The following is a 56,429-nucleotide window of genomic DNA, read 5'->3' as shown; positions in this document are numbered from 1 at the left end:
GGTGCGGTCAAAGGTGCGGCGCCGGGACAGTGCCTCACGTTCCATCGCGGTGTTGCCGCGCAGGCGCAGCAGCAGCGTCACGAACGGCAGGCGCTGAACCAAAACGGCCACGGTGCCCCGGAGAACAAACTCCAGGCGGGCCTCGGCCGTGCCGGACACCGCGCCGTCCAGGGTGAGGACTTCCTCCAAGCCGCCCAGGGCCTCCTCCAGGGCAAGGCGCAGCAGCTCTTCCTTGGAAGGGACGTGGTGGTAGATGGCCGATTTGGAGATGCCCAAATTCTCCGCCAGGACACCCATCGATGTGGCCTCATAGCCATGTTTGTTGAAGACGTCCACGGCAATGCGCAGCACGGATTGTTGATCGTAGCCAGGGCGCCCGCGTTTGGTGGCGGAGGGCTGGGCAGCTGCAGCGGCGGGGAGTGTGGAAGGCATGGTTTCTAGTTTCTCACGCCGTCAGCCCGTGGGACGGTTGTCGTAGATGCGGCGCAGCTTACCGTTGGACCGCTCCAGCGAGCCGGGTTCAACGACGTCGATGGTGCACGAGGAACCCACATGGATCTTGATCTGGGACTTCAGCGTCAGGGCGGCGGCGGCACGCTCTGCCGCGGTAGTGTTTTCGCGTGGCTCTATGTGGATCGTCATGTGGTCCATGCGGCCCGTGCGGGTCAGTTCCATCTGAAAGTGCGGACTCAGGGCAGGGACGCGCAGGGCGAGCTCCTCAATCTGGGACGGAAACATATTCACCCCTCGCAGGATGATCATGTCATCGCTGCGGCCGGTGATCCGGGCCATCCGCCGCATGGCCGGGCGGGCCGTGCCAGGCAGCAGGCGCGAAAGGTCCTTGGTGCGGTAGCGGATGATCGGCAGCGCTTCCTTGGTTAGTGAGGTGAATACCAGCTCGCCTTCCTCGCCGTCGGGCAGCACCGTTGAGTGGTCGAAAGGGTCGATAATCTCCGGACGGAAATGGTCCTCCCAGATGTGGTTGCCGTCTTTTGTTTCCACAGCTTCACCGGCCACCCCCGGGCCCATGACCTCGGAGAGTCCGTAAATATCGCAGGCCTGCAAGTCCAGGCCCTGCTCCAGTTCGCGGCGCATCTCTTCGGTCCACGGCTCGGCGCCGCAGACGGCAAACTTCAAGGATGTGCTGCGCGGGTCGATGCCCTGGTGCAGCATGGCATCCATGATGGTCAGCAGGTACGTGGGGGTGCACATGATCGCGTCCGGCTCAAAGTCGGTAATCAGCTGGATCTGCTTTTCCGTCTGCCCGCCGGACATGGGGATGACTGTGGTGCCCAGCGCCTCGGCGCCGTAGTGGGCGCCCAAGCCGCCGGTGAACAGGCCGTAACCGTAGGCGTTGTGGACTTTCATGCCGGGACGGATTCCGGAGGCGCGCATGCAACGGGCCACCAGGGATGCCCACACCTTGATGTCGCTGGCTGTGTAGCCCACCACAGTGGGCCGGCCTGTGGTGCCGGAGCTGGCGTGGATGCGCACCACCTCGCTTTGCGGCACAGCGAACATGCCGAAGGGGTACTCCTGGCGCAGGTCTTCCTTGGTGGTGTACGGAAATTTGGCTAGATCGTCCAGTTCCTTCAGATCGGAGGGGTGGATGCCGACTTCATCAAACTTGCGTTTGTACAGGGGCACTCGGGCGTAGGCGTAGGCAAGCGATTGCTGCAGGCGTGACAGCTGCAGGGCTTCCAACTCGTCGCGGCTCATGAGTTCGGCCGCGTCCAGCTGTGAAGGATTGTTCGGGGTGGTGTCAGTCATCGTTGACGGACCCTTCTGGCTGGGTGTGTCCGTTGGGTATGGTCCGGCTGCGGCCGCGGAATTCAGCGATCACGGTGGTCCCGCCGTCGTCCCCGCTGAGGACTTGGACGTCGTAGAGCCCGTTGCGGCCCTGCAGCTGGCGCCGGTTGGCGACGGCGGTGATGCGTTGGCCTGCCCGGCTGGGAGCCAGGAAGTTCACGTCGACGCCGGAGGCGACCGTCACGGTGCTTCCGTCGCCGGTCGCGGAGTTGCAGGCCAGGGCGAACGCGGAGTCGGCGAAGGCGAAGATCATGCCGCCGTGAGTGATGCCGAACCCGTTCATCATTTCCGGACGCAGGGTCATGGCGATGGTGGCATGGCCGTCGGCGACCTGCAGCACCTCGATTCCCAGCCACTCGGACGCGTAGTCATTGGTGAGTAGTGGATGGTCGATGCTCGGCCCGTTTGAGCCCATGTGATGCTCCTCACTTTTCTTACCGAATGTTCATTAGGTAATACCCTTTCGTGGTGTTCTGTCAATTCGAGGCCGCGACGGGCGCCTTGATTGACGAGATGACCGTCACGTTATATTCTGAACGAACGGTCGGTAATTAAATCCGGCGTAAGTCGGCACACATCAAGGAGAAGTCATGGCGCAGAACATGCAGTCCGGGGGGACTCCCACGCAGGGCCAATCCGTTCAGGACGCTGCCGGGCAGGAAAACTTTGACCGGATCATCGCCAAGGACTCCCGAATTGAACCGCGCGACTGGATGCCGGACGCCTACCGCCGCTCACTGGTGCGCCAAATCTCCCAGCACGCGCATTCCGAAATCATCGGCATGCAGCCCGAGGCCAATTGGATCACCCGCGCGCCGAGCCTTAAACGCAAATCCATTCTTATGGCAAAGGTTCAAGACGAGGCCGGCCACGGCTTGTACCTGTACTCGGCCGCCGAGACGCTGGGCACCTCGCGGGACGACATGATGGACGCCCTGGTGGCCGGCAAAGCCCGCTACTCCTCCATCTTCAACTACCCGGCCGTGACGTGGGCGGATATGGGTGCCATCGGCTGGATGGTGGACGGCGCCGCCATCTGCAACCAGGTGCCGCTGTGCCGGGCATCCTACGGACCCTATGGCCGGGCCATGGTCCGGGTCTGCAAGGAAGAGTCCTTCCACCAACGGCAAGGTTTTGAGATCCTGCTGGAACTGGCCAACGGCACCCCCGAGCAGCGCACCATGGCCCAAGGCGCGGTGAACCGCTGGTACGCGCCGTCGCTGATGATGTTTGGCCCGCCTGATGACGATTCCCCCAACTCCAAGCAATCCATGGCCTGGAACATCAAGCGTTTCAGCAATGATGAACTCCGCTCACGCTTTGTCGGCATGCTGGTGGAGCAGGTCAAGGTGCTTGGCCTGACCCTGCCGGATGAGCACATCAGCTTCAACGAGGACACCAAAAAATGGGGGCACGGCCCGCTGGATTGGGAAGAGTTCAAGGAAGTCCTGGCCGGCCGCGGCCCCTGCAACGCCCAACGTCTGGAGCGCCGCCGCACCGCGCACGACGACGGCGCCTGGGTGCGTGAGGCCGCCGCGGCCTACGCCGCCAAGCAAGCCGCCAAGAACGCACAGAAAGTTGCAGCCTAAAGATGAGCACCCAAGAATCCAATGAAAGCACGACGGCGGCGCCCGGAGACAGTGCCCACCGCTGGCCCCTGTGGGAAGTGTTTGTCCGCTCCAACCGCGGCCTGAGCCATGTCCACGCCGGTTCACTCCATGCGCCCGATGCCACCATGGCCCTGCGCAACGCCCGCGACCTGTACACGCGCCGCAACGAGGGCGTGTCCATCTGGGTGGTCCCGGCCGACGCCATCGCCGCCTCCGACCCCGACGCCAAGGGCTCCTTCTTTGAATCGCCCCAGGGCAAGGACTACCGGCACGCCACGTATTACACCAAGAGCGAAGGGGTAAAGCACCTGTGAACGACTCGTCTGCTTCGGCCACTCGGATCACGCCGGGCAATGCGCTGCGCCCTGAGGACATTGCCCTGGCTACCCGGCAAGGGGCGGCCAAACCAAGCGAAGACATTGCACAGTACGCCCTGCGCCTGGGCGACGATGCCTTGATCCTGGCGCAGCGCCTGAGCCACTGGATTTCCCGTGCCCCGGAACTGGAAGAGGATGTGGCGCTGGGCAACATCGCCCTGGATCAGCTGGGCCACGCCCGCTCCTTCCTCAGCTATGCCGGGGGTGCCTGGGACAAGTCCGAGGACGACCTCGCCTACTTCCGCCGCGAGCCCGAATTCCGTTCGGCGCACCTCTTTGAACAGCCCAACGGCGACTTTGCCGCAACGATCGCCCGGGCATTCATCGTGGCCAACTACCAGTTCCCGCTCTACCGGGAGCTGACAAAATCCGCCGACCCCATGCTGGCCGCCATTGCCGCCAAGGCTGTCAAGGAAGTGGACTACCACCTGGACCACAGCACGCAGTGGGTGCTGCGCCTGGCCGGTGGCACGGATGAATCCCGCCGCCGCATGGTCACCGGGCTGACCTTGATGTGGCCGTTCGTGGGGGAGCTGTTTGAGGACGACGCCCTGACGGCGCGACTCGGTGATGCCGGCGTCGCCCCCTCGAGCCTGCGCGCGGAGTTTGACCGGGCCACCGGAGAAGTCCTGGCCGAGGCGGAACTGGACGTCCCGGCGTCGCCCTTGGCCACCGGCGGCGGGCGGCACGGGCGCCACAGTGAACATCTGGGCTACCTGCTGGCCGAGATGCAGGTGCTGGCGCGCGAGTACCCCGGGGCCAGCTGGTGACCGCCATGGACACGCTGGGCAAGACCGCCCAACAGTTGGTCTGGGACATCGCCGCCACGGTCACCGACCCCGAAATCCCTGTGCTCACCATTGCGGACCTGGGCATCCTGCGCCGCGTTGAGGTGGACGACGGCGGCGGGCCGGGCACGGCTGCCGGCAAGCCAGCCGTGCGCATCACCATCACCCCCACCTATTCGGGCTGCCCGGCCATGGACGCCATCCGCGAGGACCTTCTGCGCGTATTTGCCGCCGAAGGCTACAGCGATGTCACTGTCACGATGGTGTTGGCCCCGGCCTGGACCACTGATTGGATGACGGGCGCGGGCAAGGCCAAGCTGGAGGAATATGGGATCGCCGCTCCCAGCGGACAGGCCAGCGCCGGTGGCCACAGCGGCCGAGTCCGGCTGTCGCTGGCGGTCAAATGCCCGCAATGCCAGTCGTTGAACACCAAGGAAATCACCCGCTTCGGCTCCACCTCCTGCAAGGCCCTATACGTCTGCCAGGACTGTAGGGAACCCTTTGACTACTTCAAGGTGCTCTAATGACCATCCCCACTGATGCCGCAGCCCGGCGCCGCGCCGCCTTTCACACACTGACAGTAGCCCAGGTCCGCCGGCTCACCGAGGACGCCATCGAGGTCGCCTTCGCCGTTCCGCCCGATCTGGCCGGATATTACGACTACCTGCCCGGGCAGTACGTTGCCCTGCGCTTGCAGATGCCCGACGACGACGGTGTGAACAAGGAGGTGCGCCGCAGCTACTCCATCTGCGCCGCCCCGGTCCAATTCGAGGACGGCAGCTCCGAGATCAGGGTGGCGATCAAACGCGACCTTGGTGGACAGTTCTCCACCTGGGCAAACGCCGAGCTGAGAGCCGGTGCCACCATGGACGTCATGAGTCCCATGGGCGCGTTCATCTCCAAACATGGCGACGTCTCCAATGTGCTCACCGGCATGAACCACCCGGAAGACCTGGTCCGGGGGGCCGGCACCTTTGTGGCCATCGCCGCCGGCTCCGGCATCACTCCTGTCATCGCCATTGCCCGAACCCTGCTGGCCGCCAACGCCGGCACCCGCTTCGACCTGATTTACGCGAACAAGGCGTCCATGGATGTGATGTTCCTGGAGGAACTGGCCGACCTCAAGGACCGCTACCCCGCTCGGCTGGCCGTGCACCATGTGCTCTCCCGGGAGCAGCGCATCGCCCCGCTCATGAGTGGACGGCTCGACGCCGACAAGCTGGAGGCGCTGCTGGGCACGGCCATCCACAGCGACGACGTGGACGAATGGTTCCTGTGCGGGCCGTTCGAACTCGTCCAGCTGTGTCGCGACGTACTTGCCGCCCGCGGCGTGCCAAGGGACCGGATCCGTTTTGAACTGTTCACCACCGGCACACCCAGCCGCCCCGAGGGGCAGGCGGGCCGCCGCGTACTGGTGGACGAATCCGAGGACAACTACAAGATCACGTTCACCCTCGACGGGCTCAAGGCTGACATTCTCAGCCCCACCCACGCCCGCGAATCCATCCTCAATGCCGCCCTGCGCGTGCGTGCCGATGTCCCCTTTGCCTGTGCCGGCGGAGTATGCGGGACGTGCCGGGCCAAGCTGGTTTCGGGACGCGTGGACATGGAGGAAAACTATGCGCTGGAGCCGGAGGAAGTGGACAACGGCTATGTCCTCACCTGCCAATCCCGCCCCACCACCGCCGAGGTCACCGTTGACTATGACGTGTAGCCGAGGCGCTCACGTGCTCGCCATAGCCGCCTCGACGGTCGAGCCGCCGCCCAGCCAACTGAGGAGTCACCGTGATTGAACTTTCCATAGCCGGTGGCGTTGCCGAGCTGGTGTTGAATGCGCCGGGAAAATTGAATTCGCTCACCGAGGGCGAGCTGGGAGAGCTCGGCGCCGCGTACGACGAGGCTGCTGCGGCCGCGGCGGCCGGCAGTGTTCGGGCTCTGCTCCTGCACGGTACGGGGCGGGCATTTTGTGCCGGCCGGGACATCGCCGGTGTTGACGGGGCCAACGACGATGCGCACCGCTACCTTGAAGCCCTGACCCCGCTGTTGAAGAAGATGAGCACGTTTCCGGCGCCAACCTTTGCCGCAGCCCACGGGGCCTGCCTCGGTGTGGGCTTGGGGCTGCTCATCGCCACGGACGTGGTCTATGTGGCAGACACCGCGAAGATTGGTTCCCCGTTCGGCAACCTCGGGGCCACGCTGGATTCCGGTGGGCATTGGCTGTTTGCTGAACGCCTGGGCATGCACCGCACCCTTGACTTGATCTACACCTCCGAACTCATGAGCGGGGAAGAAGCCGTCAAGGGCGGCTTGTTCAGCAGGGCCCTGCCAGCAGCGGGACTACTAGAGGCCACGCGGGCGGCCGCCGCAAAAGCCGCGACAGGACCCACCCAGGCGTTCAATGCCAGCAAGGAACTCGTGGCAGCGATCCGGGACCGGCGGCTGGGACTGTGGGACGCCGTCGTACTGGAAAACGCGGCACAAGTGGGGCTGTCCCACACGGCTGACTACGCCGAAGGGTTCGCGGCCTTCACCGCCAAACGGAGGCCCGGGTTCACGGGACGCTAGTTGAGCGGCCGCGTGCCAACAGGGAGGGCGCCGTTGTTCATGAGGTCCGCCGCCGCATCCGCGATCGCCGTCAGGGCCACGCGCTGGATCCATGGGCCGTAGGAAATGCGGGTGACTCCGAGCTCCTGCAATTTTGCCGGACTGAGTGAACCCGGAACGTTGATGACGCTCACCTTGCCCCAACCAATGCCCGCAACCAGCGCGGTGACGGTGGCCTCGTCCAGCTTTCCGGGGACAAAGACGCAGGTGGCCCCAACGTCCAGGTATGCCCGGCCGCGTTCGACGGCGGCCTCCAGCACGTCCCGCGGGTCGCGGTCCCCGGCCAGCAGGAAAGCGTCCGTACGTGCGTTCAGGACAAAATCGATTCCTCCCGCCGCGCCGGCGTCGGCCGCCTGCTTCATCTGGGCAATGGCTTGGGTGAGAGGACGCATCTGGTCCTCAATATTGGCGCCCACAATGCCCACGCCCATGGCCTTCTTGATGGTCTCGCCCGGGTTGCCGTACCCGGCTTCAAGGTCGGCCGAGACGGGAAGGTCCGTGGCGGCGGCAATGCGCCCCACAGCATCAATCATGAGTTGGACTGGAATGCGCTCGCCGTCCGCATAGCCCAGGGAGGCCGCGATTGAATGACTGGCCGTGGCGAGAGCCTTGGTGCCCGGTAGATCCGCAATAACTTTGGCCGTGATTGAATCCCAGACGTTGACCAATTGCAGGACTTCGGGTGCTTGGTGGAGACGGAGGAGTTCGGTGGCTTTTTGTGAAGTGTCCATGGTCCGAGCCTACGCCCCACGCCCACCCGACTGCTCCCTCCGGCTCGCAAGCTCGCCGGCGGGCACTAGGCCGCTATCTGGTGTCCAGATCCTCGAAGATGAGAAATGTTTGCGTGTCCAGGACTCCCGGCATGGATTGGAGCCTGTCAAAGATGACCTTCCGCAGGCCTTGATTGTCTTCGGCGCGGACCAGCAGGATGACATCGAAATCGCCGCCCACCAAGGCAATATGGGCCACCTCGGGGATGGCGCGCAAATCCTCCCGAAGTTCGCGCCAGGAATGCTGGCTCACCTTCAAGGTGACATAGGCGGAGGACTTCAAGCCGGCTTTGACTGGGTCCACCAGCGCGGTGAACTTGGTGAGGACCCCGTCGGAGGTCAATCGGGAGATGCGCGAATACGCATGGGCGCGGGAGATGTGGACGTTCTCCGCGACGGTGCTCACCGACATGCGGCCGTCCCGGGTCAGTTCGGCCAGGATCTTTTTGTCCACCTCGTCGAGCGGGGGTGTGGAACTTTCGGTCATGGCACTCCTGGATGCTCTTGGCGGTGAAAGACGTCCGGGAAAAAGCCGGGACTGTAACGCCGCTCACATGTCATTATGTCTCTCAGACTACGGTTCTTGATCGGCAAATTCCAGAGAATCGCAAAACTATGGATACAAAACGGTGAGAATCACATACTGAAGGGACAGAACATCTTTATTTGTGCGCGCCCTGGGTTGTTGTGCGGGGTGAGTCGACTACCCAAAGGAGGGCCGAGGTCAATGACGACCCACCCTGAATTCCTCGAGACCCAGAGCTATCTGTTGCCCTCGGCCGAACCCGTCCAACTCATCGCCGCCGACGGCACGCAGGCACCAGCCAAGCAGTACAAGGAGCCCTACAAACTCCCCGAGATGGCGACGCTGCTCGAAGGCTACGAGCGGCTGGTGGTGGGTCGGCGCGTGAACGATCAGGCGGGGGCATTGGTGCGGCAGGGGCGCATGGCCGTGTATCCGTCGTCGCACGGGCAGGAAGCCTGCCAGGTGGCGGCGGCCATGTCCCTGCGGGGCAGTGACTGGCTCTTCCCGACCTACCGCGACACCGTGGCAATACTGGGCCGTGGGGTTGACCCGGTTGCCGCGTTCGAATCGCTGCGCGGTGACTGGCACGCCGGCTTCAACCCCCACGACTACAACACGGCCAGCCCCGCCACGCCGCTGGCTACCCAGCTGTTGCATGCTGTCGGGGTGGCGCACGCGGCCAAGCTCCGTGGCGAGGACACAGTCGTCCTGGCCCTGTGCGGGGACGGTGCCAGCAGTGAGGGTGACTTCCACGAGGCCCTGAATTTTGCCGCCGTCTTCCACGTCCCGGTGGTCTTCCTCATCCAAAATAACCAATACGCCATCTCCGTCCCGCTCATCCGCCAAAGCGTGGCCCCGTCCCTGGCTCACAAGGCCGTGGGCTATGGGATGCCCGGCGAGCGCGTGGACGGCAACGACTTGGCCGCCTTGCTTGCCGTCGTGGGTCACGCGGTGCACCGTGCCCGCAACGGGGGCGGGCCGGCGCTCGTGGAGGCGCACACCTACCGGATGCAAGCGCACACCAACGCCGACGACGCCACCCGCTACCGCAGCGACGCCGAAGTGGCCCAGTGGGTGCCCAAGGACCCGCTGCTCCGGGTGGAAAAATACTTGGACGACGCGGGGGCGCTGGCTGCCGCTGACCGCGAACGCATCGCCGTGGCTGCCGAAGCCTTGGCCAGAACGCTGCGTGACGGGCTCAACGCCGAGACCACTGTCGATCCCTTGGACCTGTTCCGGTACGTCTACAGCGAGCCGACACCCCAATTGCGTGAACAAAGCACCCTGCTTGCGGCGGAACTGGCCGCATCGAATGCCACCTCGGGAGCATCATCATGACGACCATTGCCCAGACACCCCAGCCAGCCAAACCGGCCGGTCAGCAAGGAGAGACGCTGACGGGTGTCCAAACCATCACTTTTGCCAAAGCCCTGACCCTGGCCATGGCCGACGCCATGGCCGCCGATCCGGCCGTCGTCGTCTTTGGTGAAGACGTGGGCACCCTGGGTGGGGTGTTCCGGGTGACCGACGGGCTCACCAAACAGTTCGGCGAGGAACGGTGCTTTGACACGCCGCTCGCTGAATCCGGGATCATTGGCATGGCCACCGGCATGGCCATCAACGGCATGAAGCCCGTGGTGGAGATGCAATTCGACGCCTTCGCCTACCCCGCATTTGAACAAATCACCAGCCATGTTGCCAAACTGGGCAATCGCACCCGGGGGCACGTGCGCCTGCCCCTGGTCATCAGGATTCCCTACGCCGGCGGGATTGGCGGGGTGGAACACCACTGTGATTCCTCCGAGGCCTACTATGTGCACACGCCGGGGCTGACGGTACTCACGCCCTCCACCGTGGCCGACGCCTACATCATGCTCCGTGACGCGATCGCCTCCGTTGATCCGGTGGTGTTCCTGGAACCCAAAAAGCTGTACTTCACCAAGGACACTGTTGACTTGGATGCCTTGCGCGCCCGGTATGCGGACGGTGCCGAACGCGGGGGTGCCGCTGCCGCACCGTCCACGATCGGCCACGCAGCCATAGCCCGTCACGGCACCGACGCCACCTTGATCGCCTACGGCCCGTCGGTGGCAGTCGCGCTCGCGGCCGCCGAGACCGCCGCGGCCGAGGGCCGCTCCCTGCAAGTCATCGACGTGCGCTCCTTGGTGCCGTTCGACGACGAAACAGTCACCGCCGCCGTAAAGTCCACCGGGCGGGCCATCGTTATCGCCGAAGCTCCCGGCTTCGCCTCCATGGCGTCCGAGATCGTGGCCCGCATCCAGGAACGCTGTTTCCACTCGCTCGCCGCACCCGTGCTGCGGGTCACCGGCTTCGACATCCCCTACCCGGCGCCCAAACTCGAAAAGTACTACCTTCCCGGCGTGGACCGCATCCTCGACGCCGTCGACAACCTTCAGTGGGAGACCTCATGAGCCTGCAAGTATTCCTCCTCCCCGACCTGGGCGAGGGCCTTGTCGAAGCCGAACTTGTCACGTGGCTGGTGCAGGTGGGCGACGCCGTCCATGTGGACCAACCCATCGCCGAGGTGGAAACCGCCAAGTCGGTTGTTGAGGTGCCGTCACCCTTTGAAGGTGTTGTCGACACCTTGCACGGCGCCGAAGGTGACACGCTGGCGGTCGGCAAGCCGCTCATCTCCGTGGCGCGTCCCGAAGCGGGCGGTGCTGCCGTGTCTGCACCGGCACCCGGACTAGCCGCCGTCGCCGCTGAAACGGTGACCTCGGACGCTGCCGCGGGGTCGGGCAACGTCCTGATTGGCTACGGGACCTCGGGGCATGGCGGACCGGGGCGGAGCAGACCCGCGCTGCGCCAGGACCTTCATGCTGACACCACGGCGAAGGCCACGGGCCGGCCCGTGGCCGCCCAGCTCGTCGCCTCGCCCCTCGTGCGGAAACTGGCCCACGACCACGGCCTGGAGCTCGCCGACATTCCCGGTTCAGGTGGTGACGGCCTCATCCTGCGTCGCGACGTTGAAGGGGCCGTGACCGCCCGGACCGCACCGAAGACTGCGGCGCCGGTGAGTGCGGCACCGGCTAGCGCGGACGCCGTCGTCGATCAGCGGACGGGCCTCGCAGTGGCCAGCAGGACGCCACTGACCGGGGTGAAGAAGGCGGCAGCTGCGGCACTGACCCGTAGCCGGGCGGAAATTCCTGACGCCACAGTGTGGGTCGACGTTGACGCCACGGCGCTCATGGAGCTGCGGCGGGAGCTGAAGGGCAAGGATGGTGCAGCGCCCAGCGTGCTGGCCTTTGTGGCACGCTTCGTCACGGCAGGCCTGGGCCGCTTCCCGGCACTGAACATGCAAGTCACCCAGAACGCGCTCGAACAAGAGCTCGTGGAGTTTGCCGGCATCAATCTTGGCATCGCGGCCCAGACGGATCGCGGACTCATGGTGCCGGTGATCCGTCAGGCCCACGGCCTGAGCGTCCGCGCCCTTGACGCGAGGATTCGCGCCGTGACCCAGGAGGCCCGCGACGGCAGGGTCGGGCCGGAGGCGCTTCGCGGGGGCACCTTCACTCTCAACAACTACGGCGTGTTTGGGGTGGACGGCTCGGCCGCCATCATCAACTACCCCGAGTCCGCCATGCTGGGGATTGGGCGCATCATGGACAAGCCGTGGGTGGCCAACGGTGAGCTCTGCGTACGCCAAATGACCGAGCTGACCCTAGCCTTCGACCACCGGGTGTGTGACGGCGCCGTGGCAGCGGGCTTCCTGCGCTTCGTCGCCGACGCCATGGAGAACCCTGCCTCCGTGCTGGCCGACCTCTAGCGCCAAATCAGCAGGAGGGCTCATGGCCGGTGCATGGCAACCGTTGGGCAGCGGCATCTACTGGATGGCAAGCTCCCCGGACAGGGCCTTGGTCAACACGGGACTTGTCGTGGGTGCCGCACGGGCGCTGGTGATTGACACCGGGTGCGGTCCGCGGCACGCGAAGGAAATTCTGCTGGCCGTGCGTAGCCTCACCACTTTGCCCCTTCTGGTGGCCAACACCCATGCGCATTGGGACCACTTCTTCGGAAACGCCGTTTTTAGGCACGACGGCGCCACCGAGTTTTGGGCGCACGCCAGCGCCGCACGGACCGTGCGGGAAACGGGAGATTCGCAACGGCGGGAGGTTTCCCGGATTGAGCCGGAAATGGCTGCCGGCGGAGGGCCAGGTACCGAGATTGTGGTGCCCACGCACGTGGTGGCCGATGTTACGGCAACGCTGGATCTGGGGGGCCTGTGCGTCGACTTGTTCTCGTTAGGCCGCGGCCATACGGACGGCGATCTGATGGTCGGGGCTTGTGGCGTTCTGTTTGCCGGTGACGTGGTCGAGGAAGGTGGCGAACCGCACTTCGAGGATTCGTATCCGCGGGACTGGGTTCAGGTTCTGCGCCAGCTGGCAACCATGGGGGATCGGTACCCTGTTGTGGTGCCAGGGCACGGGCGCCCGGTGACACCGGAGTTTGCCGCACAGATGGCCGACACCATGGCAGCCAGCAATCCGCCAAACTAATCCCCTGGGGGCCGGGTTTAGAGTTGGGACGGTGAGTAGCAAAGCAAACCCCGGTGACTTTAACCTGTGGTCCATCGCCGTCCCGGCGTTTGGGCCATCATTGCTGTTTGGCATAGGCGAAGGCGCCATCCTTCCCATTATTCCCCTCAGCGCCCGGGACCTGGGCTCATCCCTGGCCGGTGCCGCACTGGTGGTGGCCCTGATCGGCGTCGGATCGCTGGTCAGCAACATCCCGGCCTCGCTGCTGACAGCCAGGTTCGGGGAGCGGCTGAGCATGATGGGCGCCGCCGGGCTCAGCCTGATCGCCCTGCTGTTGTGCGGTTTTGCGGCCAACCTTTTGGTCTTTGGTGCCGGCGTGTTCCTCATAGGTGCCGCGGCGGCCGTCTTCAATCTGGCCCGGCAAAGTTACCTCACCGAGGCCGTGCCGCCGCTGATGCGGGCACGCGCCATGTCCACCCTGGGCGGAGTTGGACGCATTGGCCTGTTTGCCGGCCCGTTCATTGGCGCGCTGGTCATCCATCTGGTGGGCCTGCAAGGCGCCTACTGGGTTGCCGCGGTGGCCATCGGTGCCGCGGGGGTCCTGGCCTGGTGGTTGCCGGATCTGGTCAGCGGCAACGGTCCAGCACCCAAAGGGCCCATGCCCACCGTCGGCTCCTTGATCGTGGCCAACAGCAGACTCTTTCTCACCATAGGCATTGGCGTCATCCTGGTCAGTGCCGTGCGATCGGCCCGCCAGGTGGTGGTGCCTTTGTGGGCCGACAACCTTGGCCTGGAACCGGCCACGACGTCGTTGATTTACGGCTTGTCCGGCGCCATTGACATGCTGGTTTTTTATCCCGCCGGGAAGCTCATGGACAAGAAGGGGCGCAATTGGGTTGCCGTGCCGTCCATGACGTTGATGGGCATTGCCTTGTTGCTCATGCCGCTCACCACAGGTGGCGTGTCCCTGCTGCTGGTGGCGCTCCTGATTGGTTTCGGCAACGGCATCGGCTCCGGAATGATCATGACGCTGGGGGCCGACTACTCACCCCGCCATGGCCGGGCCCAATTCCTGGGCATCTGGCGGTTCCTGTCCGACTGTGGCGGGTCCAGTGGCCCAGCCATTCTCGCCGGACTCACGGCGGTGGTGTCACTGTCCTTTGGCATCGCAGCCACCGGCCTTCTGGGGTTGGCTGCGGCAGCTGTGCTGGGGTATTGGGTGCCGCGCAGCAGGCCAGCCCCACCGGGACAGTAGCTTCCAGCGAGTGGGTTAGGAACGGCGTCGTACGGGCAAAGTGAATAGCAGCGTGGCCGCCAGCGTCAGCCCATAGCCACCGACAACAATTTGGCCCGCGCCCGCGAAGAAATAACTGGTGGTGCTGACGGCGGCGGAGGCGGCGCCAAGGATCACGAGGGTCAGGATCCCGGCGGCAACGGCAAAAAACGCTGCCAACGCCGTCCACCAGCGGGAGGAGGCCCAGTGCGCCCCCGAGCCCAGCCACACATTCCAGCTAGGACCTGTCCGCATGACAACAAGTGCGGCCAGGGCTGTCCACAGCGCCACCAGGAAGAACGCGGCCAGCACGTCGGCGGGGCGGTGCCACTGGTTGATGAGCGTGGAAATTCCGGCCAGGATGGCGTAACTGCCTCCCACAAACGCCACGGCCGGGCGCCACCGGGGGGACACCACAAGGAACACGGCGGCCGCGGCACTGGCGGCCAGAGTGCTATGCCCCGACGGCAGCGAATTCAACGCCAACGTGGACACGCCCAGAGGCGGGCGGTCGGGCAGCCCGGCCTTGATGAGCTGGGTGGAGAAGTTTGCCGCGGCCATTGCCGTGATGGCAATGCCTGCGGCCTTCCACCGGCGCCGTGTCACTGTGACGAACAAGATCACCACGGCGGCAATGACCACGGAGGTGGCCGGCAGCAGATCCAAGAGCTGCGCCGTTTGGGTGCCGATGCGTTCCCGGGCAACGGCCGCCTCCACCAGAGCGGACTCGTCGATGAACTGCCCAACGGTGGTATTGACGAAGAATCTATACGTCAAGAGCAGTCCGGCCAAACTTATCAATGCCGCTGCCAGGAAAGGCCACGCAACAATTCGTGGCTCGAGTGTTCCGCGTGGGCCTGTGCGTTGAGATGCGGCGTGGGTATTCATCGACTCTAGGTTCCCACAGTTTCATGGGAACACGCTGATTTTGGGGCTACAGTGAAGACATGTTTTTGCTCCCATCCCTGGATGAAATCCTGGCCAGTGCCCACGTTGTTTCACTCCCCATGCGGGTGAAATTTCGGGGTGTGCAGACCCGCGAGGTGATGGTGTTCCAGGGCCCTGCCGGGTGGGGCGAGTTTGGTCCGTTCCTTGAGTACGACGACGACGAGTCCGTCAGGTGGTTGGCGTCAGCCCTGGAGGCTGGCTGGCTGGGGCAGCCGGCACGGGTGCGTGATTGGGTGCCAGTCAACGCCACGGTTCCGGCTGTTTCGCCGGCCCAGGTGCCGGCGGTGCTGGCAGCTTTTGACGCTGTTCACACAGTGAAAATCAAGGTGGCCGAGGCAGGGCAGTCCCTGTCCGAGGACGCCGCCCGTGTGGGGGCTGTGCGGCATTTGCTGCCCGAGGCCAAGATCCGGGTGGATGCCAACGGGGGCTGGGATGTTGCGCAGGCCGTGTCAGCGCTGCGGATGCTCTCCGTGTTTGGGCTCGAGTATGCCGAACAACCCGTCGCGTCCATTGCCGAGATGGCAGCCGTGCGCAAGTCACTGCGCGGCGCTGTGATGATTGCTGCCGATGAAAGTGTCCGCAAGGCCACCGACCCGCTTGCCGTGGCCCGTGCCGGGGCCGCTGATCTTTTGGTGGTGAAGGCCGCCCCACTGGGGGGAGTCCGGCGCGCCTTGGAGATTGTGGCTGAAGCGGGGCTGCCCGCAGTGGTGAGCTCTGCCCTGGATTCCTCGGTGGGCATCAGCGCCGGGTTGGCACTGGCTGCTGCGCTTCCAGAGCTGCCCTACGCCTGCGGTTTGGGCACAGTGTCCCTCATGGCGGCCGACATTGTGGCGCCAAGCTTGGTGGCAGTGGCCGGCGGCATGGCCGTGCGCGAGGTGGTGGCTGACCGGGAGCTGTTGGCGGAATGCGCGGCGCCAGCAGAACGCCGTGACTGGTGGTTGGGGCGGCTGCGACGCTGCTACGCACTTCTCTAATTTCCGGGGTGAATCCCTGATGTGCTCTTGATGATTAGATGGGGCTGTGACTTTTCTTAGCTCAATGGACTCCGCCCGCTACGTAATAGACGCGCTGGAACGCGCTGGAGTTGTTCATGTTGTGGTGGCCCCGGGATCCCGCAGCGCACCTTTGGTGTATGCCCTGGCCGAGGCTGAAGCCGACGGTAGGATGCGCAGCTACGTGCGCATTGACGAGCGGGTGGCCGGATTTACGGCGCTGGGACTGGCACTGGGCACGGACGGCCCCGTGGCTGTGATGACAACCTCCGGAACCGCCGTGGGCAATCTCCTGCCTGCCGTCATGGAAGCGAACCATGCAGGAACCCCGCTTGTGGTGCTCTCAGCCGACAGACCCGATGAACTGCGCGGCACGGGGGCCAACCAGACAACCCACCAGTTGGATCTCTTTGGTGAGCATGTGCGTTTTGCCACAGACGTTGGAGCAGGCATTGATCCAACAGCCGCCATCGCCACCGCCCTCAGTGCTGCCCGTGGCCGGCTCGAGGGAATCCCGGCAGGGCCCGTTCAGGTCAATCTGGCGTTCCGGGACCCGCTGACCCCGGCGCTGGATGGTTCCGAATGGGAACGGTTGCTGCCAGTTGTTGACGCGCCCGGGGCAAGCGTTGAGCACGAGGAAGCCGTGGCACAATCGGAGCCCGACATGGTGTTGCCCGCCACAAGCCACAGGACAGTTGTGGTGGCCGGGCACGACGCCGGGCCCGACGCCGAATACTTTGCCCGCAAGCTCGGGTTGCCGCTGCTGGCAGAGCCCTCCTCCAACGCCCGCTTCGGGCCCAACGCCATTGGGCCCTACCGCCTCCTGTTGGAGAGCTTTGGGCCCGAAAGCGCCCATCCGATCCAACGCGTAGTGCTCTTTGGCCGGCCCACCTTGTCCCGGGAGATCAGCCACTTGATGGCCAACACGGGGCTGGAACGGGCACTGTACTTGCCAGCGCCCGTGCCGTGGTTTGAACCCGGCCGGCGACCGGAATTGATCTTGACCCAGTGGGATCAGTTGCTTGGCTTCGCCGGTTGTGGCCCTGCGGGCTGGCTTCAGGCCTGGCAGGATGCGGCTGACCGGGCCGAAACAGCCCTCGAGGCAGTGCTGTCCCAGGTACCGGACACCCAAACGCTGACGGGACAGTTGGTGGCCCGCAGGCTGTGGGAGCGGGCCCAACAGGATCCTGGCAGCAACCTTGTGCTGGGTTCCTCCAACCCCGTGCGTGACGTGGACCTGGCCGGCAGGCCCACACTCGAGCGCAACGCCCGGGTCTTCGCAAACCGCGGTTTGGCCGGTATTGACGGCACCGTGGCCACAGCCACCGGCGTGGCCTTGGCAACGCACAAGTCAACCCGGGTACTCATCGGGGACCTGACCTTTTTGCACGACGCCGGGGCCCTCAACATTGGCTCCAGCGAGCAGGCGCCCCCGCTGCAGATCGTTGTCTTGAACGATTCCGGTGGTGGCATCTTCTCAGTTTTGGAGCACGGCGAGCTCGGTGCGGCACCGGACTACGCGGCCACCGTCGAACGGTTCTTTGGGACACCGCACACTGTGAACCTTGCCGCCCTGGCCGCCGCCTACGGTTTCAGCCACACCCTTGTCAGCACGGCAGCCGAATTGGCTACTGCGCTGGCAGGGCCGGTGGCGGGCCGGCACATCGTTGAGGTGGTGGCCGCTCGTGAGGGTTTGCGTGAGCTGCACGCCCGCATCGCCGCTGCCATAAAAACAAAATAACGGAAAAGCAAACTGACCCGCAGAAAACGCCGAAAAGTCACGGGAAACCCGTGACTTTTCGGCGTTTTCTGCGGGTCAGTTGCAACGCGCGGGTTAGAGGACCCTGCTGAGGAACTCCTTGGTCCGGTGATGCTGCGGGTTGGCGATAATGTCGCGCGGGCTTCCGCTTTCAACCACCACGCCGCCGTCCATGAACGTCAGGGTGTCGCCGACTTCGCGGGCAAAACCAATCTCATGGGTCACCACGATCATGGTCATGCCTGACTTGGCCAGTTTCTTCATGACCTCAAGAACATCGCCCACCAACTCGGGGTCCAGTGCCGAGGTGGGCTCGTCAAAGAGCATCAACTCCGGCTCCATGGCAAGCGCCCGGGCAATGGCAACACGCTGCTGCTGTCCACCCGAAAGCTGGGCAGGGTAGAAGTTGGCGCGGTCGGAAAGACCCACCATCTCCAACAGTTCATGGGCCTTCAACTTGGCCGCCGCCTTGGACTGACGCTTCACCTGGGTGGGTGCCTCAATCACGTTTTGCAGGGCTGTCTTGTGCGGGAACAAGTTGAAACGCTGGAAGACCATGCCGATCTCACGGCGCTGCCCCGCGATTTGCTTGGTGTTCAGGTCATGCAGCCGACCATTGACGTCCTTGAAACCAATCAGGGCGTCGTGGACATAGATCCGGCCGGCACTGATTGTTTCCAAGAGGTTGATGCAGCGCAGGAGCGTTGACTTTCCTGAACCCGACGGGCCGATGATCACAGAAACCTCGCCGGGCTTCACCGTCATGTCGATGCCCTTGAGTACGTGATGCTCGCCAAAGAATTTGTGTACGCCCTGGATATCCACCAGCGGCTTGACCCCGGCGGCTGCCGGCGTGGCCGTTGAATTTGTGTCGGTCATTGCTTGCCACCTTCCGTGGTTCCGTCGGCGTGTTTCGCCGGGTTTGCATGAGCCGCAGCGACCGCTGCCGTTGCCTTGACCGGAGCCTTCATGACGTTATCCACGCCCTTGCCAAAGTGCCGCTCAACGTAAAACTGGCCCACCATAAACACTGAAGTAATTACCAGGTACCAGAACGCGGCAACCATCAACAGTGGGATGGGCAGGAACGTCCGGCTCGCCAGGGCATTTGTCACGAAGGTTAGATCCAGCGTGAACGGTACTGCCAGCACCAGCGAGGTGGTCTTGAGCATGCCGATGGTTTCATTTCCCGTGGGGGGAATGATCACACGCATGGCCTGGGGCAAGACGATCCGCCACATGACCTTCGACCTGCGCATGCCCAGTGCCTCAGCAGCCTCCATCTGGCCGTTGTCCACGGATTTCAGGCCGGCGCGGAAGATTTCGGCCAGGTATGCGGATTCATTCAGACCCAGACCGACGATTGCCGCGACAGTGGCATTGATGACAGTGGCCGTGTCCCAGGAAAACAGTTCCGGTCCGAACGGGACACCCACAATGATCTTCGGATACAAAGCGCCAATGGATCCCCAGAACAACAGCTGTGTGTAGACGGGTGTGCCACGGAAGAACCAGACCCACACCCATGAAACGTAGCGGAACAGCGGGTTATCCGACTGGCGCATGAACGCCAGCAGGATGGCCAGCACAATGGCGATGACCATGGAGCTGGCGGTCAGGAGCAGCGTCCAGCCCACACCCTGGATGACAAGAACGTCAAACACATAGGTTCTGAACGTTCCCCAATAGAACTTCTCATTGGTGGTCATTGACTGGATGACCAGGATGAGTGCCAACAAGATGGCGGCGGCGCCAACCCACCGCCACGGGTGACGGACTGGAACAGCGTCGATTAGTTCCAGTCCTTCACGTGCGCCACGTGCAGATCTGCGAGAAGCTAGGGGGCTCAAGGGCTAGCCCGCCGTCGGGTTCAGGACAGCCTTCGGCAGTGCGCCGTCCGTGTTGTTCCACTTTTCCAGAATCTTCGTGTAGCTGCCGTCCTCGATCAGCTTGTTCATGACCTTCTCGATCACGCCGGCAAACTCAGTGTCAGCCTTGGCGATGGCGATGCCCTGTTGGGCTGCGTCGTAAACGTCGCCCAGTGTTTCCAGCTGTCCGTTGGTCTTGGCCAGGGCGTTCTTGATGATGGGGGAGTCGGCGCTCATGGCGTCGATGGTGCCACCTACCAGACGGGTGGTGACTTCCGTCTGGTTCTTCAACGAGATAACTTCAATGGCCGGCTTACCTGCTGCGACACAGGCCTTGGAGCGGCCCGAAACATCGGGATCCTCCTCGACGGTGCCGGTCTGCACGCCCACTTTCTTGCCGCACAGATCATCCATGCTGATGCCCTTGGGGTTGCCTGTCTTCACGGCCCACAAAACACCGGCGTTGAAGTAGCTGACGAAGTTCACTGCCTTCGAGCGTTCCGGGTTGATCGTGAAGGAAGAGATGCCCAGGTCATAGACCGTGCCAAGCTTGGGCAGAATGCTTGCGAAGTCTGCGGTTTGAACTTTCGCCGTCTTGCCCAGTGTTGCTGCGATGGCCTTGGCAACGTCCACGTCGTAGCCGATGGGCGTCTGGCCGTCCTTGTCCAGGAATTCGGCTGGTTCATACGAGGTGTCGGATCCGACGGTGAGGGCGTCTTTGCCCTTGAGTGAATCCGGCAACATGGCGATCAGGGCATCGTCCTTGGCGACGGTGGTGGGATCGAAGGCCGCAGCACCACCAGAATCTGTGGTGGCGCCGGGTTCCGGATCTTGGGAGGCGGTGGTGCAGCCCGTCAATGCCAATGCTGCGACGGCCGCGACTGCTGCAAGCCGAACTGTCAGCTTGGTTGAAATTTGCATTTTTGACCCTTTGTTTCATGGAGCACTGTGTCGATGAAATATAGTGTAGCCCCGCGTGATTTGCATCACGGTAAACGACATTTCACTATTGAACAACTTATTGACCAAGCTAGCAAGTCTCACGAAGCAGCTTGTGTCTGAGATTCCGGACTTCAAGGTCCAATTTAAGGGGTCTGGTTGAGATTCAAGGCTTGAAGCATGGGGCGGAATTTTGCCCAGGTCTCAGCAAGTTCCGACTCGGGGTCCGAGGCTTCCACAATGCCGGCACCGGCATAGAGGCGCACGTTGTGAGGGTCCTCCAGCACTGCTCCGCGCAAGGCGATACCCCATTCGCCGTTGCCGTCACCGTCGAGCCAACCCACGGGGCCGGCATAGGGCCCACGGTCCATTTTCTCCAACTCCAGGATGAGCTTTCCGGCTTCGTCCCGAGGGGTGCCGCACACGGCAGCTGTGGGGTGCAACGCCTCAACCAAGGCCAAGGAACTGGGCAAATGCCCGTTGGAACTGGCCAATTCGGCCGTGATATCCGAGGCCAGGTGCCACACATTTGGCAGTTCCAGAATGAAGGGTTCAGCAGGGAACACCAGGTCGCTGGCGAACGGAGCCAGTTGCCGGATCAGGGACCGGACAGCGAAGTCATGCTCCTGACGCTGCTTGAGGGAACCGCCGAGAACGGTGTCGGCGAAGCCTGAGGAGCCGGCCGGTTCATCTTCCCTGTCCAGGGTCCCGGCAAGAACCCGGGCCTGGGCCACCGACCCATCAATCTTGATCAAAATCTCTGGTGTGGCGCCCACCAGGCCGTGCACGCCGTAGGTCCAGCATTCGTCGTAGAGGCGCACCAATCGTTGCAGAATTGAAACTCTCCGCACGGGTTCGGCGAACGTCGCCACCACGTCGCGGGCCAAAACCACCTTTTCCAGCCCGCCCCGGGCGATGGCTTGCACACCGGCGGTGACTGAATCCTTCCACTGCGCCTCGGTGAGCGCCCCGGAACGCACCGTGCCAGCTGGGGTGGGCTCCGGCGTCGAGCCTTCAGAACGTGACGGGCCAGCCATCGCCGACCGTAAGAGTGGGAGAGCCGATTCGGTGGCGGGGACCGTGCCGTCGAGGGTCATCTGGGTGAGCCAGGCTGTGCCGTCGGCAAAACCCACCACGAGTGCCGGAACAATCAACACCGATTCAAAGCTGCTGGTCTTGGAGAAGGCAAAGGAGCCAAACGCCATGGCGCCGGTGCCGGGCAGTCGCAGGGGGTTGGAAATCTGGGCGTCCACCAGCAGGGACTTCCACCAGTGTTCGGCGTCGGTAAAACGCCCCGGCCCGGTACCTGTGAAGGCGGCGATTTCACCAAAGCCCAGAAGGCCTTCGCCGCGCCGCAACCAACAGAGCGGATCTGTGTCGCTCAGGGACATGAGCAAGCTGGCCGGGCCGGTCACGCCAAGCTCACCCAGCGAGGCCGAATCCAGGGCCGTGGTCAGGGTGCGCAGCGTATGGGTGCCCGAGGAAGCAGTCATGATGAGTCCAGATTACTCGCCCATAGACCCAACTTTGGCTCAATCCCGGTGTGATCGCCCACAAGTGGCGTGCGTCAATGCACGATCCGCTTCAAAGTTTGAGAGACTAGGGGGGTGAAGCGTGCATCCTTGGAGAAGCGTCCTGAAGAAATGGCCGCCATGTTTGACGACGTGGCCCCCAAATACGACATCGTCAATGACATTCTGTCCCTGGGGCAGACGCGCCGGTGGCGCCGCATTGTGGTGGACGCAGTTGGTGCTGTGCCCGGCCAAAGGGTCCTTGACCTGGCCGCCGGCACCGGCACCTCCAGCGAGCCCTATGCAGACGCCGGTATTGATGTGGTGGCCTGCGATTTCTCGGTGGGCATGTTGAAGGTGGGCAAGCGTCGCCGCCCCGACATTGACTTCATCGCCGGGGACGCCACCAACCTGCCCTTCGCCGACAACTCCTTTGACGCCTCCACCATCTCCTTTGGCTTGCGCAATGTCATGGACCCGAAGAAGGCGTTGCGGGAAATGCTGCGCGTGACCAAGCCCGGCGGCAAGCTGGTGGTGGCCGAGTTCTCGCACCCCACCTTTTCCCCGTTCCGCACCGTATACACCGAGTATTTGATGCGGGCGCTGCCACCCATCGCCAAAAAAGTTGCCTCCAACCCGGACGCGTATGTGTACCTGGCTGAGTCCATCCGGGTGTGGCCCAACCAGGACAACTTGTCCGCCTGGCTCACCGAGTCCGGGTGGGAGAGCGTTGCGTACAGGAATTTGAGTGGCGGGATTGTGGCGGTCCACCGCGCCGTCAAGCCACCGCGGGCCGCTGGCTCTTCCACCGCCCCCGCCAACTAGCGTCCGCTAACTAAAGGAACTCCACCCACCGTGAAGGTACTGATAGTAGGGGCAGGTCCGGCCGGATCCACGGCGGCCTACCACCTGGCCACCGCTGGGATTGAGGTGACGGTGCTGGAAAAGACCCGTTTCCCGCGCGAGAAGGTGTGCGGTGACGGTCTTACCCCGCGGGCGGTGCGCGAAATGGTGCTCATGGGCCTGCCGCACGACCCTTCCGAGGGTTGGCGACGGAACAAGGGTTTGCGCTTGATCGCCGGCGGGCGGCAGGTCGAGGTTCCGTGGCCGGAACTGAGCAACTTCCCTGACTACGGACTGATCAGGACCCGCCTAGGCTTCGATGAATCCCTTGCCACCCATGCCCGTGCCGCAGGTGCGCTGATCCTTGAGGGCCACTCCGTTTCCACGGCGTTGACGGACGACGCCGGAACTGTGGTGGGTGCCCGGGCGTCACTCATGGACGGCTCGGGTAAGAAGACGGGGGAGACCAAGGACTTCTTCGCTGACTTGGTGCTCGCCGCAGACGGCAACTCCACCCGCACAGCAGTTTCCCTGGGCCACGAAAAACGTGACGACAGGCCCATGGGTGTTGCCTACAGGACGTATTTCACCTCCCCGCGCCACGACGATGACTGGATGGAGGGGTGGCTGGAACTCCCGGATAAGTCCGGAAACCCGCTGCCAGGGTACGGCTGGGTGTTTGGTGTTGGTGACGGCACCTCCAATGTGGGTCTGGGCATTCTGAACTCCTCCAAGGCGTTCGGGAAACTGGACTACCGCCAGGTGCTGCGTGACTGGACGGGTGCCATGCCCGCCGAGTGGGGTTTCACCGAGGAAAACCAGGTGGGACCCATCCGCGGCGCGGCCTTGCCCATGGGGTTCAACAGGACACCCCACTACTCACCGGGGCTTTTGCTGCTCGGTGATTCCGGTGGCATGGTCAGCCCCTTCAACGGCGAAGGCATTTCCTATGCCATGGAGTCCGCCCGTTTCGCTGCCGAGTTCATTCAACGCGCGGCCGGAACTAACTCGGCACTGGCAGCCAACCATGCCTTGTCAGGTTATGGCGACTACGTCCGCGAACAGTGGGGCAGCCACTTCACCCTGGGCCGGGTCTTTGCCCAGTTGATAGGCAAACCGGCCATCATGAAACTCGCTCTTCGAACCGGCATGCCGATCCCGATGCTGATGCGTTTTGTGGTCCGCATGATGGCCAACCTCACCGACGCCGGGGAACGCGGTTTTGAGGATAGAGTGATTCATCTACTGGAGAAGCTGGTACCAGCGACCAGCAACCAAGACTTTCCCCGCACGCCCAAGCAACAATCCCTACCAATAGTTAGTGTTAAGCAGTGACTACTTCCGCGAAACATAGCTGGACCCACGCCGGACACGGGCTGCCCGAGTCGCAGGACGCCAACCCCAGCACCATGGCCATTGCCACAGGGTTGCAATTGCCGTCAGGCTTCTCCGCAGTCGCCGAGGACCCGGAACTGGGACCGTCCATCGCCATGAGCATGGCCAGGGTGGAGAAGGTGCTGCGCGAAGCCATCGCCAATTCCGACCCCCTGGCTGATGCTACGAGTCGCCATCTGGTGGAAGCAGGCGGAAAACGCATCCGCCCCCTGCTGGTCCTGCTGGCCGCCCATCTGGGTGATCCGGGCCGCAAGGAAGTGGTGCAGGCCGCCGTCGTGGTTGAGCTGACACACCTTGCCACGCTCTATCACGACGACGTGATGGACTCTGCTCCGTTCCGCCGCGGTGCCCCCACTGCCCACGAGGTGTGGGGCAACACCGTGGCCATCCTGACGGGCGACTTGATCTTTGCCCGCGCCTCCATCCTTGTCTCGGAACTGGGTGGACGGGCGCTGGGCATCCAGGCCCGCACCTTCGAACGCCTGTGCCTGGGACAGTTGCACGAGACTGTTGGCCCGCGCGAGGACGAAGATCCTGTTGAGCACTACTTGTCAGTCATTGCCGACAAGACAGGTTCGTTGGTTGCTGCCTCCGGTCAGCTTGGCGCCATCTTTGCCGGGGTGGAGGAAGACCTGCAGGACGTTTTGCTTGAATACGGCGAGAAGGTGGGTGTGGCCTTCCAGCTGGCCGACGACGTCATTGACGTCACAGGCCTGAAGCAGGTTTCCGGGAAGTCGCCGGGAACTGATCTGCGCGAAGGCGTACCCACCCTGCCTGTGCTGTTGCTGCGCAAGGCCGCCGCCGCTGGTGATGCCTCCGCAGTGCCGGTACTGGCATTGGTTGACGGCGACCTGAGCAGCGATGAGGCACTGGCGCAGGCTGTTGCCGCGCTGCGTGAGCACCCTGTCACCGCACAGTCCTGGGCGGTTGCCCGCGAATGGTCCGACGACGCGATTGCTGCACTGGCGCCCCTGCCTGAGGGCATGGTCAAGACAGCGCTCGCCACTTTTGCTGAGGCAGTAGTTTCCCGGGACGTCTAATCCCCACGCCCTCCCTAACCTCGCAAGCTCGGCCAGGGAACCCTCGGGCGCGTGGGCCCAAGCATCTGACCCGCAGAAAACGCCGAAAACTCGCGGATTTCCGCGAGTTTTCGGCGTTTTCTGCGGGTCAGATGTGTAACTAGACGCGGCCGCCCAACTTGGGGAGCACGAACGGGCTGGCAGCCTCTTCACTGTTGTTCCAATGCGTGGGTACGCTCAGGCGCCGTGCCTCCGCCGACGCGGCCGCGGCCAGGCCGGCGTCGTCAACACTGAGCATCATGCCGCTGTGCTGGAGATTGAAGAACCGGATCACCACTCGGCGGCCGTTGACGTTCCAAACGCAGGCCGGGACAACAGGATCATGCCACGGATTGGACGGCTCGCCGTAGTGTGCCGTGAGCTGGGCGCGAATCGCCTCATAGCCTGCCCGGGTGGCAGGGTCATTCGTGGACATGGAAGTGTAGGGCTGCATGCTGATGCCCATGAACTTTCCGTTGTACTGCGTCCAGGAGCTGGAAAGGTCACCCTCAAGCGGGGTTTGCAGAGCAAAGTGCGCGGCGGCCGAGACGGTGGATGAGTCGTCCCACTTGGCGCCCGAGATGAAACCCAGCCGCTGGAAGAACGCCCTGCGGTCAAAGTCGGAGCGGGGCCACATGCCCACAACCAACGTCTCCACGAGCGCCACGATGGCGCCTGGATCTGGAATCAAAGCTGGCGAATGCTCCTGTGCGTCCATATCGCTACGCTACATCCAGCGGGGGAATATTCCCATACCTGGCGACGACTAGATGGGAGCCTATTCGGAGTCGGTGAAAACCCAATCCAGCATGTCAAAAACAAACTCGCTGAAAGTGCCCTCTTCATTGATCCACGCGCCCGTGGCATTGTTGCGTCGCCACACAATCGGGTCCGGGACATCGGCCTGATCAGCCAGCATGCCCCAGGTGTAGGCTTCATCCTCGTCCTCAAGGAACAACAGGTACCCGTCCTGAACTTCCAGTTCTTCCGGATCCCAGAAGTAGTAGTACGCTTCCATGATTTCTTCGCAATTGCCCAAAGCATGCAGGAACTCCCGCAGGGCCAGCGGCACCGAAATCTTTAGTTCCGCAAAGACGTCGTCAAGGTCCGCCAGAGTGATGCCGTCGGCCTCTTGCCACGGCTCCTGAAGATACAGGGGCACCAGGCCGCGGAACTTCTCTACGAACATGTCAGACATTCATTTCTCCGAAAATTGGCGGTAGCGTTGTCTACAATTCTAGCCGGGACAAGATCGTTGGGGCGCCGCGAAGTGAGCAGACTGCCGGGTCATTGATTCATGTCCGCGACTTCCACTAGCACTGTGCGGGGATGGACGACGACGATTCTGGGGCTGGTGGGCAGCTACAGGAGCACCGTGGTCACCTGGGAAATTCACGGGCAGATTTTTGTCGATAACTCTCGCGTCGAACGGCCTTCGCGAAGGAACAACGCCCAGCACGTTGCTTGCGCGTCAGCAACCGTCGGAAACTGGCGTGCGACCCGTGAGGCAACACAGTACCGACGCAGCCGCTTTCTGCCGTACATTGGCTGGAAACAGTAAGTGAAAGGACGCAAGCATGGGGCAAGAGACGCTGATGATTGCCTGCGCCCACGGCACCAACAGTGCGCAGGGCCAGGCTCGCATCAATGAGCTCAGGGCAGACATTGCTGCCTTGCGTCCGGGCCTGAGCGTGCTGGAAGCGTATGTGGATGTCCAGGAACCGGCGCTGCCGGAGGTGATGGCTGGCGTGGCCCCGGGGGTGCTGGTGGTGGTGGTGCCGCTGTTGCTCACTGTGGGCTTCCACGTCCAGGTCGATATTGCCCAGGCAGTGGAGGCCCGTCCCGGATCCCTTGCCGCCAAGCCGCTGGGCCCGGATCCGCGGCTGGCCGGATTGCTGCACAAGCGTCTTGGCGAACTACCCAAGGATTGGGGCATAGTCCTGGCGGCCGCGGGGTCCTCGCGGCCAGAAGCCGCCGAACACATTGAGGTGCTCGCAGCGGATTTGGCAGTGCTGTGCCCGCAGCGCATTGTGGCAGCCTATGGCGCCAGTGCCCACCCCTCGGTGCCGGAGGCGGTGGCGCAACTACGGGCAGCAGGTGCCGCCGGGGTGGCCATCGCCTCGTACTTGTTGGCGCCGGGGTACTTCCACGAGCAGTTATCCAAGGCCGGAGCGGATGTGGTGTCGGAGCCACTGCTGCCCTCGGAATTGCTGGCCCACCTTGCACTGGAACACTTTGATTCGGCCGTTCGTGCCCAGTCGCCAGGGTTGGCAGAATAGCCGCTACCGTCGGGGCTGGTCGTCCGTAGAATCCGGCATCCGGGGATTGCGTGGCAGTTGTCCGGGCGGCCCCTGAGATGATGGCGGGAAAGCTCAGCAAGCGAAAGGCATTTTTGTGGGGGAAAACCCAGTGCAAGGCCCAATTGATGGGCAACCGCCACAATATGGACAACCGCCCGCCAATGGTGGCCAGCCCCAGCCCCCGTACAGCCAGCAGCAGTACCCCCAGCCCCCGTACAGCCAGCAGCAGTACCCCCAGCCCCAGTACCCCTTGGCCACCTCGGGCAATAAGGGTGGCACCAACACCCTGGCAATCGTTTCTCTGGTCTCGTCCTTCTTTGTTGGCCTGGCTGGAGTCATTACCGGGCACATCGCGCTGAGCCAGATTAAGCGAACAGGTGAAGATGGCAGGGGTCTTGCCATTGCCGGGCTCATTATCGGCTATCTGATGACGCTGGCCGCTGTCGTGGGCGCGGCAATCCTCGTGGTCTCTCTGGTCATTGTCGGAGCGAAAGCTGGCGACACTGCGGAGAACCTGGATGGTTCCCCGCAGAAGGGCAGTGTGGCTAAGACAGGAAAAGTCCCGGCCAACACCAACGCTTTTGGTGGCATTGCCTTTGGCAAGGACGGCGTGGTGGTGCCTCCCACCACCACCGACAACAGCGTTGACCTCGCCCAGTTGCCGCCAGAAGGCGGACAACCGTTGGCGCCAGCGGCCATTGGCATAGAAGCCTCAGCCACCGGCGAGCCCGTGCAAATGGTGGTGTACCTCGATTTCATGTGCCCGCACTGTGCAGCCTTTGAACAGGAAGTCGGCCCGGAGATCCAGAAGTTGCAAGACGACGGCAAAGTCACCGTTGAATACCGGCCCATCGGGTACCTGGATCGATTCTCTGCCGGCACCAACTACTCCTCGCGCGCAGCCGCAGCGGTGGCCTGTGTGGCCAGCAATTCCCCGCAGAACTACAAGACGTTCCTTGACGCTTTGTTCACGAACCAGCCGGCCGAAAATAGTAAAGGCCTGGACAATGCCGCGCTGGGACGGCTGGCAAAGGAGTCCGGGGCGGCGGACATCAAGGACTGTGTCAACAACAAGACGTACAGGCCCTACGTTGAATTTGCCACGGGTCTTGCCTCCACCCATGGCGTGACTGGCACGCCAACAGTGTTCATGGACGGCGTGCAGTGGCAAGACGGTTCCTTCACGGACTTTGCCACCCGCGTTCTGGCGGCGAAGAAGTAGCCGGGAAAGATCCGCTGAATTACTGCCGACGTCGGTCCCACGCACCCAAGGTGCGTGGGACCGGCGTCGTTCTTCCTTTAAACGAAAGCGCAAGCACAATCCGGGCAGGAATGGGGCGTGTGACGAAATGTTGCCCAAGGTGAAGCAGCGTTGCATTCTTGATAGGCGGGCACGCTGCGGCAACCTACGCTTTTTTCTATGACACAGACAGCTCTAGCCGGAGCGACCGCAAAGGCTCCCACCGCATCCGAAACAGCAACGGCGCGTCCGGGGCGGGTACGGCCTGCGGCGAAACCGCACGGCCAGTGGAAGGTTGACGGCACGGCGCCGTTGAATGCCAACGAGGTCTGGAAACAGGAAGACGGCGGGCTGAGCGTCCGTGAGCGGATCGAGACCATCTACGCTGACGGTGGCTTCGACAGCATCGACAAAACAGATCTGCACGGCCGTTTCCGCTGGTGGGGGCTGTACACCCAGCGCAAGCAGGGAATCGACGGCGGCAAGACCGCCACCCTGGAGCCCCACGAACTCGAAGACAAGTACTTCATGCTCCGCGTCCGCATTGACGGCGGTGCGCTGACCACCGAGCAACTGCGCGTCATCGGGCAGATTTCCACCGACTTTGGTCGCGACACAGCGGATCTGACCGACAGGCAAAACGTCCAGCTCCACTGGGTCCGTGTTGAGGACGTTCCGGAGATTTGGCGCCGGCTCGAAGCTGCCGGACTGTCCACCACCGAGGCGTGCGGGGACGTGCCCCGCGTCATCTTGGGTTCCCCCGTGGCTGGCATTGCCAAGGACGAGATCATCGATCCCACGCCGCTGATCAAGGAGGTCAGCGCGCGTTTCATTGGTGACCCGGAACTGGCCAACCTGCCGCGGAAGTTCAAAACAGCCATCACGGGCCACCCCTCGCAGGACGTGGTGCATGAGATCAACGACTTCGCCCTGGTGGGTGTGATCCACCCCGAACTGGGCGCCGGCTACGACCTCTGGGTGGGTGGCGGCCTGTCCACCAACCCGCGTCTGGCCGAGCGTTTGGGCGTTTTTGTGGCACCCGAGGTTGCCGCCGAGGTATGGCTGGGTGTGACCAGCATCTTCCGCGATTACGGCTACCGCCGCATGCGCACCAAGGCCCGGCTGAAGTTCCTGCTGGCCGATTGGGGCCCGGCCAAGTTCCGCCAGATTCTGGAGGACGAGTACCTGGGCCACACGCTGCCCGACGGCGATCCCGCACCCAAGCCCACGTCCCCCGGTGACCATATTGGCGTCCACGAGCAAAAGGACGGCAAGTTCTTCATTGGGGTCACCCCCAACGTGGGCCGGGTTTCGGGCACCATCCTGACCGCCTTGGCCGACGCTCTTGAAGCTCACGGCTCGTTCCGGCTGCGCACCACCCCGCACCAGAAACTGGTGCTTCTTGACGTGCCGCAGGAACAGGTGGAACCGCTCATTACGGTGCTGGAGGGCCTGGGTCTGTCCGCCCGGCCGTCCCTGTTCCGCCGCTCCACCATCGCCTGCACGGGCATTGAGTACTGCAAGTTGGCGATCGTCAACACCAAGGACACGGCGGCCACTGCCATCAACGAGCTGGAAAAACGTCTGGCGGATTTGGTGGACACGGGCGTTCTGACCCAGCCGATCGCGTTGAACATCAACGGCTGCCCCAACTCCTGCGCGCGCATCCAAACAGCGGATATTGGCCTGAAGGGCATGATGCTTCCCACGGACGACGGCGGCACCGCCCCCGGCTTCCAGGTTCACCTAGGTGGCGGGCTAGCCACCGACAACCGGGTTGAGGCGGGCCTGGGCCGCACCATCCGTGGCTTGAAGGTGACCGCGGCCGGGCTGCCTGACTATGTGGAGCGCGTGGTGCGCCAATACGTTGGCGCCCGCATCGACGGCGAGACGTTCGCCGAGTTCGCCCACCGTGCTGATGAGGAGCTGTTGAAATGACTGAGACTGGAACTGTTTCACAGCTGCGCTCACACACCGCATTGCAGGCCATCGCCGAGGCAGGCGCGGCCGAACTGGCGTGGGACGCGTCGGCAGAGGAGGTCATTGCCTGGGTGTCGCGTAACTTCGCGACGGGTGCGGCCGCCGTCGCCTGTTCCATGGCCGACGCCGTGCTGCCGGCCTTGGTTGCCGAGCAACTCCCCGGCGTCGACGTCCTGTTCCTGGACACGGGCTACCACTTCCCCGAAACCTACGCCACGCGCAATGAGGTGGCCGAGAATCTGCGGGTCAACGTGGTGGACGTGTTGCCGGTGAATACCGTTCCCGCGCAGGATTCGCTGCTGGGCAAGGACTTGTTTGCCCGTGATCCAGCCCAGTGTTGCGCGTTGCGGAAGGTTGAACCCCTGAGCCGCTCCCTGCGCGGGTACGAACTGTGGTTCACGGGCGTGCGCCGCGATGAGGCACCCACCCGAACCGAGACACCGCTGGTGGTGTGGGATGAAAAGAACGGCCTGGTCAAGGTCAATCCCGTAGCCACCTGGACGTACGAGGAATTGATCGGCTACGCCGAGGACAACCTCCTGCCGGTGAATCCCTTGCTGAGCCAGGGCTACCCGTCCATTGGCTGCGGACCCTGCACCAAGAAAGTAGCACCCGGCGCCGACCCCAGGAGCGGACGTTGGGCCGGAACCTCCAAGACAGAATGTGGGCTACACGAATGAGCACCCAAACAACAGACACACCGGTGATTGAGCCTGCCGAAATTCCTGTGGAGTCCCTGAACTCGCTGGACCTGCTCGAATCCGAGGCCATCCACATCATCCGTGAGGTTGTTGCCGAGTTTGAACGCCCGGCGCTGCTGTTCTCCGGCGGCAAGGACTCGGTGGTCATGCTGCATTTGGCCACGAAGGCGTTCTGGCCGGGCAAGGTGCCGTTCCCGGTGCTGCACGTGGACACGGGACACAATTTCCCGGAGGTTATTGAGTTCCGCGACAGGACTGTGGAGCGCCTGGGCCTGCGCCTTGAGGTGGGCTCCGTGCAGGAGTTCATCGACCGCGGCGAGCTGGCCGAGCGTGCCGACGGCACCCGCAACCCGTTGCAGACCGTGCCGCTGCTGGATGCAATCGCCAAGAACAAGTTCGACGCCGTCTTTGGTGGTGGCCGCCGGGATGAGGACAAGGCCCGCGCCAAGGAGCGCATCTTGTCCCTGCGTGACGAGTTTGGCCAGTGGGACCCCCGCAACCAGCGCCCCGAACTGTGGAACCTGTACAACGGCCGCCACACTGTGGGACAGCACGTGCGTGCCTTCCCCATCAGCAACTGGACCGAGCTGGACATCTGGCGCTACATTGCCCGCGAAAACATTGAACTGCCGGGCCTGTACTACGCCCACGACCGTGAAGTGTATGAGCGCGACGGCATGTGGCGGGCCGTGGGCGAGGTGTCCCCGCCGCGCCCCGATGAGGAGGTCGTCATCAAACAGGTCCGCTACAGGACCGTGGGCGACATGTCCTGCACCGGCGCCGTGGCCTCCGACGCAACAACAGTCCATGACGTGGTGCGCGAAGTTGCCGCCTCCACCCTGACAGAACGTGGCGCCACCCGGGCCGATGACCGCATCTCCGAGGCAGCCATGGAAGACCGCAAGAAAGACGGCTACTTTTAATGAGCACAGTTACTGAAACCAACGAACATTTGGGCCCACGCCGGCAGGGTTCCCTGGCCGAGCGAAGCGAGGTTAGGGAGCCGGTGGGGACGCTGTTCCGCTTCGCCACGGCCGGCTCCGTCGATGACGGCAAGTCCACCCTGGTGGGCCGTCTGCTCCACGATTCCAAGGCCATCCTGGCTGACACGCTCGACGCCGTCACCCGCACCTCCGCGGACCGCGGCTTTGGTGCCGGGCCCGGCAGCACCCAGAAGATTGACCTGGCGCTGCTGACCGATGGCCTACGTGCCGAGCGCGAGCAGGGCATCACCATCGACGTGGCCTACCGTTACTTCGCCACTGGCCGGCGCAGCTTCATCCTCGCTGACTGCCCCGGGCATGTGCAGTACACCAAGAACACCGTGACGGGCGCGTCAACGGCGGATGCCGTCGTCGTGCTGATCGATGCCCGCAAGGGTGTCCTGGAGCAGACCCGGCGCCACCTTTCGGTGTTGAAGCTGCTGCGGGTGCCCAATGTGCTGGTGGCCGTGAACAAGATTGACCTGGTGGGCTTTAGCGAGGACGTTTTCCGCACCATCGAGGCTGACTTGCAGTCGGTGGCGGACGAAATTGGCCTGGGCGACGTCGTCGTGGTTCCGGTGTCCGCCCTCGAAGGTGACAACGTGGTGGACCGTTCCGCGCACACGCCCTGGTACACCGGGCCCAGCCTGCTGGAAGTCCTGGAGACTCTGCCCACCACCGATGAGTTGGAGCGCGGGCTGGAGCCCTTCCGCTTCCCCGTCCAACTGGTGATTCGCCCGCAGGGTGCGCTGGCCCCCGAGCTCGCGTTGGCGAACGACGCCGGTGCCTCCTTCCGTGACTACCGCGCCTATGCGGGGCAGGTGGCGTCGGGCGCCGTGTCGGTGGGGGAGGCGATCACTGTGCTCCCGGGCGGGCGCACGGCCACGGTGGTGGGGATCGACTTTGCCGGTGCCGCCCTTGACCGCGCTGTTGCGCCGCAGTCTGTGTCGCTGCGGTTGAGCGAGGAGATCGACATTGCCCGGGGCGACGTCATTGCCGCCTCCGGCACCTTTGGTGAAGTCAGCCAGGACGTCTACGCCGAGTTGTGCTGGCTGTCCACCAAGCCGTTGCGTGAGGGGTCCAAGGTGCTGATCAAGCACGGCAGCAAGACTGTGCAGGGTTTGATTCGTGCCGTGAGTGGCAAATTGAACCTTGACTCCTTTGAGTTGGAGGCTTCCTCCGGGCTGGAGCTCAACGATATTGGGGCAGCCCAGATCCGCCTCGCATCACCGCTGCCGGTGGAATCCTATGCCCGCCACCGCCGCACGGGCGCCTTCCTGGTGATCGATCCGCAGGACGGCAACACCCTCGCCGCGGGCTTGGTCAAGGATCACCCCGGCGATCACGAGGACGAACGTTACGTCATCTGACTTTTCCTCTCGCGCCACAAAAGGGACGGCGCTTGCGGTTAAAGCCGGTGGTATAGCGCCGGCGTTAACCGCAAACGCCGTCTGTTTTGCCGAGATTTCGCTTGACACACGAGGCGCGGTTGGCAAGCATGAATCTATCCGAACAATTCGTGGGCCGAACAGGCCTTGTTGAGGGAGAAATTATGCCAACGAACGTATTCGTCAACCTTCCCACCAGCAATCTGGAGCGGTCCAAGGAGTTCTTTGCCGGACTGGGCTGGAGAATTGAGCCCAACTTCACCGATGACAACGCGGCCTGTGTTGTCATCGACGAGAATGTCTACCTCATGATGCTGACGTACCCTTTCTTCGCCACGTTTACCGACAAACCCATCATCGATCCCGCAACGGGATCGCAGGTGCAGACAGCCCTCAGCTGTGACAGCCGCGAAGAGGTGGACGCGATGCTTGAGAAGGTCCTTGCCGCCGGCGGCACCGAGCCCCGTCCGGCCCAGGATATGGGTTTCATGTACTACCGCGATTTTGAGGACCCCGACGGCAACTGGTTCAGCATCCTTTGGATGGACCCCAAGGCGGCCGAGCAGGGTCCGGAGGCCTTCATGGCGGGGCAGGCCGACGAAGGCCTGGGCCACGCCTGATCCTGCAGCTTCGAGCGTGAAACTATTGGTTGCCTGCCTTGTCGAAGCGTTCGATCATGCTCACTTTGCGCGTTTCTGTTCTTGCCGTTCTTTGGCTTCTGCGCGTTCCGTAGCGGCGCGACGCGCATGCTCGTCCCGCCGCTGTGCGGTCGCCTTGAGCAGCGCTGTCACGGGCCTGCGGGATGGGGAGGGGAACCCTGAAGCAGAAGCATCACGGTACCGCCGGTTCAATTCCGCGCCCACCTGTGCAGCTTTTCCCTGCATGACCAGCAGTAAGTGCTGGTTCTTTTCCGCGTCCGGGAGACGTTGAATCCAATCGTTCCGCGCCCCGGGGATATCGGCTGTGGCCTCCAGCGCTGGGGAATTCAAGGCGGCCACGGCGAGCAGGTCCTCGTCGACGCGGAGGAAATCTGCCAGCGCTTGTTGAGCCGCGGTCAACGTCGCCAAACCGGGCGGAACAGGTGGCTCAAGGCCGCCGTTGATGGCTTCCGCGCCGAGGTCGAAACTGCTGCACGAGGCGAGCCAGGCGAGGTAGAGCGGGCGAAGGTCTCCGGCCGCAAGTTCGGCACGTACTCCGACAATTTCTGAGAGCAGGGCATGTTCGTCGTCGTCAAAATCAGGATCAAAGCCAGCGTCCTCATCCTCGCTGATGAAGTCGAGCACGGTGAACTCTCCAGACACCTGGGTACTGGCGTGGTCGTCTATGCAGTATTCCGCGCTAGTTCCGAGATCTAGCAAGGTTGACGGCAGCCGGAACATGACCCTGCGCGTTCCCCAATTAGCTACGTACAGGTGGGCATCGTAGTGCCGCTGCATGAGACGGTTCGGATCGCCACGGAAGTCACCATAGTGATATTCGTTGGTGAAACTAGTGGCGGTGATCCTGGCCCGGGTGGACAATGACCGGATATCGTCCTGCTCCTCACCGGTCAGGGGCCGGTCGATTGCCAGGAATTCGTAGTATTGACACTCACTCATTGTCCATCTCCCGTCCCCGCGCAGGCGTAGGGTTTTGCGTCGAAGCCGGAGTCCATGCCCTGGTGGAAGTAGATATGGCCCTCGAGCATCCCATCGTGCGTCAGGGCCGCCCAACCACGCCCGTTGACCTGGTCACCCTCGTCGTCGCCGTCCCAGGAGAACTCGACGCCGGGCCGCCCGTCCCGCTCAACGGGCCGGCAATCCAGCCAACCGCGGACAACAATGAAAGCGAACTGTCCGTGACTACCTTCGGTGAGCTCAATGAAGGCAGGTGCAAGGAGATCGATGGCGTCGCGGTCCCAATGATCCATTTCGGTGATTCGCCACCGCCCGGCAAGCGGCGAGGCCTGAGGAGTATTTTTCGTCATAACGGCCAGAGTACCCGCCACCAGTGACAAGGTGGATCAGCGTGTTGGAGCCGCACCTAGAATTCGCTTCCATGACTCGATTGCGCACCGGATCTATCCCACCATCTGGCTGATCCGCGGTGAACGTGGCACCCGCATCTGGACATCGAGGGGAGGGTCGATGGGCTTTTCGCCGACATTGACAGGCGTGCTTGGCGTACTTCAGCTGCTGCACCATAGCCAACGCCAACGTGACCAAGCCGGCCAGGGTTGCCGGGGTCATGCCGTTGCAAAGCCCAAGGCCACACCCCACAAACGCGGCTGTAGTACTAGGGTCAAGGCTGGCACTGCCTTGTATCGGCATGGGTGCGCCCCCGTCACAGGTGCTGAGGCGGGGGCGCACCGGGCAGCGGCTGCCCTTTCGGAGGGGCCCAAGGAAAGCCCTGAGCTCACTCGGGTGTGACGTATGCTCCTGCGATGCCGCCGTCGACCAGGAAGGTTGAGGCGGTGATGAAGGATGAGTCGTCGCTGGCCAGGAAGGCGACTGCTGCCGCCAGTTCTTCTGGTTCGGCGAACCGGCCCAGGGGAACGTGGACGAGGCGGCGAGCTGCCTTCTCGGGGTCCTTGGCGAAGAGTTCCTTCAGCAACGGGGTGTTGACGGGCCCCGGGCAAAGTGCGTTGACCCGGATGCCCTGACGGGCGAATTCGACACCGAGTTCCCGGCTCATCGCCAGCACCCCGCCCTTGGAGGCGCTGTAGGAGATCTGAGAGGTGGCGGCACCCATGACAGCAACGAACGATGCGGTGTTGATGATGGAGCCCTTGCCTTGCGCCTGCATATAGGGGAGAGCGTATTTGCAGCAATAGAAAACGGAGGTCAGGTTCACTTCCTGGACTTTGCGCCAGGCATCGATGCCGGTGTCGATGATCGAGGCATCATTTGCTGGCGAAATTCCGGCGTTATTGAAGGTGATGTCGACGCTTCCATACGTTTCCTGGGTCAGGGCGTAGAGGTTCTTGACTTCCTCCTCGCTGGTGACATCGACCTTCACGTAGAGGCCGCCGACTTCATCGGCCGCGCGCTGCCCTGAGACTGGGTCCAGGTCGGCAATGACCACGTTGGCGCCTTCGGCTGCGAAGCGGCGGGCTGTTGCCAGTCCAATACCGCTTGCGCCGCCGGTGATGACGGCGCTGCGTCCCTTGAGGCGGTTGGAGATTACTTCAATCATTTTTGAGGTTCCCTTATTGGTGGTGACGTTACGGGTTGGTGGAGATGAATACGTTTTTTGTTTCTGTGAAGGCGTCGAGGGCGTCCGGGCCGAGTTCTCGTCCGAGTCCTGACTGCTTAAAGCCTCCGAAGGGGGTGGAGTAGCGCACCGAGGAGTGGGAGTTAACCGAGAGGTTTCCTGCCTCAAGTCCGCGGGCCATCCTCAGCGCTCGGCCGACGTCCCGTGTCCAGATGGACCCGGAGAGACCGTAGATAGAGTCGTTAGCCAGACGCAGCCCGTCGGCTTCGTCCTTGAAAGGAACGACAGCCACGACGGGGCCGAAAATCTCCTCGTGCATTACCCGATCTTCGCGGGAGGGCGTAATCACAGTGGGTGGGAACCAGAACCCCCTACCTTCCGGGGCCGATCCCTGGAAAGCGATGGAGCTGCCCTCCGGGACGAATCCGGATACTGTCCGGTGCTGAGCTGCAGAAATCAGCGGTCCCATAAACGAAGCCTCGTCGCTGGGGTCCCCCACGCGCAGGGCCTTCACTGCCGGTTCCAGGAGCTCTAGGAACTTTTCATAGATGCTGTCCTGAACCAGAATTCTGGACCGGGAGCAGCAGTCCTGTCCGGCGTTATCAAAAGCGCCTCCCGGTGCAGCTGCAACAGCGGCTTCGAGGTCAGCATCGGCGAAGATGATATTGGCGCTCTTACCGCCCAGCTCAAGTGTCACTGGCTTGAGCTGCGCAGCGCAGCCGGCCATGATCCGCTTACCTACGCCGGTTGAACCCGTGAAGACAACCTTCCGGACTGCGGGATGGGTCACAAATCGTTCGCCAACCACCGAACCCTTGCCAGGGATGATTTGCAGGACTCCGTCGGGCAGACCCGCCTCCTTCGCCAGCTGTCCGAGCCGTATGGCCGTCAGTGGAGTCAGTTCGGCGGGTTTCAAAACGACAGTGTTGCCTGCAGCCAGGGCGGGCGCGAAACCCCATGCGGCGATTGGCATCGGGAAGTTCCACGGGACGATTACCCCGACGACGCCGAGGGGTTCGTGGAAGGTCACGTTTACACCGCCGGCTACCGGAATCTGCTGGCCCAGGTGCCGTTCGGGGGCGGCGGAGTAGTAGCTCAGGACGTCACGGACATTGCCTGCTTCCCATCGGGCGTTTCCGACGGTGTGGCCGGCGTTGCGTACCTCCAGCTGGGCAAGATATTCCAGGTCGGTGTCAACTGCAGCGGCGAACCTGCGCAGCAGGAGAGCCCTGTCTGCAGGGGCAACATTCCGCCAAGTCTCAAATGCCCGAGCGGCCTTTTCAATCGCCCTGTCAGTGTCCTCGAGTGTCGCGAGGGCTATGGTCTCGATGACCTCTTCCGTTGCCGGATTTAGTACGTCAAACATGCTGGTGGACATTGCCGGAGTTCTCCGTTCGATCATTGCGGTAGTTGGTTGCGGCTTCAATGAACCCATTGAAAAGCCGGAGGTCGTTGGGATTCTGTTCCGGGTGGAATTGGACACCCAGTGCCCATCCGCCCTTTGTCGTTTCCAGGGCTTGTACCGTGCCGTCGGCGGCTGCGGCCGTGACGCAAAGGCCGTCAGCGATGCGGTCCATGGCTTGATGGTGGTAACAGGGTGCGCTGGCACGGGGGCCCAGCAGAAGACGGCTGATACTGCCGGCCGTCGTCGTAAACTCCACGTTGCCGAAAACCCCTGGAGCCGGTTGGTAGTTAGCCTGGGGGTTCACATCGGGGATGTGCTGGATCAGCGATCCGCCCATGGCGACATTGAGGACTTGGGCTCCCCGACAGATGGCGAAGAGCGGGACCCCGGCTTCCAGCGCGGCCTTGGTCAGGGCGATATCGTGCACGTCCCTGGCTGGTTGAGCTCGGGTGAGCGTATGGGGCTGCTCCCCGTACTGCTCGGGGCCCACATCGCTGCCTCCGGCGATGATCAGTCCGTCCAGCACCTCCACGATCGAAGGGTCGGTCCCGACGGGCGGCAACAGGACAGGAGTGCCGCCGGCGGCGACGACCGCCTGAACGTAGGTTCCCGGCAGAACTGCAGCATCCGATGTCCAGACGCCCCAGGAAGCTTCCTGATAGTAAGTTGTCAGCCCGATCCGTGGGCGGTAGGAATCAGAGACGTTCAAAGACACGCTTGCGCTCCCAATCCGTTACTGCGCTGTCAAAAGCCTTCAGCTCGACATCTGCTGCGAAGACATAATGGTCTACAACCTCATCGCCGAAGGATTTGCGTGCAATCTCGCTGTTGGACAGCAGCGCACGGGAGTCCCGCAAGTTACTGGGTATGCGATCAGCGTCGGACTTGTAGGCGTTACCCGTCATGATGGGCTCGAGGGGGAGCTCATTCTCGATACCGTGGATGGCGGCGGCGATAAGCGCGGCGGCTGCGAGATAAGGGTTGACGTCCCCGCCTCCAACGCGGTTTTCCACCCGAAGGCCGGGACCTCGTCCGACGATGCGCAGTGCACAACTGCGGTTGTCCAGCCCCCAAGCTATGGCTGTGGGAGCGAAGCTGCCTTCGACGAAGCGTTTGTAGGAATTGATGTTCGGGGCGAGGAAGTATGGCAGCTCCTTCAGCCCGGCGAGTTGGCCGGCGATGAAGTGCTCCATAACAGGGCTGAAGCCGTGCTGGCCATCGCCGGCCAGTACCGGATTGCCGTCCAAGTCGGTCAAGCTGAAGTGGATGTGGCAGGAACTGCCTTCACGTTCGTTGTACTTCGCCATGAACGTAATGCTTTTGCCCTGCTGCGCGGCGATTTCCTTGGCCCCGTTTTTGTAGAAGACGTGATTGTCGCACGCAGCAAGCGCTTCTGCGTACCGGAACGTGATTTCCTGCTGGCCCAAGTTGCACTCGCCCTTGGAAGACTCAACGACCAGCCCGGCCTTTTCCATCCCAGTACGGATGCTTCGGATGACCGGTTCCAGTCTTGCCGTGGCAAGCAGTGAGTAGTCCACGTTGTAGCGGGTCGAGGGGGTAAGGCCCACGTATTGCTTGTCCCATGCTTCTTCGTAGCTGTCGTCAAACAGAATGAATTCGAGCTCGGTGCCGATATGGGCGCGGTATCCCAAGGTCTCCAGGCGTTCGATCTGGGCGCGCAGGATCTGGCGTGGGGACTGGGCGACGGGGAGGTCGTCGAGCCAGAGGACGTCGCATTGAACCATGGCAGTGCCTTCCAGCCACGGCACTCGACGCAGGGTTGAGACGTCGGGCCGCATCACCATGTCTCCATAGCCGTTCGCCCAGGAGGACATGGAGTACCCCTCGATGGTGTTCATTTCCACATCCACACTCAGGAGGTAGTTGCACCCTTCGGCCCCATGCCCGAGCACGTCTTCGAGGAAGGACCTTGCTCCGCATCGTTTGCCCTGCAGGCGTCCCATCGAATCGGTGATGGAAACGACAACGGTGTCGATGTCACCGGATGCGACCAGATCCCGCAGCTCATCGACGCTGAGTTGGCCTTGCGCGGACGTACCGAGTGTTTGATTCGTCATGTGATTTCCGTAACTTTGATCGGATTTATGAGGGATGGTGTGCGGACGGTGAAGGGATGGGTGTCAGCTTCTGAGTTCTTCTTCTGCTGCAGCCAACTGCGCGAATTCCTCTTCGGGAGCGCCTGCGACGATGCGGTGCCGGCTGTAGAACCAGTAGTAAAGGAGTGCTATGGCGAAAATTGCAGCTGTAATGGATGCGGCGAATACGTCGACCACAAAAGTGGCGACTACCGCGACCGCAGCCAGAACCAGCGCGATCGAGGTGGTGACGACCCCTCCGGGTGTCCGGTAACCGCGGGGCAGATCCGGTTCCTTCCTCCTCAGCACAATATGCGAGAGATTCAGCAGGACATAGGAAACTGTTGCACCAAAGACGGCGATATTGATCAGGAGCGCGCCGTCGCCGGTTATTGCCGCGAGCAAAAAGCCGATTGAGCCAGGGACGATCAGTGCCCAATAAGGGGTCCGCCTTTTTCCTGTCAGGGACAGCCATTTGGGAAGATACCCTGCCCTGGACAGTGCGAAGAGCTGGCGGGAATAGGCATAAATGATGGAGAAGAAGCTGGCTACGAGCCCGGCCAGGCCAGCATAGTTGACGAAGTCTGCCAGGAAAGTGTTGCCACCGTAGGCCAGGCGGAGTGCTTCTGGGAGGGGGTTGTTGGATCCGCTCATTGCAGCGGACCCGGCAGCGCCCGGGACAAGGATGAGCATTAAGGATCCGAAGACGACTAGGATAAATAATGCGACGATGATGCCGCGTGGCATGTCTTTCGTGGGATTTGCGGTTTCTTCGGCGGCAAGGGGCACTCCTTCGACTGCGAGGAAAAACCAGATCCCATAGACGAGAGCCCCGATTACACCGCTGATGCCCATCGGGAGGAACGCGCTGGAGGTGGGGGAGCCATCAGGGACGATATCAAAGAGGTTGGCTGCGTTGAAATGCGGCAAGAGCCCTACAACAGCCGCTATGAGGGCCACAACGGCCACGGCAGTAATGGCGAAAATCATTTTCAGCGCTTCACCCACTCCCCGGAGATGAATACCAACGAAGACAGCATAGGTCACCAGGTAGACGGGCCAGGAGTTCGTCAGGCCGAAGAGTCCCAAAGCCTCCACATATCCGCCAATAAAGGTCGCGATCGCCGCTGGTGCGACGGCGTACTCGATAAGCACGGCCATTCCCGTCGCGAAGCCGCCCAAAGGACCCAGCGCCCGGCGCGCGAAGCCGTATCCGGCGCCGGTGGCAGGCAAGGCGGAGGACAGTTCTGCCAGACCGAAGACCATGCAGGTGTACATGATGCCCATGAGAACAAAGGCAATGAGGAGCCCGCCCCAGCCGCCCTGGGCCAGGCCGAGGTTCCAGCCCGCGAAGTCACCGGAGATGACGTATGCCACTCCAAGTCCGGCGAGCAGGACCCAGCCTGCCGCTCCGCGCTTTAGTTGTCGGTGCTGAAGATATCGCTTATCGTCGGTAGTCTGGTTTGCATCAGAGTCTGACACTGTGGTTCCCTTTCATCCAAGGGTATTGGTCTGAATTCAGACCAATGACTCACTACAGTGTGTGTCAGATCACCCACCTCGTCAAGGGGCTTCCTCAACATTGTTTACATATTCCATGCAGACGATCACTTCGTACCCGGCGCCGGACGCTTCTTCCGCCTTCTGATTCCCCTAGCAAGAGCCCATTTTTTGCGGCCGATTATGATGAGTCCATGGAAGAGGAATTGTTCGAAACCCGCGCCCCGATTCTCCGCACAGCCCGGCCCGGAAACGCTTTCGAGGAAACAATCGAACGTCTGCTCCAGAACATCAAACTCGGCCTATTCGCGGTAGGGGCCAAGCTGCCAGCCGAACGGAAACTTGCAGAAATGATGCGGGTCTCGCGAGCTACGCTCCGGGATGCGCTAGCCGAACTGCAAAAGGCCGGATACGTCGAAGTCCAGCGTGGGCGCTACGGGGGAACGTATGTGTGTAACAGGCCGACCAGTCCGGGATCATTCTCAGAACTGAACCCGGACGAGGTGGACGACGTTCTGATCTTCCGCAGCGTACTCGAGCCGGCGGCCGCATCGTTGGCTGCCAAGGCCACCTTATCCCCAGCCCAGCGCAGTCACCTGCTCAAAACCTTGGCTGAGGTAGCCAGTGCACCTGCGGATCTGTACCGGCCGAAGGACGCAAGGTTCCACGTGGCGATCGCAGAGGTGACAGGATCGCCAAGCCTTGCTCTTGCGGTGGCGGATGTCCGCGCGAAGGTCAGTGATCTTTTGGACCGGATACCGCTTCTCGAGCCCAACCTGGAACATTCCAACCGGCAGCACCAGGAAATCATAGACGCCATACTCCGCGGTGACGAAGAGGAAGCAACAAGGGCCACCAAGGACCATCTTGCGGGAACGGTCTCCTTGCTGCATGGATTTCTTGGATCTTCTCAGACGCATATTTCACCGCAGTAGCTGCAATCAACCCCAGAACTGGCCCGGAGTTCTTGACTTTCAGCCACCTGAAACTCCCAAGCAATGGACCCCGTGGGCGAGGTTCTGGGCAGGTTGTACGTGGGTGTGTGGGAACGGGTCGCCGGACGTACCGAGTTTGCTCCGGCGGATTCGCCGGGGTAATGATGCTTGACATAAACACCGGCTCCGCTGTTAGTCACCGACTTTTACGTCAACGACTATTCAAGGGCCGATTTTCGTTTAGGGAGCCGCTCAGTGGTCACGTACTCAAAGCCACATCTTCCCTATGATCAGCAGCTGAAATTGCTCGCGTCTCGGCGGATGAGCTACTCCGACCGGGGTGTTGCCCTTCGCGCGCTGAAACGCATTGGATACTATCGACTGTCCGCCTACACGTACACCTTGCGAGAGCAGCTGCCCGTGGGCGAGGCCAGTGCGAACCGTAGCCGGTCGGATCAATTCCTTGCCGGGGGCGTCGTTCGATGAGGTACTCAAGCTCTACGAGTTCGACAACAAGCTCCGCCAATGCCTTCTGGACGGGTTGGAAACTTTGGAAGTCGGGCTCGCAGTCCATGTCGGATACGTTGTCGGTAAGCATGACCCCTTTGCCCACTTGATGCGTGACCATCTGGACGGGGCAGCCTGCGCTTCCAAAACCCAGTCTGCAGACCAAGACGCCTACGAGACGTGGCTCAAGCAAGCAATGCTCGATTCGGTGTGAGGCAGGTCAACACCGGTAAGGTTTTGCTGTTCCTGCCTAAGATCGGTGAACTGCGGGTGGCTTACTCCAGGATCCTGCCAGCAGCACCGACCTCGGTGACACTGATCAGGGAGGCCGGCGGACGCTACTACGCTTCCTTCGGCGTGAATCCTGAACCCGCCACCATGGCAACCCCCACCAGTCAACGCACGGCGGGGTTGGATTTGGGACTGATCGATTTTGCAGCCATTGCTTACATTGATGGCACCCGGGAGAAAATTCCGGCTCCCACGTTCTACCGCAAGGCCGCGCGCAAACTGGGCCGTGCTCAACGCGAACTCGCTCGACGCGTGAAGGGTTCAAAGAACCGGGCCAAATCCCGTATCAAGGTCGCCAAGATTCATGCGAAGATTCGTGATGACCGGCAAGACTTCACCCGCAAGATTGCAGTACGACTGGCCCGCGAAAACCAAACGGTAGCCGTCGAAACACTCAATATCAAAGGGCTCGCCCGTACCCGATTAGCCAAATCCATCCACGACGCTGGGTGGGGTGCCTTCATCAACGACCTCACTCACGCCGTCCAAAAATACGGGGCTGCCATCATTGGCATCAGCCAATGGGAACCCACTAGTCAGGTGTGTTCGGTGTGTGGCGCCAAGGACGGCAGGAAAGCACTCGGCATCAGGGTCTGGGAATGCTCAGACTGCGGCAGCCACCTAGACCGCGACTACAACGCAGCACTGAACATCATGCTCGCCGCAGGACTTGCGGAGAGACTAAACGACTGTGGAGGGAACATCAGACTCCGGCTTGCCGGAGCAATTCCCCAAGAAACAGTAACCGCCCGCTTGATGACCGCCGCCTAACAGCGACAGCCACCAAAGGAATCCCCTTCCGTTAGGGAGGGGAGGACGTCACGGCGACCGGTTGGCGGCAGCCTTCGCAGCAGTGCATGTCTCGGTTGACCCGCATCGGCGGCAGCACCCTGTGAGCGGTACTCTGTGCCGAGAGAACCTCGCCGGCCAATGGCAGCAGTTGGTGCCGGCGGCCCGGCGCGGACTGGCTGTCAGGGTGATTGTGGTGGGCGCTGAATCCACCGGCACCACCACCCTGAGCGAGGCGTTGACGGCTCACTATCGTCAGCAATTCCCGACGCTGGCCGAGGTGAAGGAATACGGCAGGTACTATACCTACGAAAAACTTGCCGCACTCCAAGCAACAAATCCGGACGCCAGTGTTGAGGATCTGGTCTGGACCGACACCGACTTTGGTGTCATTGCGGCCCGGCAAAGCGAGCTGGAACAAGCCGCCGCGGAAGCCTCACCGCTGGTCATTGCCGACACGGACGCGCTCGCTACCACCCTGTGGGAGCGGTACTACCGGGGCGATGGCAGCTATGGATCCTTTGCGGCCTTGACTCAATTGCCCCGCCGTGACGTCTATCTGCTGACGGATCATGATGGCGTCGACTTTGACGATGACGGCTGGCGCGAGGGCGAGCACCGCCGTGCGGAGATGACCGAATGGTTCAAGGAGCTCCTGACAGGGGACGGTCATTCGTGGATTCTCCTCACGGGCAGCCATGAACGCCGGCTGGCCACAGCCACAGCCGTCATCGACGCCATGGTGGCGCAGCAGGCCACCTTCACCTCGCCCCAGTGGCGGACTCCCACAGTTTTGAAGGCGGCCTCATGATGATCCCCCAGCACGAGTCCCGGGTTCGCGCAACAAAGGCATCCCACGCCGCAACGGCAACCGACGCCGGGGTGCAAAACTGTGAGGTGCAAAACGGTGACCCCGCTGCGTTCCTGAGCGACTATGACCCGGCAGAATTCCCGCCGGTGGGGATGACAGTGGATCTTGTGGTGTTCGCCGTCGAAAAGAAAAAGCTCCATGTAGCGGTGGTTGAGCGCGGGGCGCACCCATTCTTGGGCAGTATGGCGTTGCCGGGCGGGTTTGTGGGGCCGGGCGAAAACGCGTTGGCGGCCGCGCGCCGGGAACTGGCGGAGGAAACGGGGTTGGAGCTGCTCACACACCGCGTCTTTGTTGAGCAGCTGGCCACGTTCACGGAGCCAGATCGAGACCCCCGGATGCGGGTGGTGTCGGTGGCGCACCTGGTGTTGCTGGCCAGTGCTGGTGAGGGCCTGCCGCCCCTGGTTGCTGGCACAGATGCTGCCAGTGCGCACTGGGTGCCCGTGCACGAGGTGGACCCGGCACATCTGGCGTTTGACCATGCTGAGATTTTGGCTGCAGGGCTGGAACGCTTGGCCGGGAAGATGGAGTACACCACCATCGCCACGTGGCTGGTTCCCGCAGAATTCACCATTTCGGCGCTGCGGGATGTGTATGGTGCCGTGTGGCAGCTTGATCTGCCGGCAGGGAACTTCACCCGGAAGATTCGCCCCTCCCTGACACCCACGGGAGGCAAGGTGCAAGGGTTGGGGGCTCCGGCGTCTCTCTTCACGACCTCCAGCGAATGGATCTCACCGCCCTGGACCCGGCCCAGGCAGTAGGTTCTAGGATTTCCGTGGCGAAACGGCGCTGGACAGGAACTGCAGAGGTGGGAGAATTTGAGAAGGACCGGTGATCATTTCCGGTCGGTGCATGTCAGATTTTGCTATGACAAGGGGGCGCGTCATCGAAATTCAGGCGGTGAACGACACGGAATTGCGGGTGGACCACTATCAATTCCGGGAACAGGCGTTGCAGAACGCGGCCCAGGCCATCCGCAACACCATTGTGGGCAGGCTTCACGACGACGGACTCAACCACCACGACGTGCAGGCACGGGTCAAGTCGGCCAAGTCTGCTGCCGAGAAAATTTCACGCCGGGATGCCGAGGGTCAGCTGAAGTACCCGGGAGGTTCGGAGCGGCTCGATGACTTGATTGGTGTGCGGGTCATCTTGTTCGTTGAATCGGATATCGACGCCGTGGCCATTGCCCTCTCCAGCCAGTTCATTTGCCACGATGACGAAGACAAAACAGCCATGATGCGCAAGAACGGTGGCATCGGTTACGCAGGGCGGCATCTGACCCTGGAAGTGCCGACCGACAATCCGCCCGCAGCATGCGCCGAGTACCCGGGCCAGCGTTTTGAGGTCCAGATCCGCACCGTGCTCCAGCACGCCTGGGCCGAGTTTGAACACGACATCCGTTTCAAGGGAGACAGCGGGGACAACGCCGAGATCAGCCGCGCCTTCACCATGGCCTCCACCCTGATCGAGCTCGCCGACCAGCAATTCGTGAACATCAGCAGCATCTTGAAGCGCCTGCAGGCCGAGGGCGCCATCGAGACTGCGGCGCAGACCCAGATGCTCGACGCCGCCTCCCTCCAAGGCGTGCTGACTCGCGCATTCCCGGGCTACCGCAGCAGCAAGGAAAACCAGTACGACTGGATGGTCAATGTTCTTGCAGTCAACGGCATCAACACGGTCAGCGCGGCCGAGGACTGGTTCAGTTCCATGGACCCGGATGAGGTGGCAAAGATCATGGAGTACAGGTTCTCGCCCGGACAAGTCCGCGTGGCGGATGATCTTTTGTTGCAATCCTTCGGAGAGTCCTATGTGGACGCCACCAAGGCCGTGGGTAGTGACTCCAACCGTGAAGGCAAGCTCCGCTCCCGGCTGCGCAAGCTCCACTCCGAGCGCGGAAAGCCCTAACCCGAAGCGGAATCGGCGCGTCTCTAGCACGCCTCAGTGCGGCGTTTGTGACGCGGCGTGAATCAGCGTGACCCTGTGAGACAGCGCCGTTGAACGGCGGGCCGGCGTTCCCTACCGTTGAGCCATGACGAAATTCGCTCCACCTGGCCCCCGGAAGTATGTGCCGGTCGGATCCTTGATGAGCCGCAGGCCCACCCCCGCCAGCTTGTGCGTGCCGCGATGTTGCCTGCCCCGCCCAGCCCGGAGCCCATCCCTTCATCACATACTGAGGATTTCCCATGTCTAAACAAACTCCCGAACCCAGTCACGTAAAGACCACCCGCATCGTTGCCGGACAGGAAACCAGGCGTAAAATCCGCGGCATTGAAGTGGTGGCCATCGCCGCACTGCTCGCCTTGATTGGTGCAGGTGCCGCCGTGGCCTCCGTTACCGCGAGTAACAAAGAATCCAGTGCCCCCGTTGTGGCCGACACCCCCGCCGCCGCACTAAAGCTGGGCTACTTCCCCAACGTCACCCACGCCCCTGCCCTGATTGGTGTCAGTGAGGGCATCTTTGCCAAGAACCTGGGCACCACAAAACTCTCCACCCAGGTATTCAACGCCGGCCCGTCAGCCATTGAGGCGCTCAATGCTGGAGCCATCGACGCCGCCTACCTCGGCCCCAACCCGGCCATCAACTCGTTTGTGAAAAGTGGGGGCGAGTCCATCCGTATCATTGCCGGCGCCACCAGCGGCGGCGCCCAGCTCGTGGTGAAACCGGAGATTACCTCGGCCGCTCAGCTCAAGGGCAAGGTCCTGGCCACGCCGCAACTGGGCGGCACCCAGGACGTGGCGCTGCGCTCATGGCTGTCCGAACAAGGCTTTGCCACCACACCCAACGGGGGCGGTGATGTCACCATCAACCCCACCGACAATGCGGGCACCTTGAAGCTCTTCAAGGATGGCAAGCTCGACGGCGCCTGGCTGCCTGAGCCGTGGGCCTCACGGTTGGTGCTCGAGGCTGGAGCAAAGGTGCTGGTCAACGAGGCTGAGCTGTGGGACGGCGGTAAGTTCAGCACCACCATTTTGGTGGTCAACAAGTCCTTCCTTGAGCAGCATCCCCAAACTGTGGAGGCGCTCTTGGCTGGGCACGTGGAGTCCATTGATTGGCTCAACGAGCACAAGGGTAAGGAAGCCGATCCCGTCAACACGGCTTTGCTCACTGCTGCAGGGAAGGAGCTGCCCGCCAAGGTCATTGACAGGTCACTGGCCAACCTGGCGTTCTCGGCAGATCCTCTCGCAGCAACGTTCCCCACGCTGCTCGAACATGGCGTCACTGCAGGGGTGGGAAAACAAGCCGACCTTTTCGGCATCTTCGATCTGCGTGAACTGAATAAGACCTTGGCCAAACAAGGGCAGAAGCCTGTGTTTGCCGGGGGATTGGGCGGCGAGTAGGACATCGGGCGGTTCATGTGGCGTCACTCTTTGTGACGCCACATGAACTACCGTGACCCCGGGTGTCAGCTTCATTGAACCGGCACACACGCATTCCTTACCGTTTAGTTATGAGTACAAGGGGAACCCCGGCCCGCCCGGCGCCAACGCAGCAGGAAACTGTGCAGCCTGCGGTGAAAACCATGCGCATTGGGGCTGGCCAAAAGCCTAGGCGCCGGTGGCTGGAAGTCGTTGCCATTGCTGCCCTGATCGCCCTGATTGGCACCGGAGCCGCCGTGGCTTCTTCTAACGCCCATCCCAACGGCGCGGTGGAGTCCCCAACGGGTCCGGCCGCCGAGCTGAAGCTGGGCTACTTTGGAAACATCACCCACGGCCCGGCGCTGGCAGGCGTGGAGCAGGGGACCTTCGCTGAGAATCTCGGCGAGACCACGTTGCAAACACAGGTGTTCACCACAGGCCCTGCCGCTGTTGAAGCCCTCAACGCCGGCGCCATCGACGCCGCCTACCGTGGCCCCAACCCGGCACTGAACTCTTTCGTGCAAAGCGGTGGGGATGTCACCATCAACCCCACCACCAACGCCCAAACCCTGCGCTTGTTTCAAGATGGAAAGATCGACGGCGCCTGGGTGGCCGAGCCGTGGGCCTCACGGTTGGTGCTCCAAGCCGGAGCGAAAGTGTTAGTCAATGAGGCTGACCTTTGGGACGGGGGCGTGTTCAGCACCACGGTGCTGGCCGTCAACAAGGGCGTCCTGGAAAAGCACCCGCAAACCGTTGAGGCACTCTTGACCGGGCACGTTGCGTCGGTGCAATGGCTCAACGACAACCCGGACAAGTCGGGGGCGGGCATCAACCAGGCCCTTGTCAAAGCCATTGGCGAGCCCCTGGAAGATCCTGTCATTGCCCGGGCACTGACGGAATTAGAATTCACCGCCGACTCCCTGGCCGGCACCTTCCCCACACTGCTGGACCACGGAGTCAGCGTGGGTGTCTCCAAGCCGGCCGAGCTGGACGGGCTCTTTGACCTGACACTGCTAAATAAGGTACTAAAAGCTGCCGGCGAACAACCCGTCACGGCGGCAGGATTGGGTACGCAATGACCGAACTACTGACAACGGCTTCCACCGCGGCAACCCCAAGCGCGGCAGCAGAGAACCCCCAAGGCCGGGCACCCGCCGTCGTCCTGGAGAATCTGGGCAAGCGATTCGGGGCAGGCGCACTCGTGCTGGATGACGTCAGTGCCACCGTTTACCAGGGCGAGTTTGTGGCGTTACTGGGGGCCTCCGGCTGCGGAAAATCCACGCTGTTGAACATTATTTCCGGCCTTGACGTGCCCAGCTCTGGGGCCTTGGAAGTTCCCCAAGACGGTGCCGCCTTCATGTTTCAGGACTCGGCCCTGTTCCCGTGGCTCAGCGCCCAGGGAAATGTGGAGCTGGCGTTGAAACTGCGCGGTGTGGGCAAGGCCGAGCGCAAGGTTCGGGCCGCCGAACTGCTGGACCTGGTGAACCTGGGGCATTCGGTCAACAAGCGTCCGCACGAACTCTCCGGCGGCATGCGCCAGCGCGTGGCTCTGGCAAGGTCGCTCGCGCAGGACAAGCCGCTGCTGCTGATGGATGAGCCCTTTGCGGCCCTCGATGCCATCACCCGCGACCTGCTGCACAACGAGCTGGAACGCATCTGGAAGGAAACGGGCCGAACCATTATTTTTGTCACTCACAATGTGCGCGAGGCGGTTCGGCTTGGCCAGCGGGTGCTGTTGCTGTCCTCGCGACCGGGGCGTGTGGTCGCCGAATGGCAGGTCTCCGAGGAGCACAGGACCAATGCCGGCGCCGCCGGAGTTCTCACGCAAGACATCACCACCCGATTGCGCGAGGAGATCCGCAAGCATGCCTGAAACAGTAACCTCGCCGCTGATCAAGAGCGGTAGCGCCGAGGAAATGCGGTCGCTGGAGGCGGGCCTGGACTCGTTGCAATCCGAGTCGCTTGAGCGCCGCGGCTTTGACTGGTCCCGGGTGCTGCTCCCGCTCGCAGCCTTCATTGTGGTGCTGCTTGCGTGGCAGTTCTACGTCTCGCTGGGTCTGCGCCGCCGTGACCTGGTCCCCGGTCCGTTAGATGTGCTGGGGTCGCTGGGCTCGCTGTGGCGTGATGGCACAGCCCAACAAGCCATCTTGACGTCTCTGCAGCGCGGCATCATGGGGTTCACCATCAGCATTGTGGTGGCCACACCCATAGGCCTGCTGCTCTCCCAGGTCCGGGTCTTGCGCCGCGCCTTTGGTCCACTGATCTCCGGGCTGCAAGTTCTGCCGTCCGTGGCCTGGGTGCCGGCGGCCATCATCTGGTTCGGGCTCACTGACGCCACCGTCTACTTCGTCATGTTCATGGGTGCCATCCCGTCCATCATCAACGGCCTCATCGCCGGCGTGGACCAGATCCCGCCGCAGTACCGGCGCATGGGCACCATCCTTGGCGCATCCCGTTGGGAAATGGCCGTCCACGTGGTGCTCCCCGCCGCGCTGCCCGGCTATGTGGGTGGGCTCAAGCAGGGTTGGGCGTTCTCCTGGCGCTCGCTGATGGCGGCCGAAATCATCGCCATGGGCGGCACGCTCGGCTTTGGCCTGGGTTCGCTGCTCGAGCAGGGACGCCAGCTGGCGGACATGGGCATCGTGATGTCCGCAATCCTTGTCATCTTGTTCGTGGGCATCCTGGTGGAACTCGTGGTCTTTGCCCCGGTGGAAAAGCGGCTCTTGCGCGGCCGCGGCCTGCTGGCCGGCAGCACCCGCTGAAATGTGTCCTCACATGACGCCACGTTAACGGGTGTAACGCGCACCTTGTCCGGTGATATTGCACTTCTCTAAGGTCGTTTTATGGCAATTGTGGATCTTTACCCAACCTCGCTGAGGCTCCTGGGCCGCCCCGTCCTTGTGGTGGGCGGCGGCACTGTGGCGGCTCGCCGTGCCAAGGCATTGCTCGACGCCGGAGCCCAAGTCACGCTGGTGGCTCCCCTTCTCAGCGCCCCGGCCAAGCAGCTGGCCGATGCCAGCCTAATCACGTGGCACGCCCGCGGCTATGAAAGCGCCGACATGGCCAACGCCTGGTACGCCGTGACGGCCACCAACAACGTGGCCGTGGATGCCCAGGTGGCCGCGGATGCCGAGGACAACCGTGTGTGGTGCGTGAACCATTCCAACGCTCAAGAATCAGCTGCCTGGACGCCGGCCGTTGCCACGGTGCAGGACATCAAGGTGGCGGTCAATGCCGGGGGAGACCCGTTGCGGGCTGTGGCCATTCGTAACGCCATTGCCGCCGCACTTGAAAGCGGAGATCTGCCGCTGCGTCGCTACCGCGGTACCGGGGACGGGCCCGCCCAGACCAGTACCCCACGATTGGGCTCGGTTGCCCTGGTGGGTGGCGGCCCCGGGGCTGAAGACCTCCTCACGGTACGTGGCCGCCGGCTTCTCGCCGAGGCCGACGTTGTGGTGGCTGACAGGCTGGGCCCGCGCGGCCTGCTGGAGACCCTTGGGGAGGGCGTGTTGATCATTGAGGTCGGCAAAACTCCCGGCCACCACCCCGTGCCGCAAACCGAAATCAACGCCATCCTCGTCCGCGAAGCCAAAAAAGGAAACCGGGTGGTCCGGCTCAAGGGCGGGGACCCCTACGTGCTGGGGCGCGGCGGGGAGGAAGCAATCGCCTGCCGTGAAAACGGTGTAGACGTGGAAGTAGTCCCCGGCGTGACCAGCGCTGTCAGCGTTCCGGCAGCAGCCGGCATTCCCGTCACCCACCGCGGGCTGGCGAAGGCCTTCACCATGATCAGCGGCCATGAGGAACTTGAAAACGTCCCGCGCGGCAGCGACCACACGGTGGTGCTGCTCATGGGTGTCGGCACCTTGAACCGTTCCGTCCCCGTGCTGCAGGCGGCAGGCAGGGACAAGGACTGCCCCGTGGCCATCATTGAAAACGGATACGCAAAGGATCAGCGCGTCACCATCGGCACCTTGGGCACCATTGTGAGCCTCGCCCAGGCGGGCAAGGTGCGCAACCCGGCCGTCGTCGTCGTCGGCGATGTGGTACGCGTCAGCCCGCTGGCGCCCGCCGAACTCGCGACGGCCTATTACGGCACGCGGGAAACTATCAGAACTCTCTCTTAGACTTATCCAAAAGCCCTTTTGATTTATAGAGAAACGAGCACAGCCGTGTCATCAAGCACTTCAGTAGCGCCCGGCACCGAAGAGCGCCCGCTGCGCATCGCCGTCATCGGCTCCGGCCCGGCCGGCGTGTATGCCGCCGACATGCTGACCAAAAGCGCCGAAGTGCGTGATGGTTTGGTAGTTAGCATTGACCTTTTTGACCGTTACCCCGCGCCGTATGGGCTGATTCGCTACGGTGTGGCACCTGACCACCCGCGTATCAAGGGCATCGTGAACGCGCTGCACAAGGTGCTGGACCGCGGCGATATCCGCTTCTTCGGCAACGTTGAATACGGCACTGACTTGTCCCTGGAAGACCTGCAGGCCCACTACGACGCCGTCATCTTCGCCACCGGGGCCATCAAGGATGCGGATCTGAACATCCCCGGGATCGAGTTGGACGGCTCCTACGGCGGTGCCGACTTTGTGTCCTGGTACGACGGGCACCCGGACGTTTCCCGCGAATGGCCGCTGAATGCCAAGGAAATCGCCGTGATTGGCAACGGCAACGTGGCACTGGATGTTGCCCGCGTACTGTCCAAGCACGCCGATGACCTGCTGGTCACCGAGATTCCGGACAACGTCTACGCCGGTCTGAAAGAATCGCCCGTCACCGACGTGCACATCTTTGGGCGCCGCGGCCCGGCACAGGTGAAGTTCACGCCCCTGGAGCTGCGCGAACTCAGCCACTCCCGCGACGTGGACATTGTCCTGTATGAGGAGGACTTCGACTTTGACGAGGCCTCCGACGCAGCCGTGAAGAGCAACAACCAGATCAGGACCATGGTGGGCACGTTGACCAACTGGCTGGTGGAGCAGGATGACGACGCCGCCGACCCCACCACAGGGGCATCACGCCGCCTACACCTGCACTTCCTGCACAACCCGGTGGAAATCACTGGTGCCGACGGCAAGGTTTCAGGCATCAAATTTGAGCGCACCGAACTCGACGGCACGGGCAATGCTCGCGGTACCGGCGAGTTCATCGACTACCCGGTCCAGGCCGTCTACCGCTCCGTGGGCTACTTTGGTTCGGCCCTGCCTGACGTGGAGTTTGACCACCAGCGCGGCGTTGTCACGAACGACGGCGGCCGTGTGGTGGGTGCCGATGGCGCCCAGGTGCCTGGCATCTACGCCACGGGTTGGATCAAGCGCGGGCCGGTCGGCTTGATCGGCCACACCAAGGGTGACGCCTTGGAGACCATCACGCACCTGCTGGCCGACCGCGCCGGGCTGCCCCTGGCTGCTTTCCCCGGCAATGAGGCTGTCACTGATTTGTTGGATTCCCGTGGCGTGAAATTCACCTCCTGGGAAGGCTGGAACGATCTCGACGCCCACGAGAAGGCTCTCGGTGTTGCAGCGTCGGAGGCTGGTCCCGTGCAGCGCGAGCGTATCAAGGTTGTCGCCCGCGACGAGATGGTCAATGTCTCGCGCGGGGCTTCAGTGGCTGGCTAGACGCTTCACCCTGGCCGCTTCCGGGGTGCCGAGCGCGTAGGGACCAAAATGCCACCGTTTGACGGAAATGCCACAGTTTGTACTATGGCATTTCCGTCAAACGCTGGCATTTTTCGTGGTGGGGTGTATTCGGGCGTTTTCGGAGGCAAGCCCCTAGCGAAAACGAAAGTTTGGCGATAACGCTGGCTGTTCTTCCCGTGGACCCGTATTGTGGGATCAAGTACTTGTGACCGAAAGCTCATTAAAGCGTTTGGTCGCAGGCAGGTCTCTAGCTGTTCGGTCTCGGGGTGAACGCTGTGGGTGGTGACGTGAAGTCATTACTGTTCCACGGACCCCCTTTGCGTGCCCTCCGCATTGCACTGGGGGCGGCACTATTTGCCGCATTCTTCATTGTTCTGGGCTCGTCTGGAGCCTTTGCCGCATTGGATTCGCGCGAGGCGGGTGCCTCCAGTTCCAGCCAAACACCTGCCGAGGGAAAAGGGCTCCTCTCGGGGATTTTGAGCCCCGTCGTGGGCGCCGTTGACAAGACTATTTCCCACGTTCCGGTGGTTCCGGAGATCACTGGCACCAACACGGTTGCCAAAGTGGTGGCACCAGTTGTTGCCGTGACCGACCGCGTTGAAACTACCGTCAGTTCGGTGCCCGTTGTTGGGCAGGTTGTAGCTCCAGTTGTTGGTGTTGTCACCACACCAGTGGTAGATGTCGTTGAGCAGCTTGTGGCTCCAGTGCCCCCAATCGTGGCACCAGTTCTTGACCCAGTCGCGGGCGTAGTGAATCCAGTTGTAGACGTCGTCACCGGCGGTGTTGGCAGTGGAAATGCGAATGTCCCGGAGCCGGTACTGCCGCCTGTGAAACCAGGAATACCTGGGAGTCTCGAGATTCCCAGTACGGGAATAGGGTCAGCGGTAGATATACCGGATCTGCCCGAATCCGGTAACGGCGTCCAATCGTCGTCCCGTGCGGCGCACGGTGGCACATTGGCCGAGTACCTGACCATGACACCTAGGATTTCAACAGGCGGTGACGGCCCGTCGTCGAATGCTGGAGTGTCCTCGCCAGCCGGCGGAACAGGCTTCGCTTCCTGCGGGACGGGCTCCAGCGGTTCTGTTGCGGCGCCGTGCATGCCTGCTGTGAGCTTCAGCCCTGCCTCAGGGACCTCATCCAGCGTCGCCACGGGCGGCTCGATTGGTTCCGCAGCCGCCCATGAGAATTTCGCTGACTACTCTAGCGTCGCGTTATTGGGGACAGCTTTGCGCAACGGCAATTGGTCGCTGCCTGCTTCCTTGTCCTCCGACCCCGGATCCACACCTGGCTAGATGACCGTTGAGCCCTTCCTGCTTACAGGAGAGGCAAACGGTATTTCCTTGAACTGCAATCGCAAACAAGGTCAAAAATTCTAGTCAGGAGTTGAATATCATGCATGTCAATATTCGTCGATCGCTCTGTGCAGCGGTTTTCGCCGGCGGGCTTCTTACCCTCGGCGCAGGTGCGGCAAGCGCAGCGGAGCAGCCAAGTGCTGACGTAGTATCCACAGTTTTGAGTGGCGTTTCCCAGAGCTCAACGGCCCCCACCACGGTCAACATGAACAATGGCCTGTTGGGTGGCGGCCTTGTTGGTGATGTGTTGGGCGATGTTCAGGTGGCAGCCCCTGTCACGGTGCCGGTGAATGTGTCCGGGAATGCTGTGGGTGTTTTGGGTAATGCTGTTTCCA

55 protein-coding genes and 1 pseudogene (1 of these 56 running past the window's edge) are annotated in these 56,429 nt (G+C 62.6%); 37 read left to right on the top strand and 19 right to left on the bottom strand.

What is annotated here, in order from left to right:
• The 3 genes in view from ACX80E_RS10565 to paaI are tightly spaced (at most 21 nt apart) and all read right to left on the bottom strand, a layout consistent with a single transcriptional unit that may run on beyond the window.
• On the bottom strand, window positions 1-432 hold the 5' portion of the coding sequence (locus tag ACX80E_RS10565) for a TetR/AcrR family transcriptional regulator (protein WP_459301885.1). Its footprint begins 192 nt before the window's first position; 432 of the gene's 624 nt are visible here — the first part of the coding sequence; its start codon is at window positions 430-432; the stop codon falls past the left edge of the window.
• Window positions 433-453: 21 nt separating this feature from the next.
• On the bottom strand, window positions 454-1,770 hold the full coding sequence (paaK, locus tag ACX80E_RS10560; RefSeq protein ID WP_459301884.1) for a phenylacetate--CoA ligase PaaK: 1,317 nt from the start codon (window positions 1,768-1,770) through the stop codon (window positions 454-456).
• Window positions 1,763-2,224: a hydroxyphenylacetyl-CoA thioesterase PaaI gene (gene paaI, locus ACX80E_RS10555; RefSeq protein WP_459301883.1), complete on the bottom strand. Its 462-nt coding sequence runs from the start codon at window positions 2,222-2,224 to the stop codon at window positions 1,763-1,765. Before paaI ends, paaK begins: the two co-directional genes overlap by 8 nt.
• A gap of 175 nt (window positions 2,225-2,399) precedes the next feature.
• Here paaI and paaA point away from each other — a divergent pair, with 175 nt between their 5' ends.
• From paaA to ACX80E_RS10525, 6 genes are all read left to right on the top strand, one after another.
• Complete coding sequence (gene paaA, locus ACX80E_RS10550) at window positions 2,400-3,398, top strand: 1,2-phenylacetyl-CoA epoxidase subunit PaaA (protein WP_459301882.1); 999 nt, start codon at window positions 2,400-2,402, stop codon at window positions 3,396-3,398.
• A gap of 2 nt (window positions 3,399-3,400) precedes the next feature.
• On the top strand, window positions 3,401-3,733 hold the full coding sequence (gene paaB, locus ACX80E_RS10545) for a 1,2-phenylacetyl-CoA epoxidase subunit PaaB (RefSeq protein WP_459301881.1): 333 nt from the start codon (window positions 3,401-3,403) through the stop codon (window positions 3,731-3,733).
• Window positions 3,730-4,566, top strand: a complete 837-nt coding sequence (gene paaC, locus ACX80E_RS10540; RefSeq protein WP_459301879.1) for a 1,2-phenylacetyl-CoA epoxidase subunit PaaC — start codon at window positions 3,730-3,732, stop codon at window positions 4,564-4,566. Before paaB ends, paaC begins: the two co-directional genes overlap by 4 nt.
• 5 nt (window positions 4,567-4,571) lie before the next feature.
• A complete protein-coding gene (paaD, locus tag ACX80E_RS10535) occupies window positions 4,572-5,108 on the top strand; it encodes a 1,2-phenylacetyl-CoA epoxidase subunit PaaD (RefSeq protein ID WP_459301877.1) in 537 nt (178 codons plus the stop codon).
• Window positions 5,108-6,298 carry a 1,2-phenylacetyl-CoA epoxidase subunit PaaE gene (paaE, locus tag ACX80E_RS10530; protein WP_459301876.1) on the top strand — a complete coding sequence of 397 codons (1,191 nt, stop codon included), beginning with the start codon at window positions 5,108-5,110 and terminating at the stop codon, window positions 6,296-6,298. Before paaD ends, paaE begins: the two co-directional genes overlap by 1 nt.
• A gap of 71 nt (window positions 6,299-6,369) precedes the next feature.
• Window positions 6,370-7,149 (top strand): enoyl-CoA hydratase/isomerase family protein, encoded by a 780-nt coding sequence (locus ACX80E_RS10525; RefSeq protein ID WP_459301875.1) that lies wholly within the window; start codon window positions 6,370-6,372, stop codon window positions 7,147-7,149.
• On the opposite strand, the gene ACX80E_RS10520 is transcribed toward ACX80E_RS10525, so the two are convergent.
• Both ACX80E_RS10520 and ACX80E_RS10515 read right to left on the bottom strand, forming a co-directional pair.
• Window positions 7,146-7,919 (bottom strand): isocitrate lyase/PEP mutase family protein, encoded by a 774-nt coding sequence (locus ACX80E_RS10520; protein ID WP_459301873.1) that lies wholly within the window; start codon window positions 7,917-7,919, stop codon window positions 7,146-7,148. The two genes, ACX80E_RS10525 and ACX80E_RS10520, sit on opposite strands and share 4 nt — an antisense overlap.
• Window positions 7,920-7,992: 73 nt before the next feature.
• Window positions 7,993-8,445, bottom strand: a complete 453-nt coding sequence (locus ACX80E_RS10515; RefSeq protein ID WP_459301871.1) for an Lrp/AsnC family transcriptional regulator — start codon at window positions 8,443-8,445, stop codon at window positions 7,993-7,995.
• 240 nt (window positions 8,446-8,685) lie between these two features.
• Between ACX80E_RS10515 and ACX80E_RS10510 the strand changes: the two genes are divergently transcribed.
• The 5 genes from ACX80E_RS10510 (at window position 8,686) to ACX80E_RS10490 (ending at window position 14,235) form a co-directional block, all read left to right on the top strand.
• Complete coding sequence (locus tag ACX80E_RS10510) at window positions 8,686-9,822, top strand: thiamine pyrophosphate-dependent enzyme (RefSeq protein WP_459301870.1); 1,137 nt, start codon at window positions 8,686-8,688, stop codon at window positions 9,820-9,822.
• A 104-nt stretch (window positions 9,823-9,926) separates the two neighbouring features.
• Complete coding sequence (locus ACX80E_RS10505) at window positions 9,927-10,916, top strand: alpha-ketoacid dehydrogenase subunit beta (RefSeq protein WP_459301905.1); 990 nt, start codon at window positions 9,927-9,929, stop codon at window positions 10,914-10,916.
• Window positions 10,913-12,271 (top strand): dihydrolipoamide acetyltransferase family protein, encoded by a 1,359-nt coding sequence (locus tag ACX80E_RS10500; protein WP_459301869.1) that lies wholly within the window; start codon window positions 10,913-10,915, stop codon window positions 12,269-12,271. The genes ACX80E_RS10505 and ACX80E_RS10500 overlap by 4 nt, the downstream gene beginning before the upstream one ends.
• Window positions 12,272-12,293: 22 nt before the next feature.
• Entirely contained in the window at window positions 12,294-13,001 is a 708-nt protein-coding gene (locus ACX80E_RS10495; RefSeq protein ID WP_459301868.1) for an MBL fold metallo-hydrolase, read from the top strand.
• A gap of 31 nt (window positions 13,002-13,032) precedes the next feature.
• A complete protein-coding gene (locus tag ACX80E_RS10490) occupies window positions 13,033-14,235 on the top strand; it encodes an MFS transporter (RefSeq protein ID WP_459301867.1) in 1,203 nt (400 codons plus the stop codon).
• A gap of 15 nt (window positions 14,236-14,250) precedes the next feature.
• Here ACX80E_RS10490 and ACX80E_RS10485 read toward each other — a convergent pair whose 3' ends face one another.
• On the bottom strand, window positions 14,251-15,141 hold the full coding sequence (locus tag ACX80E_RS10485; protein ID WP_459301866.1) for a phosphatase PAP2 family protein: 891 nt from the start codon (window positions 15,139-15,141) through the stop codon (window positions 14,251-14,253).
• Window positions 15,142-15,200: 59 nt separating this feature from the next.
• Here ACX80E_RS10485 and ACX80E_RS10480 point away from each other — a divergent pair, with 59 nt between their 5' ends.
• A complete protein-coding gene (locus tag ACX80E_RS10480; protein ID WP_459301865.1) occupies window positions 15,201-16,175 on the top strand; it encodes an o-succinylbenzoate synthase in 975 nt (324 codons plus the stop codon).
• A 64-nt stretch (window positions 16,176-16,239) separates the two neighbouring features.
• Window positions 16,240-17,934 (top strand): 2-succinyl-5-enolpyruvyl-6-hydroxy-3-cyclohexene-1-carboxylic-acid synthase, encoded by a 1,695-nt coding sequence (gene menD / locus ACX80E_RS10475; protein WP_459301904.1) that lies wholly within the window; start codon window positions 16,240-16,242, stop codon window positions 17,932-17,934.
• Window positions 17,935-18,027: 93 nt separating this feature from the next.
• Here menD and ACX80E_RS10470 read toward each other — a convergent pair whose 3' ends face one another.
• From ACX80E_RS10470 to ACX80E_RS10455, 4 genes are all read right to left on the bottom strand, one after another.
• Entirely contained in the window at window positions 18,028-18,831 is an 804-nt protein-coding gene (locus tag ACX80E_RS10470; RefSeq protein ID WP_459301864.1) for an amino acid ABC transporter ATP-binding protein, read from the bottom strand.
• Complete coding sequence (locus ACX80E_RS10465; RefSeq protein WP_459301863.1) at window positions 18,828-19,802, bottom strand: amino acid ABC transporter permease; 975 nt, start codon at window positions 19,800-19,802, stop codon at window positions 18,828-18,830. Before ACX80E_RS10465 ends, ACX80E_RS10470 begins: the two co-directional genes overlap by 4 nt.
• Window positions 19,803-19,805: 3 nt before the next feature.
• Window positions 19,806-20,741 carry an ABC transporter substrate-binding protein gene (locus ACX80E_RS10460; protein ID WP_459301862.1) on the bottom strand — a complete coding sequence of 312 codons (936 nt, stop codon included), beginning with the start codon at window positions 20,739-20,741 and terminating at the stop codon, window positions 19,806-19,808.
• Between the two features lie 164 nt (window positions 20,742-20,905).
• Window positions 20,906-22,252, bottom strand: coding sequence for an isochorismate synthase (locus tag ACX80E_RS10455; protein ID WP_459301860.1), 1,347 nt, complete (start codon window positions 22,250-22,252; stop codon window positions 20,906-20,908).
• Window positions 22,253-22,366: 114 nt separating this feature from the next.
• Here ACX80E_RS10455 and ACX80E_RS10450 point away from each other — a divergent pair, with 114 nt between their 5' ends.
• The 3 genes from ACX80E_RS10450 to ACX80E_RS10440 are packed head-to-tail and all read left to right on the top strand — an operon-like array spanning window position 22,367 to window position 25,548.
• On the top strand, window positions 22,367-23,095 hold the full coding sequence (locus ACX80E_RS10450; RefSeq protein ID WP_459301859.1) for a demethylmenaquinone methyltransferase: 729 nt from the start codon (window positions 22,367-22,369) through the stop codon (window positions 23,093-23,095).
• A 30-nt stretch (window positions 23,096-23,125) separates the two neighbouring features.
• Window positions 23,126-24,448, top strand: a complete 1,323-nt coding sequence (locus ACX80E_RS10445) for a geranylgeranyl reductase family protein (RefSeq protein ID WP_459301858.1) — start codon at window positions 23,126-23,128, stop codon at window positions 24,446-24,448.
• Window positions 24,445-25,548, top strand: a complete 1,104-nt coding sequence (locus tag ACX80E_RS10440; RefSeq protein WP_459301857.1) for a polyprenyl synthetase family protein — start codon at window positions 24,445-24,447, stop codon at window positions 25,546-25,548. The genes ACX80E_RS10445 and ACX80E_RS10440 overlap by 4 nt, the downstream gene beginning before the upstream one ends.
• Before the next feature lie 139 nt (window positions 25,549-25,687).
• Here ACX80E_RS10440 and ACX80E_RS10435 read toward each other — a convergent pair whose 3' ends face one another.
• Window positions 25,688-26,284 (bottom strand): hypothetical protein, encoded by a 597-nt coding sequence (locus tag ACX80E_RS10435; protein WP_459301856.1) that lies wholly within the window; start codon window positions 26,282-26,284, stop codon window positions 25,688-25,690.
• A gap of 60 nt (window positions 26,285-26,344) precedes the next feature.
• Window positions 26,345-26,764, bottom strand: a complete 420-nt coding sequence (locus tag ACX80E_RS10430; RefSeq protein ID WP_459301854.1) for a hypothetical protein — start codon at window positions 26,762-26,764, stop codon at window positions 26,345-26,347.
• A 379-nt stretch (window positions 26,765-27,143) separates the two neighbouring features.
• Here ACX80E_RS10430 and ACX80E_RS10425 point away from each other — a divergent pair, with 379 nt between their 5' ends.
• The 7 genes from ACX80E_RS10425 (at window position 27,144) to ACX80E_RS10395 (ending at window position 34,778) form a co-directional block, all read left to right on the top strand.
• Window positions 27,144-27,845: a sirohydrochlorin chelatase gene (locus ACX80E_RS10425; protein WP_459301853.1), complete on the top strand. Its 702-nt coding sequence runs from the start codon at window positions 27,144-27,146 to the stop codon at window positions 27,843-27,845.
• 130 nt (window positions 27,846-27,975) lie between these two features.
• Entirely contained in the window at window positions 27,976-29,088 is a 1,113-nt protein-coding gene (locus ACX80E_RS10420) for a thioredoxin domain-containing protein (RefSeq protein ID WP_459301852.1), read from the top strand.
• 198 nt (window positions 29,089-29,286) lie between these two features.
• Window positions 29,287-31,044, top strand: a complete 1,758-nt coding sequence (locus tag ACX80E_RS10415) for a nitrite/sulfite reductase (protein WP_459301850.1) — start codon at window positions 29,287-29,289, stop codon at window positions 31,042-31,044.
• On the top strand, window positions 31,041-31,766 hold the full coding sequence (locus ACX80E_RS10410; RefSeq protein ID WP_459301849.1) for a phosphoadenylyl-sulfate reductase: 726 nt from the start codon (window positions 31,041-31,043) through the stop codon (window positions 31,764-31,766). The genes ACX80E_RS10415 and ACX80E_RS10410 overlap by 4 nt, the downstream gene beginning before the upstream one ends.
• On the top strand, window positions 31,763-32,710 hold the full coding sequence (gene cysD / locus ACX80E_RS10405) for a sulfate adenylyltransferase subunit CysD (RefSeq protein WP_459301848.1): 948 nt from the start codon (window positions 31,763-31,765) through the stop codon (window positions 32,708-32,710). Before ACX80E_RS10410 ends, cysD begins: the two co-directional genes overlap by 4 nt.
• Window positions 32,710-34,140, top strand: a complete 1,431-nt coding sequence (locus tag ACX80E_RS10400; protein WP_459301847.1) for a sulfate adenylyltransferase subunit 1 — start codon at window positions 32,710-32,712, stop codon at window positions 34,138-34,140. Before cysD ends, ACX80E_RS10400 begins: the two co-directional genes overlap by 1 nt.
• A gap of 182 nt (window positions 34,141-34,322) precedes the next feature.
• Entirely contained in the window at window positions 34,323-34,778 is a 456-nt protein-coding gene (locus tag ACX80E_RS10395) for a VOC family protein (protein WP_459301846.1), read from the top strand.
• A gap of 60 nt (window positions 34,779-34,838) precedes the next feature.
• Here ACX80E_RS10395 and ACX80E_RS10390 read toward each other — a convergent pair whose 3' ends face one another.
• The 7 genes from ACX80E_RS10390 to eat all read right to left on the bottom strand — a co-directional run bounded on the left by ACX80E_RS10390 (window position 34,839) and on the right by eat (window position 42,333).
• Window positions 34,839-35,756: a hypothetical protein gene (locus tag ACX80E_RS10390; protein ID WP_459301844.1), complete on the bottom strand. Its 918-nt coding sequence runs from the start codon at window positions 35,754-35,756 to the stop codon at window positions 34,839-34,841.
• Window positions 35,753-36,124 carry a hypothetical protein gene (locus ACX80E_RS10385; RefSeq protein WP_459301843.1) on the bottom strand — a complete coding sequence of 124 codons (372 nt, stop codon included), beginning with the start codon at window positions 36,122-36,124 and terminating at the stop codon, window positions 35,753-35,755. Before ACX80E_RS10385 ends, ACX80E_RS10390 begins: the two co-directional genes overlap by 4 nt.
• Before the next feature lie 428 nt (window positions 36,125-36,552).
• Complete coding sequence (locus ACX80E_RS10380; RefSeq protein WP_459301842.1) at window positions 36,553-37,332, bottom strand: 3-oxoacyl-ACP reductase; 780 nt, start codon at window positions 37,330-37,332, stop codon at window positions 36,553-36,555.
• Window positions 37,333-37,360: 28 nt separating this feature from the next.
• Entirely contained in the window at window positions 37,361-38,728 is a 1,368-nt protein-coding gene (locus ACX80E_RS10375) for an aldehyde dehydrogenase family protein (protein WP_459301841.1), read from the bottom strand.
• Window positions 38,709-39,470: a gamma-glutamyl-gamma-aminobutyrate hydrolase family protein gene (locus ACX80E_RS10370; RefSeq protein ID WP_459301840.1), complete on the bottom strand. Its 762-nt coding sequence runs from the start codon at window positions 39,468-39,470 to the stop codon at window positions 38,709-38,711. The genes ACX80E_RS10375 and ACX80E_RS10370 overlap by 20 nt, the downstream gene beginning before the upstream one ends.
• Window positions 39,451-40,833: a glutamine synthetase family protein gene (locus ACX80E_RS10365; protein WP_459301839.1), complete on the bottom strand. Its 1,383-nt coding sequence runs from the start codon at window positions 40,831-40,833 to the stop codon at window positions 39,451-39,453. Before ACX80E_RS10365 ends, ACX80E_RS10370 begins: the two co-directional genes overlap by 20 nt.
• Window positions 40,834-40,896: 63 nt before the next feature.
• Window positions 40,897-42,333 carry an ethanolamine permease gene (gene eat, locus ACX80E_RS10360; RefSeq protein ID WP_459301838.1) on the bottom strand — a complete coding sequence of 479 codons (1,437 nt, stop codon included), beginning with the start codon at window positions 42,331-42,333 and terminating at the stop codon, window positions 40,897-40,899.
• A gap of 212 nt (window positions 42,334-42,545) precedes the next feature.
• Here eat and ACX80E_RS10355 point away from each other — a divergent pair, with 212 nt between their 5' ends.
• From ACX80E_RS10355 to ACX80E_RS10290, 14 genes and pseudogenes are all read left to right on the top strand, one after another.
• Window positions 42,546-43,286, top strand: a complete 741-nt coding sequence (locus ACX80E_RS10355; RefSeq protein ID WP_459301836.1) for a FadR/GntR family transcriptional regulator — start codon at window positions 42,546-42,548, stop codon at window positions 43,284-43,286.
• A gap of 433 nt (window positions 43,287-43,719) precedes the next feature.
• Window positions 43,720-44,007: an Abi family protein gene (locus ACX80E_RS10350; RefSeq protein WP_459301835.1), complete on the top strand. Its 288-nt coding sequence runs from the start codon at window positions 43,720-43,722 to the stop codon at window positions 44,005-44,007.
• Window positions 44,004-44,855, top strand: coding sequence for an RNA-guided endonuclease InsQ/TnpB family protein (locus ACX80E_RS10345; protein ID WP_459301834.1), 852 nt, complete (start codon window positions 44,004-44,006; stop codon window positions 44,853-44,855). The genes ACX80E_RS10350 and ACX80E_RS10345 overlap by 4 nt, the downstream gene beginning before the upstream one ends.
• Window positions 44,856-44,976: 121 nt before the next feature.
• Window positions 44,977-45,684 (top strand): AAA family ATPase, encoded by a 708-nt coding sequence (locus ACX80E_RS10340; protein WP_459301833.1) that lies wholly within the window; start codon window positions 44,977-44,979, stop codon window positions 45,682-45,684.
• A complete protein-coding gene (locus ACX80E_RS10335) occupies window positions 45,681-46,502 on the top strand; it encodes an NUDIX hydrolase (RefSeq protein ID WP_459301832.1) in 822 nt (273 codons plus the stop codon). Before ACX80E_RS10340 ends, ACX80E_RS10335 begins: the two co-directional genes overlap by 4 nt.
• A gap of 91 nt (window positions 46,503-46,593) precedes the next feature.
• Window positions 46,594-47,649 carry a GTP pyrophosphokinase gene (locus ACX80E_RS10330; protein WP_459301831.1) on the top strand — a complete coding sequence of 352 codons (1,056 nt, stop codon included), beginning with the start codon at window positions 46,594-46,596 and terminating at the stop codon, window positions 47,647-47,649.
• 278 nt (window positions 47,650-47,927) lie between these two features.
• Window positions 47,928-49,082, top strand: a complete 1,155-nt coding sequence (locus tag ACX80E_RS10325; protein WP_459301830.1) for an ABC transporter substrate-binding protein — start codon at window positions 47,928-47,930, stop codon at window positions 49,080-49,082.
• A 110-nt stretch (window positions 49,083-49,192) separates the two neighbouring features.
• Window positions 49,193-50,179 carry an ABC transporter substrate-binding protein gene (locus ACX80E_RS10320; RefSeq protein WP_459301829.1) on the top strand — a complete coding sequence of 329 codons (987 nt, stop codon included), beginning with the start codon at window positions 49,193-49,195 and terminating at the stop codon, window positions 50,177-50,179.
• Window positions 50,176-50,973, top strand: coding sequence for an ABC transporter ATP-binding protein (locus tag ACX80E_RS10315; RefSeq protein WP_459301828.1), 798 nt, complete (start codon window positions 50,176-50,178; stop codon window positions 50,971-50,973). Before ACX80E_RS10320 ends, ACX80E_RS10315 begins: the two co-directional genes overlap by 4 nt.
• Entirely contained in the window at window positions 50,966-51,862 is an 897-nt protein-coding gene (locus tag ACX80E_RS10310; RefSeq protein WP_459301827.1) for an ABC transporter permease, read from the top strand. The genes ACX80E_RS10315 and ACX80E_RS10310 overlap by 8 nt, the downstream gene beginning before the upstream one ends.
• Before the next feature lie 81 nt (window positions 51,863-51,943).
• Entirely contained in the window at window positions 51,944-53,224 is a 1,281-nt protein-coding gene (cobA, locus tag ACX80E_RS10305) for a uroporphyrinogen-III C-methyltransferase (protein WP_459301826.1), read from the top strand.
• A gap of 45 nt (window positions 53,225-53,269) precedes the next feature.
• A complete protein-coding gene (locus tag ACX80E_RS10300) occupies window positions 53,270-54,718 on the top strand; it encodes an FAD-dependent oxidoreductase (protein WP_459301825.1) in 1,449 nt (482 codons plus the stop codon).
• Window positions 54,719-55,026: 308 nt separating this feature from the next.
• Window positions 55,027-56,034: a hypothetical protein gene (locus ACX80E_RS10295; protein ID WP_459301824.1), complete on the top strand. Its 1,008-nt coding sequence runs from the start codon at window positions 55,027-55,029 to the stop codon at window positions 56,032-56,034.
• A 100-nt stretch (window positions 56,035-56,134) separates the two neighbouring features.
• Window positions 56,135-56,429 (top strand): annotated as a pseudogene (locus ACX80E_RS10290) (hypothetical protein); the annotation flags it as partial.

The sequence above is a fragment of the Arthrobacter sp. TMN-49 genome (genome assembly GCF_054511095.1).
The sequence above is the reverse complement of the archived record's forward strand: the minus strand, read 5'-3'. Positions and strand labels throughout refer to the sequence as shown.

Coding starts and splice junctions, on each gene's coding strand:
- paaK (WP_459301884.1), bottom strand. CDS start 1,770: ATGACTGACACCACCCCGAACAATCCTTCACAGCTGGACGCGGCCGAA.
- paaI (WP_459301883.1), bottom strand. CDS start 2,224: ATGGGCTCAAACGGGCCGAGCATCGACCATCCACTACTCACCAATGAC.
- paaA (WP_459301882.1), top strand. CDS start 2,400: ATGGCGCAGAACATGCAGTCCGGGGGGACTCCCACGCAGGGCCAATCC.
- paaB (WP_459301881.1), top strand. CDS start 3,401: ATGAGCACCCAAGAATCCAATGAAAGCACGACGGCGGCGCCCGGAGAC.
- paaD (WP_459301877.1), top strand. CDS start 4,572: ATGGACACGCTGGGCAAGACCGCCCAACAGTTGGTCTGGGACATCGCC.
- paaE (WP_459301876.1), top strand. CDS start 5,108: ATGACCATCCCCACTGATGCCGCAGCCCGGCGCCGCGCCGCCTTTCAC.
- ACX80E_RS10520 (WP_459301873.1), bottom strand. CDS start 7,919: ATGGACACTTCACAAAAAGCCACCGAACTCCTCCGTCTCCACCAAGCA.
- ACX80E_RS10515 (WP_459301871.1), bottom strand. CDS start 8,445: ATGACCGAAAGTTCCACACCCCCGCTCGACGAGGTGGACAAAAAGATC.
- ACX80E_RS10510 (WP_459301870.1), top strand. CDS start 8,686: ATGACGACCCACCCTGAATTCCTCGAGACCCAGAGCTATCTGTTGCCC.
- ACX80E_RS10505 (WP_459301905.1), top strand. CDS start 9,927: ATGGCCGACGCCATGGCCGCCGATCCGGCCGTCGTCGTCTTTGGTGAA.
- ACX80E_RS10500 (WP_459301869.1), top strand. CDS start 10,913: ATGAGCCTGCAAGTATTCCTCCTCCCCGACCTGGGCGAGGGCCTTGTC.
- ACX80E_RS10495 (WP_459301868.1), top strand. CDS start 12,294: ATGGCCGGTGCATGGCAACCGTTGGGCAGCGGCATCTACTGGATGGCA.
- ACX80E_RS10485 (WP_459301866.1), bottom strand. CDS start 15,141: ATGAATACCCACGCCGCATCTCAACGCACAGGCCCACGCGGAACACTC.
- ACX80E_RS10480 (WP_459301865.1), top strand. CDS start 15,201: ATGTTTTTGCTCCCATCCCTGGATGAAATCCTGGCCAGTGCCCACGTT.
- menD (WP_459301904.1), top strand. CDS start 16,240: ATGGACTCCGCCCGCTACGTAATAGACGCGCTGGAACGCGCTGGAGTT.
- ACX80E_RS10470 (WP_459301864.1), bottom strand. CDS start 18,831: ATGACCGACACAAATTCAACGGCCACGCCGGCAGCCGCCGGGGTCAAG.
- ACX80E_RS10460 (WP_459301862.1), bottom strand. CDS start 20,741: ATGCAAATTTCAACCAAGCTGACAGTTCGGCTTGCAGCAGTCGCGGCC.
- ACX80E_RS10455 (WP_459301860.1), bottom strand. CDS start 22,252: ATGACTGCTTCCTCGGGCACCCATACGCTGCGCACCCTGACCACGGCC.
- ACX80E_RS10435 (WP_459301856.1), bottom strand. CDS start 26,284: ATGGACGCACAGGAGCATTCGCCAGCTTTGATTCCAGATCCAGGCGCC.
- ACX80E_RS10430 (WP_459301854.1), bottom strand. CDS start 26,764: ATGTCTGACATGTTCGTAGAGAAGTTCCGCGGCCTGGTGCCCCTGTAT.
- ACX80E_RS10425 (WP_459301853.1), top strand. CDS start 27,144: ATGGGGCAAGAGACGCTGATGATTGCCTGCGCCCACGGCACCAACAGT.
- ACX80E_RS10415 (WP_459301850.1), top strand. CDS start 29,287: ATGACACAGACAGCTCTAGCCGGAGCGACCGCAAAGGCTCCCACCGCA.
- ACX80E_RS10410 (WP_459301849.1), top strand. CDS start 31,041: ATGACTGAGACTGGAACTGTTTCACAGCTGCGCTCACACACCGCATTG.
- cysD (WP_459301848.1), top strand. CDS start 31,763: ATGAGCACCCAAACAACAGACACACCGGTGATTGAGCCTGCCGAAATT.
- ACX80E_RS10400 (WP_459301847.1), top strand. CDS start 32,710: ATGAGCACAGTTACTGAAACCAACGAACATTTGGGCCCACGCCGGCAG.
- ACX80E_RS10395 (WP_459301846.1), top strand. CDS start 34,323: ATGCCAACGAACGTATTCGTCAACCTTCCCACCAGCAATCTGGAGCGG.
- ACX80E_RS10390 (WP_459301844.1), bottom strand. CDS start 35,756: ATGAGTGAGTGTCAATACTACGAATTCCTGGCAATCGACCGGCCCCTG.
- ACX80E_RS10385 (WP_459301843.1), bottom strand. CDS start 36,124: ATGACGAAAAATACTCCTCAGGCCTCGCCGCTTGCCGGGCGGTGGCGA.
- ACX80E_RS10380 (WP_459301842.1), bottom strand. CDS start 37,332: ATGATTGAAGTAATCTCCAACCGCCTCAAGGGACGCAGCGCCGTCATC.
- ACX80E_RS10375 (WP_459301841.1), bottom strand. CDS start 38,728: ATGTCCACCAGCATGTTTGACGTACTAAATCCGGCAACGGAAGAGGTC.
- ACX80E_RS10365 (WP_459301839.1), bottom strand. CDS start 40,833: ATGACGAATCAAACACTCGGTACGTCCGCGCAAGGCCAACTCAGCGTC.
- ACX80E_RS10355 (WP_459301836.1), top strand. CDS start 42,546: ATGGAAGAGGAATTGTTCGAAACCCGCGCCCCGATTCTCCGCACAGCC.
- ACX80E_RS10335 (WP_459301832.1), top strand. CDS start 45,681: ATGATGATCCCCCAGCACGAGTCCCGGGTTCGCGCAACAAAGGCATCC.
- ACX80E_RS10330 (WP_459301831.1), top strand. CDS start 46,594: ATGTCAGATTTTGCTATGACAAGGGGGCGCGTCATCGAAATTCAGGCG.
- ACX80E_RS10325 (WP_459301830.1), top strand. CDS start 47,928: ATGTCTAAACAAACTCCCGAACCCAGTCACGTAAAGACCACCCGCATC.
- ACX80E_RS10320 (WP_459301829.1), top strand. CDS start 49,193: ATGAGTACAAGGGGAACCCCGGCCCGCCCGGCGCCAACGCAGCAGGAA.
- ACX80E_RS10315 (WP_459301828.1), top strand. CDS start 50,176: ATGACCGAACTACTGACAACGGCTTCCACCGCGGCAACCCCAAGCGCG.
- ACX80E_RS10310 (WP_459301827.1), top strand. CDS start 50,966: ATGCCTGAAACAGTAACCTCGCCGCTGATCAAGAGCGGTAGCGCCGAG.
- cobA (WP_459301826.1), top strand. CDS start 51,944: ATGGCAATTGTGGATCTTTACCCAACCTCGCTGAGGCTCCTGGGCCGC.